The organism is Bellilinea caldifistulae (assembly GCF_001306055.1).
Classification (GTDB): Bacteria; Chloroflexota; Anaerolineae; order Anaerolineales; family Anaerolineaceae; genus Bellilinea; species Bellilinea caldifistulae.
In genome coordinates this window covers 115,344-173,014 of record NZ_LGHJ01000010.1, presented here as the reverse complement: position 1 = coordinate 173,014, position 57,671 = coordinate 115,344, and the positions used below count along the sequence as shown (strand labels likewise).

51 protein-coding genes and 2 tRNA genes (2 of these 53 cut by a window edge) are annotated in these 57,671 nt (G+C 52.7%); 19 read left to right on the top strand and 34 right to left on the bottom strand.

The features are described 5' to 3' along the window. The 6 genes in view from AC812_RS04465 to AC812_RS04440 are tightly spaced (at most 17 nt apart) and all read right to left on the bottom strand, a layout consistent with a single transcriptional unit that may run on beyond the window. Positions 1–1,656, bottom strand: partial view of a molybdopterin biosynthesis protein gene (locus AC812_RS04465; protein WP_061914829.1) — the 5' portion only. 300 nt of this gene lie to the left of the window's left edge; only the first 1,656 of its 1,956 coding nucleotides appear in the window; it begins with the start codon at positions 1,654–1,656; its stop codon lies off the left edge, out of view. A gap of 9 nt (positions 1,657–1,665) precedes the next feature. Beyond that, a complete protein-coding gene (locus tag AC812_RS04460) occupies positions 1,666–2,619 on the bottom strand; it encodes a polysaccharide deacetylase family protein (RefSeq protein WP_169787258.1) in 954 nt (317 codons plus the stop codon). A 5-nt stretch (positions 2,620–2,624) separates the two neighbouring features. After that, positions 2,625–3,866 carry a molybdopterin molybdotransferase MoeA gene (locus AC812_RS04455; protein ID WP_061914824.1) on the bottom strand — a complete coding sequence of 414 codons (1,242 nt, stop codon included), beginning with the start codon at positions 3,864–3,866 and terminating at the stop codon, positions 2,625–2,627. A gap of 3 nt (positions 3,867–3,869) precedes the next feature. Continuing rightward, entirely contained in the window at positions 3,870–4,781 is a 912-nt protein-coding gene (locus AC812_RS04450; protein ID WP_061914822.1) for a prenyltransferase, read from the bottom strand. A gap of 17 nt (positions 4,782–4,798) precedes the next feature. Then, complete coding sequence (locus tag AC812_RS04445; protein ID WP_061914820.1) at positions 4,799–5,527, bottom strand: SDR family NAD(P)-dependent oxidoreductase; 729 nt, start codon at positions 5,525–5,527, stop codon at positions 4,799–4,801. A 5-nt stretch (positions 5,528–5,532) separates the two neighbouring features. Then, the gene (locus tag AC812_RS04440) at positions 5,533–6,492 is read right to left on the bottom strand and encodes a proline dehydrogenase family protein (RefSeq protein WP_201797702.1); all 960 of its coding nucleotides are present in this window, start codon (positions 6,490–6,492) and stop codon (positions 5,533–5,535) included. Between the two features lie 95 nt (positions 6,493–6,587). Between AC812_RS04440 and AC812_RS04435 the strand changes: the two genes are divergently transcribed. The 4 genes from AC812_RS04435 (at position 6,588) to AC812_RS04420 (ending at position 11,437) form a co-directional block, all read left to right on the top strand. Further along, the gene (locus tag AC812_RS04435; RefSeq protein WP_061914816.1) at positions 6,588–7,952 is read left to right on the top strand and encodes a hypothetical protein; all 1,365 of its coding nucleotides are present in this window, start codon (positions 6,588–6,590) and stop codon (positions 7,950–7,952) included. Continuing rightward, complete coding sequence (locus AC812_RS04430) at positions 7,949–9,481, top strand: hypothetical protein (RefSeq protein WP_061914814.1); 1,533 nt, start codon at positions 7,949–7,951, stop codon at positions 9,479–9,481. The genes AC812_RS04435 and AC812_RS04430 overlap by 4 nt, the downstream gene beginning before the upstream one ends. 72 nt (positions 9,482–9,553) lie before the next feature. Beyond that, positions 9,554–10,504: a carbohydrate kinase family protein gene (locus tag AC812_RS04425; protein WP_061914812.1), complete on the top strand. Its 951-nt coding sequence runs from the start codon at positions 9,554–9,556 to the stop codon at positions 10,502–10,504. Then, positions 10,505–11,437: a pseudouridine-5'-phosphate glycosidase gene (locus AC812_RS04420; RefSeq protein WP_061914810.1), complete on the top strand. Its 933-nt coding sequence runs from the start codon at positions 10,505–10,507 to the stop codon at positions 11,435–11,437. Positions 11,438–11,444: 7 nt separating this feature from the next. Here the strand turns inward: AC812_RS04420 and AC812_RS17475 are convergent, their stop codons facing one another. After that, positions 11,445–12,437, bottom strand: coding sequence for a hypothetical protein (locus AC812_RS17475; RefSeq protein WP_061914808.1), 993 nt, complete (start codon positions 12,435–12,437; stop codon positions 11,445–11,447). Between the two features lie 139 nt (positions 12,438–12,576). On the opposite strand from AC812_RS17475, the gene AC812_RS04410 reads away from it, so the two are divergent. After that, a complete protein-coding gene (locus tag AC812_RS04410) occupies positions 12,577–14,703 on the top strand; it encodes a WD40 repeat domain-containing serine/threonine protein kinase (protein ID WP_061914806.1) in 2,127 nt (708 codons plus the stop codon). Positions 14,704–14,709: 6 nt separating this feature from the next. Here the strand turns inward: AC812_RS04410 and AC812_RS04405 are convergent, their stop codons facing one another. The 22 genes from AC812_RS04405 to radC all read right to left on the bottom strand — a co-directional run bounded on the left by AC812_RS04405 (position 14,710) and on the right by radC (position 41,342). Further along, on the bottom strand, positions 14,710–15,672 hold the full coding sequence (locus AC812_RS04405; RefSeq protein ID WP_061914803.1) for a D-cysteine desulfhydrase family protein: 963 nt from the start codon (positions 15,670–15,672) through the stop codon (positions 14,710–14,712). Continuing rightward, the gene (locus tag AC812_RS04400; protein WP_061914800.1) at positions 15,669–16,766 is read right to left on the bottom strand and encodes a lipid II:glycine glycyltransferase FemX; all 1,098 of its coding nucleotides are present in this window, start codon (positions 16,764–16,766) and stop codon (positions 15,669–15,671) included. Before AC812_RS04400 ends, AC812_RS04405 begins: the two co-directional genes overlap by 4 nt. Next, positions 16,757–17,275, bottom strand: a complete 519-nt coding sequence (locus tag AC812_RS04395; protein ID WP_061914797.1) for an NUDIX hydrolase — start codon at positions 17,273–17,275, stop codon at positions 16,757–16,759. Before AC812_RS04395 ends, AC812_RS04400 begins: the two co-directional genes overlap by 10 nt. 4 nt (positions 17,276–17,279) lie before the next feature. Continuing rightward, complete coding sequence (locus AC812_RS04390; protein ID WP_061914794.1) at positions 17,280–18,275, bottom strand: lipid II:glycine glycyltransferase FemX; 996 nt, start codon at positions 18,273–18,275, stop codon at positions 17,280–17,282. Next, positions 18,275–20,164 (bottom strand): polysaccharide biosynthesis protein, encoded by a 1,890-nt coding sequence (locus AC812_RS04385; protein ID WP_061914791.1) that lies wholly within the window; start codon positions 20,162–20,164, stop codon positions 18,275–18,277. Before AC812_RS04385 ends, AC812_RS04390 begins: the two co-directional genes overlap by 1 nt. Positions 20,165–20,168: 4 nt before the next feature. Continuing rightward, positions 20,169–21,593 carry a sugar transferase gene (locus tag AC812_RS04380; protein WP_061914788.1) on the bottom strand — a complete coding sequence of 475 codons (1,425 nt, stop codon included), beginning with the start codon at positions 21,591–21,593 and terminating at the stop codon, positions 20,169–20,171. A 13-nt stretch (positions 21,594–21,606) separates the two neighbouring features. Continuing rightward, on the bottom strand, positions 21,607–22,602 hold the full coding sequence (locus AC812_RS04375; protein WP_061914853.1) for a glycosyltransferase family 2 protein: 996 nt from the start codon (positions 22,600–22,602) through the stop codon (positions 21,607–21,609). A 38-nt stretch (positions 22,603–22,640) separates the two neighbouring features. Then, the gene (locus AC812_RS04370) at positions 22,641–23,057 is read right to left on the bottom strand and encodes a RidA family protein (protein WP_061914785.1); all 417 of its coding nucleotides are present in this window, start codon (positions 23,055–23,057) and stop codon (positions 22,641–22,643) included. A gap of 137 nt (positions 23,058–23,194) precedes the next feature. Next, complete coding sequence (cydB, locus tag AC812_RS04365; protein ID WP_061914782.1) at positions 23,195–24,211, bottom strand: cytochrome d ubiquinol oxidase subunit II; 1,017 nt, start codon at positions 24,209–24,211, stop codon at positions 23,195–23,197. A 9-nt stretch (positions 24,212–24,220) separates the two neighbouring features. Continuing rightward, positions 24,221–25,606, bottom strand: a complete 1,386-nt coding sequence (locus AC812_RS04360) for a cytochrome ubiquinol oxidase subunit I (RefSeq protein WP_061914779.1) — start codon at positions 25,604–25,606, stop codon at positions 24,221–24,223. Positions 25,607–25,798: 192 nt separating this feature from the next. After that, complete coding sequence (locus AC812_RS04355; RefSeq protein WP_169787257.1) at positions 25,799–27,553, bottom strand: ATP-binding protein; 1,755 nt, start codon at positions 27,551–27,553, stop codon at positions 25,799–25,801. An 8-nt stretch (positions 27,554–27,561) separates the two neighbouring features. Continuing rightward, complete coding sequence (locus AC812_RS04350; RefSeq protein WP_061914773.1) at positions 27,562–28,275, bottom strand: response regulator transcription factor; 714 nt, start codon at positions 28,273–28,275, stop codon at positions 27,562–27,564. Between the two features lie 2 nt (positions 28,276–28,277). Next, complete coding sequence (locus AC812_RS04345; protein ID WP_061914770.1) at positions 28,278–29,492, bottom strand: glycosyltransferase family 4 protein; 1,215 nt, start codon at positions 29,490–29,492, stop codon at positions 28,278–28,280. Between the two features lie 54 nt (positions 29,493–29,546). Next, positions 29,547–31,481 (bottom strand): heparinase II/III family protein, encoded by a 1,935-nt coding sequence (locus AC812_RS04340; protein ID WP_061914768.1) that lies wholly within the window; start codon positions 31,479–31,481, stop codon positions 29,547–29,549. Between the two features lie 13 nt (positions 31,482–31,494). After that, positions 31,495–33,657, bottom strand: coding sequence for a bi-domain-containing oxidoreductase (locus tag AC812_RS04335; protein WP_061914765.1), 2,163 nt, complete (start codon positions 33,655–33,657; stop codon positions 31,495–31,497). An 11-nt stretch (positions 33,658–33,668) separates the two neighbouring features. Further along, positions 33,669–35,207, bottom strand: coding sequence for a ribonuclease Y (gene rny / locus AC812_RS04330; protein WP_082148994.1), 1,539 nt, complete (start codon positions 35,205–35,207; stop codon positions 33,669–33,671). A gap of 22 nt (positions 35,208–35,229) precedes the next feature. Beyond that, on the bottom strand, positions 35,230–35,877 hold the full coding sequence (locus AC812_RS04325; protein WP_061914762.1) for a regulatory protein RecX: 648 nt from the start codon (positions 35,875–35,877) through the stop codon (positions 35,230–35,232). Between the two features lie 559 nt (positions 35,878–36,436). Continuing rightward, positions 36,437–37,120, bottom strand: a complete 684-nt coding sequence (locus AC812_RS04320; RefSeq protein ID WP_061914758.1) for a creatininase family protein — start codon at positions 37,118–37,120, stop codon at positions 36,437–36,439. A gap of 132 nt (positions 37,121–37,252) precedes the next feature. After that, positions 37,253–40,030 (bottom strand): leucine--tRNA ligase, encoded by a 2,778-nt coding sequence (locus tag AC812_RS18095; protein ID WP_082148993.1) that lies wholly within the window; start codon positions 40,028–40,030, stop codon positions 37,253–37,255. Positions 40,031–40,357: 327 nt separating this feature from the next. Beyond that, positions 40,358–40,430: transfer RNA gene (locus tag AC812_RS04305), tRNA-Ala, on the bottom strand. 61 nt (positions 40,431–40,491) lie between these two features. Next, positions 40,492–40,564, bottom strand: a tRNA-Ala gene (locus AC812_RS04300). Between the two features lie 79 nt (positions 40,565–40,643). Next, positions 40,644–41,342 (bottom strand): RadC family protein, encoded by a 699-nt coding sequence (radC, locus tag AC812_RS04295; RefSeq protein ID WP_061914847.1) that lies wholly within the window; start codon positions 41,340–41,342, stop codon positions 40,644–40,646. Positions 41,343–41,505: 163 nt separating this feature from the next. On the opposite strand from radC, the gene AC812_RS04290 reads away from it, so the two are divergent. The 14 genes from AC812_RS04290 to AC812_RS04225 all read left to right on the top strand — a co-directional run bounded on the left by AC812_RS04290 (position 41,506) and on the right by AC812_RS04225 (position 53,884). Then, the gene (locus AC812_RS04290; protein ID WP_061914755.1) at positions 41,506–42,090 is read left to right on the top strand and encodes a zinc ribbon domain-containing protein; all 585 of its coding nucleotides are present in this window, start codon (positions 41,506–41,508) and stop codon (positions 42,088–42,090) included. Positions 42,091–42,160: 70 nt separating this feature from the next. Further along, positions 42,161–43,009, top strand: a complete 849-nt coding sequence (locus AC812_RS04285) for a PfkB family carbohydrate kinase (RefSeq protein ID WP_061914752.1) — start codon at positions 42,161–42,163, stop codon at positions 43,007–43,009. Positions 43,010–43,018: 9 nt separating this feature from the next. Further along, complete coding sequence (locus tag AC812_RS04280) at positions 43,019–43,822, top strand: ParA family protein (RefSeq protein ID WP_061914750.1); 804 nt, start codon at positions 43,019–43,021, stop codon at positions 43,820–43,822. Next, on the top strand, positions 43,819–44,673 hold the full coding sequence (locus AC812_RS04275) for a ParB/RepB/Spo0J family partition protein (RefSeq protein WP_061914747.1): 855 nt from the start codon (positions 43,819–43,821) through the stop codon (positions 44,671–44,673). Before AC812_RS04280 ends, AC812_RS04275 begins: the two co-directional genes overlap by 4 nt. Further along, positions 44,670–46,259, top strand: coding sequence for an amidohydrolase (locus AC812_RS04270; RefSeq protein ID WP_061914744.1), 1,590 nt, complete (start codon positions 44,670–44,672; stop codon positions 46,257–46,259). The genes AC812_RS04275 and AC812_RS04270 overlap by 4 nt, the downstream gene beginning before the upstream one ends. A gap of 4 nt (positions 46,260–46,263) precedes the next feature. Beyond that, positions 46,264–47,313: a sensor histidine kinase gene (locus AC812_RS04265; RefSeq protein ID WP_061914741.1), complete on the top strand. Its 1,050-nt coding sequence runs from the start codon at positions 46,264–46,266 to the stop codon at positions 47,311–47,313. A gap of 5 nt (positions 47,314–47,318) precedes the next feature. Further along, on the top strand, positions 47,319–48,527 hold the full coding sequence (locus AC812_RS04260; RefSeq protein ID WP_061914738.1) for a GAF domain-containing sensor histidine kinase: 1,209 nt from the start codon (positions 47,319–47,321) through the stop codon (positions 48,525–48,527). Between the two features lie 49 nt (positions 48,528–48,576). Continuing rightward, on the top strand, positions 48,577–49,284 hold the full coding sequence (locus AC812_RS04255; protein WP_061914737.1) for a response regulator transcription factor: 708 nt from the start codon (positions 48,577–48,579) through the stop codon (positions 49,282–49,284). Positions 49,285–49,303: 19 nt separating this feature from the next. Further along, positions 49,304–49,609, top strand: coding sequence for a DUF6812 domain-containing protein (locus tag AC812_RS04250; protein ID WP_061914734.1), 306 nt, complete (start codon positions 49,304–49,306; stop codon positions 49,607–49,609). Continuing rightward, positions 49,606–50,913 (top strand): TadA family conjugal transfer-associated ATPase, encoded by a 1,308-nt coding sequence (locus AC812_RS04245; RefSeq protein WP_061914730.1) that lies wholly within the window; start codon positions 49,606–49,608, stop codon positions 50,911–50,913. The genes AC812_RS04250 and AC812_RS04245 overlap by 4 nt, the downstream gene beginning before the upstream one ends. Before the next feature lie 67 nt (positions 50,914–50,980). After that, positions 50,981–51,661: a helix-turn-helix domain-containing protein gene (locus AC812_RS04240; protein WP_061914728.1), complete on the top strand. Its 681-nt coding sequence runs from the start codon at positions 50,981–50,983 to the stop codon at positions 51,659–51,661. 23 nt (positions 51,662–51,684) lie between these two features. Beyond that, positions 51,685–52,227, top strand: coding sequence for a tetratricopeptide repeat protein (locus AC812_RS04235; RefSeq protein WP_061914726.1), 543 nt, complete (start codon positions 51,685–51,687; stop codon positions 52,225–52,227). 23 nt (positions 52,228–52,250) lie between these two features. Beyond that, complete coding sequence (locus tag AC812_RS04230) at positions 52,251–53,108, top strand: GNAT family N-acetyltransferase (RefSeq protein ID WP_061914724.1); 858 nt, start codon at positions 52,251–52,253, stop codon at positions 53,106–53,108. 74 nt (positions 53,109–53,182) lie between these two features. Continuing rightward, positions 53,183–53,884, top strand: a complete 702-nt coding sequence (locus tag AC812_RS04225) for a DsbA family protein (protein WP_061914722.1) — start codon at positions 53,183–53,185, stop codon at positions 53,882–53,884. 2 nt (positions 53,885–53,886) lie between these two features. Here AC812_RS04225 and AC812_RS04220 read toward each other — a convergent pair whose 3' ends face one another. The 5 genes from AC812_RS04220 to secG form a co-directional block, all read right to left on the bottom strand. Continuing rightward, entirely contained in the window at positions 53,887–54,597 is a 711-nt protein-coding gene (locus tag AC812_RS04220) for a DUF554 domain-containing protein (protein WP_061914719.1), read from the bottom strand. Continuing rightward, positions 54,594–55,157: a cob(I)yrinic acid a,c-diamide adenosyltransferase gene (locus AC812_RS04215; protein WP_061914716.1), complete on the bottom strand. Its 564-nt coding sequence runs from the start codon at positions 55,155–55,157 to the stop codon at positions 54,594–54,596. Before AC812_RS04215 ends, AC812_RS04220 begins: the two co-directional genes overlap by 4 nt. Next, positions 55,154–55,732 carry a hypothetical protein gene (locus AC812_RS04210; protein WP_061914713.1) on the bottom strand — a complete coding sequence of 193 codons (579 nt, stop codon included), beginning with the start codon at positions 55,730–55,732 and terminating at the stop codon, positions 55,154–55,156. The genes AC812_RS04215 and AC812_RS04210 overlap by 4 nt, the downstream gene beginning before the upstream one ends. A gap of 17 nt (positions 55,733–55,749) precedes the next feature. Beyond that, entirely contained in the window at positions 55,750–57,429 is a 1,680-nt protein-coding gene (locus AC812_RS04205) for an ABC transporter substrate-binding protein (protein ID WP_061914710.1), read from the bottom strand. 96 nt (positions 57,430–57,525) lie between these two features. Continuing rightward, positions 57,526–57,671, bottom strand: the 3' portion of a protein-coding gene (secG, locus tag AC812_RS04200; protein WP_061914708.1) for a preprotein translocase subunit SecG. 79 nt of this gene lie beyond the right edge of the window; 146 of the gene's 225 nt are visible here — the last part of the coding sequence; its start codon lies off the right edge, out of view; it ends in the stop codon at positions 57,526–57,528.

The window sequence follows — 57,671 nt, the reverse complement described above, 5'->3', positions numbered from 1 at the left end:
TCCCAGCAAACTAAGCTGGTAGTCTAGCAAGATGCGGGTTCCGGCACCCCGTTGACGATTGGTAAAGATCACATCTTCTCGCACCAAATCCTGTAATCCCTTAATGTTCTTAGGATTTCCTCGGGCAACCAGCAAACCCTGAACACGGTTGACCCATCCCAGTATACGTACCTTTTGGTCCGGAAGGTACTGTTGGACCGCTGCAAGGTTATACACACCAGTCTGTGCATCCAGCAAATGACAGCCAGCCAGGTGAGTTTCCCCTCGCCGCAAGGCTACCAGCCCTCCCTGACTACCTACATTGGCAGATACCAATCTTCGTCCGTAAGTTGACAGATACTGAGCCAGCAAATCCAGACTGATGTCGTGTGAACCAATTGCAAAAATGGTCTGATTGAGTTCTTCCGGCTGGCGGTAGAGGCGAACCTTCACCCGGCTGCCGGCTTCAATACCTTGAATTCCACGCGGTAAAACCACAATTCCATCGGAACGCACCAGCGAGGTAATCACCCCAGCACCACGTGAGAGCGGCGCTACCAACAACTGATCTCCAACCCTGCCTGCCACAACCCTTACATAATCATCGTCACCCGGCGGTGAGGTTAATTTGCGGGTAATTTTTGCTTCAATTTCAATCGGTTTATGCGGCGGCCGGCCGAGCCAACGCGCCAGCAGGGGTTCGATGAATATTTCTCCCGTGAGCGCAGCCGATACCGGATAGCCCGGCACCCCAATAATGGGACACCGGCTGCCGTCCTGCCGGTCAATCATGCCGAGGATGACCGGGTGACCGGGACGCACTGCAACCCCATGAACCAGCAGTTCGCCTAATTCCTGCACCACTGCGGCGGAAAAATCCTCCGAACCAGCCGATGAGCCTGCATTCAGCAGGATGAGATCGCTTTTCTCGGCCGCTTCCCGTACCCGTTGACGAATAAGCGCATACTCATCCGGGCTGATCGGATAACGAACCGCCTCGCCCCCCCATTGATTCACCTGTGCCGCCAAAACCAGCGAATTGAACTCGATAATCTTCCCCGCTTCCACCGGCTGGCCAATTTCGATCAATTCAGTACCGGTTGGCAAAATTGCTACTCGCGGTTTTCGGCTGACCACAACCCGATCATGCCCGGCGGCAGCAATCGCCCCCAAGTCCACCGGTCGAAGCACATGGCCGGATGGCAGCACCAGCTGGGTAGCCACAATATCTTCACCCATCGGACGAACATGCGACCATGGCGGTAAGGCGGCTCTCAGGCGGATTGAATGAGGCCGGCGGGCATCCTCCGTTATCTGACCGTCCTTATCGAGGGCTTCCACGTTCTCAATCGGAACAACGGCATTAGCCCACAAAGGTAGTGGATCGCCGGTATCCACGTAAGCTGCTTGTTGACCAACGGTCAGAATTACGGGGGCTGTGGGCATCGCGCCGGCAACATTCTCCGCCCGCAGGGCAAAACCATCCATCGCAGCGGCATGATAATGCGGGGAGGAAATCCGCGCCCAAACCGGTTTGGCCGTCACCCGTCCGACCAGATGTTCATGCAGCTCAACCGTTTCTTCCCCAAGAACCCCGCTTAAACTGGCTTTTTTCAGTGCATTGTCAAAACGAGCCAGAGCCTCATTCAGAGGAATATCCTGTAAATAAATGGACATGCTACCTCCTCACGGTTGGATTTTCTTGCCGGTCACGATTTCCTCAAAACAACCCAAATCACAATCGGATTTGATTTCCTGTCGGCTGAGAAAATAAAGCGTTTCAACGGAATGTATGTTACTGACCCCCAGGCCCATCCCGGCATAATAACCGTATCTCGCTGCCTTTCGAGTGATATTTTCATCGGCTTTACCATAGGGGTAAGCCAGAGTCAGTTCCTTTGTACCTAATAATTTCTCAAGGTAAAGTTTTGACACCACAATTTGATCATACACGTGAGAGGGGTTTTTCACCAAATCCTCGTGGCTGACCGTATGACTGCCGATTTCCCACCCATTTGCAAACAACTCGGTTATTTGCTCCGAGTTCATGTAGGTTGGAGCACCAACACAACCGGTGATAACATAGACGACCCCTTCAAACCCGTAGTGGTTAAGAACCGGAAAGGCGAGATCATAGATACTGCGATAGCCATCATCAAAGGTCAAAATCACCGGTTTGGCTGGCAGTTCTCCCCCCTTCAGGATCACCTTTGCCAGCTGGACAGGGGTAATGGTTTCATACCCATTCCGTCGGAGAAAATCCATCTGAAGGTGAAAATTTTCCAGTGACACCTCATACCGATTTACCGCTTCGCCGTCCACAATCCGATGGTACAGGAGAATGGGTACATTGATTTGTCCGGCAGGATAATATACTAACGCCGGTGTCGGCGTTAACGAAGGGGCAGGAGTACCGCTGGGTGTTTGCGTGAGTGTTGGAGATGGCGATAAACTTGGGACAATCGGTGTGGGTGTTTTGAAGAGGGTAGGCGTTCGTGAAGGCAATTGTGTTGATTGCGCCGAGACAACTGCCTCGCTTGCAGGCTGCTGGGCAGCTGCCTGAATACGACCGACACAACCTGCCACCAGCAAGCCTGCAAGCCCGGCAATAAGAGCCAACAGCCGAATTGCGAAATTCATGGGTTTCATCCTCTCCCCAAAAGGTAAACGTCGGCTTCTTCCCCTGCCGCCAACCCTGTGGCGTCTTCGGGTATGTGAATCAACCCATCTGCCCGGCTGAGCGAAAATATTAGATTACTTTTATAAAAAATCGGGTCGGCTTGCCATGCGTTATTCTTCTGAACCAATTTTGCCGGATAGTAGTCTTCCCGGCCGGCTTGCGAAGGCAGATTAACCGTCAATTTTGCTCGAATGGCAGGATGGATCAGACCAGGGACACCGCATAAACGATTCAACGCCGGCTGGACGAAAAGATAGGCGATCACCAACGCGCTCACCGGGTTACCGGGCAAACCGATGACCGGTTTACCATCACAAACCGCCAGAATGGTCGGCTTCCCCGGACGGATGTTCAAACCATGTACCAGCACACCGGGTTTACCCATCCGGTTGATCACCTCCGCTGTCAGGTCACGCGTACTGGCTGAAGAACCGGCGGTAATCAACACAGCATCACACTCGTCAAGCGCTTTCCTCAGCCCGGCTTCCAGCGCTGCCGCCTGATCGGGGAATATCCCGTATCGTTGGGCGATTCCGCCAGCCTGCTCCACCAACGCACTCAATGAATAACTGTTGATGTCGCGCACCTGACCGGGCTGAACGGCAGCCTCAGGCGGTACAACTTCATCTCCGGTGGAAAGAACCCCTACCCGCGGCCGGCGCAGAACATCCAATTCCAAAATTCCCAACCCCATTAAGCCACCAATTTCAGGCGGACGCAGCCGTACACCCGCAGCAACGACCTCCTCGCCCTGCTTAACGTCCTCGCCGGGTTTCAGAACGTTTTCCCCTTCCGCAACAGCCCGTAGCACTTCGATTTCATTTTCCCGGGAAGGCTGGGTGTATTCGAGCATAACCACTGCATCACTGCCTTTTGGCAGCATTCCACCCGTGTGAATCAATGCCGCTTCGCCGGGTTGCAAATCAAATGGGGGTGTCGTTCCCATGGGCAGCTCGCCCTTGACCATCAGGTAGGCCGGCAGTGATTCGCTTGCCCCAAAAGTATCCGCTGCCCGCACGGCGTAACCATCCACACTGCTGCGCGGAAAGGCTGGGAGTGGTTCGGGGCTGAATATCGGCCGGGCAGCCACGCGCCCCAGTGCATCCACCACTGCCAGCCGTTCCGTTTCCTTTAAGGATTGCGGAATGAAATTCAGCCAGTAGGACAAGGCTCTGGTTGGAGGAAGCAATTCTAAAAATTCAGGCATGTTCTACCCCGTCCACAGAGAAAAGACTTGCAGGTAAAGCAACAAACCAAAACTTGCGGCTGCCGTTAACCGCAACAGGCGCCAGTTTGGCTTAGCCCCATTGGCAATTTGCACCATCTGCCAGACTTGAAAGATGCCCACCGGTAAGACCAGCAAACGCGGCCAGGTCAGCGACCATGCCAGACCTGTCAGCGGACTGATTCCGACCAGTAAAAAAGCCAGGCCAATCAGGAAGTTGTGCAAAATCATTCCACGCTGCCACCCTAACCGAATCATCATATTCTGGCGACCGGCTTTGATCTCGCTGAAATAGGTTTCCAGCGAAGTGGCCAGGCTAAATGCCAGAAAAAGGGCTAACAGTGGAAAATTGAATAATCCCATCACCGGAATTAACTCACCCCGCTGTAACAAATAGGCAAAGCCCGGCACCAGAGTGGTTAAAAAAATTGCGCTGATCAGTTCACCATAGCCGGAATACACCAGCCTTAATGGGGGTACCCCATAAAAGAAGGCAAACAACCACGCAATCCCCAAAAAAATTAAACTGGCCGGTTGAAGCGCCCCGCGCGAATACAGCACAAAGGTAGTCATTGCGCCTACCGTCAGGGTAGTGGCAGCCGCCAGCAGATAGAGGTTACGAGAAACTGGTTTCCAATCATCCAGGCGCCCATTATTACTGCTGGAACTTCGTGGAATTTCCGGCACAAGGTCATAGTAGGATTTGAGATAAACGCTGCTTAATTGCAGTAAAGTGACCACTGCCTGACCCAACCAGTAAACCGACCAATCAACGGCTTCACCCAGATATACCAACACCCCTACCCCACAGGCATATAACAACGCCCCAGCCAGTAATGCGAGCGGCTGCGAAGTGCGGATGAACTCTCCCAAGACTTTTCCAAAGTTTTTTTGCATTCCAATTCCTGTGTGTTTTAGATTAATCCATAGCCGCCGTCAATGACAAGTACTTCCCCAGTGATGTACACACTTTCCAGCAGAAACGTGACCGCCCTGCAAATCTCATCCTCACTGCCGCTTTGCCCCAAAGGCGATCGCTGAACCAATCGCTCCCACTCCTCAACAGGGGTATTCTCGCCACGCAGAATCAAGCCCGGTGCAATGGCATTGACACGGATGTGCGGGGCAAGCCGACGTGCCAGCAAGCGGGTCAGAATTTCCAGACCGGCTTTGCTGATCACATAAACCGGGTAGCCCGTCCATACCTTACGCGCACCGGTATCACTGATATTGATAATCACACTACCCGGCTGCATGATTCGGGCTGACTCAACCGCACACAACCACGCCGCCCGGAGATTGACGTCCATCACCGCATCCCAATCTTCTGCCGTGATCGTGAGCAAATCCTGTCTGGGCATCACCGCTGCCGAATTGACGAGAACCCTGAGCGACAGCCCCGTTTCGGCAATCTGCTGGAACATCCGCCTGATAGCCAATTCGTCCCGTAAATCTGCACGAAAGGGAAAAACTGGTACACCCAATTTTTCCAGCTCTTCAGCCGTTTGATGGGCAGCCTCTTCGGAGTGGTGGTAATGCAAGCCAATGGCGTAGCCTTTGCCGGCCAGCGCAACAGCAATTGCCTTGCCCAAACGCACAGCCGCCCCGGTCACCACCGCAAGTTGAGGACGCTCATCATTCATGAAAATTACCGCTGAAAGAGGTTGGAAACGAAAAACCACAAGTTTGCCGGTCTTTCTGCCAGCCGGCGCATAAAATAAGGATACCAGTGGGTACCAAATGGCACGTAAATCCTCACCGGGTAGCCCTGTTTAGCCAATTCTACCTGTAAATCCCGGCGTATCCCGTACAACATCTGAAATTCCAGACGTTCAACCGGCAAGCCGTAGCGTTTGGCGGTTTGAATGGCATATTCGATGCGCTTCTCGTCATGAGTCGCAATGGCAGCCAGCGGTGGAAAGCGCCCGCTGGCCGTTGCGCGGGAGTACTCCAAACCCAAAGAGGCTTCAATCAACAGGTCACTCAGCCGGTCAAATGCCGCATCCACATCCCTTTTCCGCGGATAAGCCAGATGGGGTGGCTCCTGATAAGCCCCCTTGACCAGCCGAATTTTTACACCTTGCTCGATCAGGCGGCGGGTATCTTCGACGCTGCGATAGAGATAGGATTGAATCACCGTACCGACGTTGGTTAACCCCTCCTCATGCAGAGCGGAGACAATGTCCAGGGTTGAGTCGGTCAAACTGGAGTCTTCCATGTCCACCCGAATAAAGTTATTCGTCTGACGGGCTTTTTCCACAATGCGTCGGATGTGTTTCTCAGCCAGTGGCGGGTCAACCACCAATCCCAGTTGGCTCAATTTGACCGAAACGTTTGCCTGAACGCCGGTGCGCTCAATTTCATCAAGTAAATTTAAAATCCCCTGGGCAGCCACTTCGGCATCCTGAGCCGTTTGGGTATTTTCGCCCAGTTGATCCAGTGTTGCCAGCAACCCCTGCTGGTTAAGCACCTGAACAGCACGGATGGCTTGTTCCACCGTTTCGCCGGCGATAAAGCGGGAAGCCACTCGCCAGGCCAGCGCCCAACCGGTAATCCAGCGCTGCGCCCAATAAGCTTTGGAAAGGGTGATAAACAATGAACGCAGCATCTCCTCATTCCTGTTTCGAGCAATCCGATTTCCGTTTGATTCTATCATACCGAAAATTGGTTTGTGATATAAAATGAATTACAGGCAGGGTTTATATGCGAGCATTATTCCGTTCCCGCTACCGAGTGATCCTGATTTCCCTTACCCTGACCGGCATATTAGCCATCTGGTATATCAGCCGGGTACCGGGCGGTTTTGTGGCCGGGTTTGGGCAGCTTTTTTTATCCGGTGTGATCTGTCTGCTGGGTCTGTTTTTCTGGCTTTTTTTCTTCTCTCAATTCGTCCTGCCTGTCCGCAAACTGGAAGACCGCTGGCGCATTTACCAGCGACTGCTTTTGTACATTCAGGGAGGACACGGCCCGGCTATTTTCATCGAAAACGGCAAAATCCGGCAGCGTAAGGGAGAAATCAAAAAAGAAGGGCCGGGCGTGGTAATTTTAGACAGCGCAAGCGCGGCGGTTTTGAGAAAAGACGACCGTTTCAATCGTGCCATCGGCCCGGGTATTACTTTCACAGAGCGGAAAGAATATCTGGAAGGCGATAAAGCCGTTGTGGATTTACGCATTCAGAAAGGGAAAATCGGGCCGTTTCTCTCGGCAGGATCACCGACAGGGATAAGCGATGATCAACCGGCCCGCCTGGAAGTTCAACAGCGACAGCGCATGGAGACTCGCGCCTTGACGCGTGATAACATCGAGCTTGTTCCCAAAATAATCGTTCACTTCAAAATTGACGCCCAGCCAGGAGAAGGCGGGAGTCAGTACGGGTATCGGCCTTCTTCGGTGGAGAAGGCCATCTTGCGCCGCAATGTAGATGCCAACCTTCCGGAAGACACCCCTGACCGATTGAATGACTGGCGCTGGCTGCCTCCCCGCCTGGCAGCAGACATATGGAAAGAAACCCTCTCCCGTTTCCGGCTGGATGAATTATTCCATAGCCGCACTGATCAACCCACTGCCCTGCAAACCATCCACTCCATCATTCACCAGAGGTTAACTCAACCTCTGGCAGACGAATTGGATCTATTCGGAAAACCAACCGGTCAACAGGTTCCCTCGCTGGAGTATCAAATGTTACAGGAACGCGGCATCCGCGTTCTGAAAGTGGAAATCCGCGATCTGGAAATGCCGGAAGAAGTGGAAAAAGACCTGATCAAACGCTGGCAGACCTCCTGGCTCAATCAGGCAAGAAAAGAAAAAGAAATGATCGAAACCCAGCGGCAGTACATCACCCGCGAGAGTCAGGAACAGGCCGTACGCAACTTTTTTAGCGAAGCAGTTTCACCTCTGGCAGAAACCTGTTCCGGACAGGTACTTTCGGTCAAACGGACTTTCCATACCATTATGCACTCCATTCGAACCATCCTTGAACGAAACCCGCAGGCACAAACCAGAATGCAGCAGGAAATTGAGCAATTAACCCAACTGGTAGAAATGTCCACCCCAGAAGACAACCCATGACGTCATCTTCCCGCTCATCGTTTGACTTTTCCTTTGACCAAATTCAGCGTTGGTTTGAACGGCTGATCAGCCGTACACTGCAACTCGATCAAACCACCTCCACCCTGCGCGGGCTGTTCGTGGCGATCCTTTTTTTCGCCACCATTCTTTTCTACACGGCCGCCCGTCATCCAATTGGTCAACTGGGAACGGCGCTTCTAGGCTTGCTGGTGCCGGCAGTGGTACCCCGCGATTTGACGCCGATTCAATATTTGTTTTCGGCATTGGGGAACACCTTCTTTTCACTGGATGTTTTATTGATGACTGCGGCAATTGGTCTGCCATTCTTGCTGGCGTTGGAATTTGCCGCTCTATACCAGGCCGATATTTATGAAATTGCCAATACCTCTGTTTCACGCCGTTTCATCCTTCAATCTGCATTTGCCATTCCCAAATATCAGACTCTTGAGATAAAAGAGGAAAAATTATCGGCCGAGCAGCGCAAATCGCCTTTCATCCAAATCGGCGGGCCGGGGATCGTAAAACCCAATCCGGAATTTGCGGTGATCTTCGAGCGATTGGACGGTAATCCTCATTTCATCCGTGCCGGGATGAGTAAAAAAGATCGCACCTTGCAGGGCTTCGAACGGCTGCGCCGCATCATTGACGTGCGCGATCATACCTTTCATTATGAGAAAATCATCGGACGGACAAAGGATGGCATCAAAATCGAAATTCAGGATGTCAACCTGCTGTTCAGCATCTGGCGACAAAGTGGAAACACTCCCCTGAACAATCCTTACCCGGCACATCTGCGTGATCTCTACTGGCTCACCTATCAACAGGTGGGGGAACATTGGACCCACGCAATGACCGAACTGGTTGAAGATCATTTATTGCGCTTTATCCAGGATCACACGATGAGCGAGATTCTCTCGGCCGTTGGAGAACCCGAAATCCGCCGACAGGTTGCCCTGGAAAGCACCATCCACCGGTTGGCTTATGGCCAACCGTTGCGCCGCCCCCTGCGTTTCATTTACTCCCCCCAAATGCCTCAACCGCTGACGCCCCCCTCCTTTATTCCCCGCCCGCAATTGAGTAACTTTTTCAAAAGTTTTACTCAGGAATTCCCGCTGGCAGCCCGTCAACGCGGATTACGGCTGGAATGGATTAACGTGGGCACATGGAACACAACCCACCCGATTCTACTGGATCAACACATTGAGGCCTGGCGTTTGACCAGCGAAAACATGACCCGTTCCAGCCCGCGTGTCCTGGAAGAAATCCGTAATCAGGCCCGCTTACAAACCTATCAGCGAATTATCCAGCAGGATATTTTCCTCTCCATTGCTCAACTCACCCAACAGGGTTACCAGCCCGACCAGATTTACTACGAGATAGTCCGCTATTTTGAAATCCAGGTCAGCAAAATCATTGCCGAGATGACCGCCCAGGGTAAAGCCATTCCCTCCAGATTGCTCACAGCCAGACAATGCCTTCACACCGCTTTGGAAAATTATCTTTCCGGCAGCGGAGCAACTTTTCTGTGAGAAGGCGAAGATTGTCTGGTAGAATAAAAAATAATCCATCCCATCTCGCCAGCCGAAAAGGACAAATTCCGTATGTACCTGGACAGTTTGCATCCCGATAAACGGGTACTTATCATTGGAGCCGCCAGTCTGGATGTGTTAGGCCAGCCCATCGGTGTACCCGAACCCGGTACTTCCAACCCAGCCCACGTCCGCACATCCTTTGGGGGCGTCGCCCGCAACGTGGCGGAAAATCTTGCCCGTTTAGGCCAACCGGTTACGCTGATATCGGCAGTCGGCAAAGACGATCTTGGTTCACAACTTCTCCAGCATACCGCATCCGCTGGTGTTGAAGTCAGTCACTGTTTGCAAGTCAGCGATGCCAGCACCGCAGCGTACATCGCAATTCTGGACGAAAACGGAAATCTTTACTACGGATTGGACGACATGTCCATTCTCCGTCATATTTCGTCGGCTTACCTGCGTTCCTTAGCAGATTTATTCGCCAAATCTGCCCTCGTCTTTGTGGATGCCAATCTTGCCCCGGCCACCCTCAGGACAGTTTTTTCACTGGCAAAACGTCACAACATTCCGGTTTGTGCGGATGCCACCTCCACGCCGCTGGCAAAACGCTTCGAAAATCATCTTTCACGGCTCTTTCTGCTGAATGCCAATCGCAGCGAAGCCTCGGCTCTCTTGTATAACCGGATTGTGGTGAATGACGTGTCCAGCGCATTAGCCGCCGCCCGTGAGTTCGTTCGTTTAGGCGTCGAAATTGCCGTGATTCCCATTGGAGAAGGTGGCGTTTGTTATGCCACTTCGCAAACCTCCGGGCACATTCCAGCGGTATTAACCCGGATTGTTGATAGCATTGGCGCAGGGGATGCTCTGACCGCCACAACCCTCTTTGGTATTTTGAACGACATGGATATTGACGAAGCGGTCCGCCTGGGGGTTACCGCCGCTTCTCTGACGCTGACGCATACCGGTGCGGTCGTCCCCAACCTGTCACTGGAACTTCTGTACGACCGATTGATCATCTAAATGAACTCCGCCAACTTCCTTGAAATTGCGAACCCCGTTCGAAAAGCCCTCTTTTCCGGCAAACCAGTTGTTGCGCTGGAATCGGCGGTGATCACGCACGGATTACCCTACCCCCACAATCAGCAACTGGCACTCCACATGGAAGAGACCATCCGCCTCCAAAACGCCGAACCGGCCACGATTGCCGTGTTAGATGGAAAAATTCGGGTCGGTTTAACCGCCCCCGAAATCGAACGGCTTGCAAAAATGAAGCATGTCCGAAAAATCAGCCGCCGAGATTTTGGAATTGCCCTGGCGCGCGGCGAATCCGGTGGAACAACGGTTGCCGGGACACTTTTTGCCGCTCATCAGGCGGGTATTCGGGTATTTGCCACCGGAGGCATTGGGGGCGTGCACCGCAACGCCCCTTTCGATGTTTCGGCTGACCTTCACGAATTGAGCATCACGCCACTGATTGTGGTTTGCGCTGGAGCGAAAGCCATTCTTGACTTGCCCGCCACGCTGGAAGTGCTGGAAACCTTTGGTGTGCCAGTAATTGGTTACCAAAGTGATGAATTCCCGGCCTTCTACTCCCGAAAATCCGGCCTGAAGGTCAACCTTGTCTGCCAGAACGCCGCAGAAATTGCTCAGGTAGCGCTGGCTCATTGGGGAGCCGGCGTTCATTCTGCCATCCTGGTAGCAAATCCTCCGCCTGCTGAAAAAGCCCTTCCAGCAGATGCAATCGAAAACATCATCCACCAAGCCGTGCAGGAAGCGGAACAATTGGGCATTCGTGGGTCGGCTGTAACTCCCTATTTGCTGGAAAAAGTCAATCAACTCACGGGCGGGGCCAGTATGCAGGCTAATCTGGCACTGTTGTTGAACAATGGCCGTCTGGCAGCAGAGATTGCCCGGTCTCTTTCGGAAATGAGCAACCCCGCACCCCGGGTTTAGCCTGCAATTATCTGACCGGCGTGTAAGTTGGCCAGCGTGTGTCGGTGGGACGCGGTGTTCGCGTTACAGTTGGCGTCATGGTGATGGTCGGTGTCCGTGACGCAGTAGGGGTTAAAGTAACCGTACGGGTTTGGGTGGGGGTCAGAGTCAAGGTAATGGTACGGGTAAAGGTCGGGGTTGGTGTCCCGCTTGCCGTAGGTGTTGGGGAAGGGGTTCGCGAGGGTGTGGCGGTCGCAGTTGGTGTGGGCGGTTCACCCACCACGGTAAACCTGCCAAACGATTTCCACTGTAAACCGACAAAAATCTGGACTTCATAATCTCCCGGCAGCCATTCGCCAGCAGGCGGTTCACATTCTGAATATCCATAACCACCAGTACTGCCTGTCCATGGTTCGGTCAGAAAACACAAGATTTTATTATCGGTCATTCGCACCCACAGGACCGACCACTGCCCACCAGTTGTCATTTTGTCATAGCTGAACGTGGCATATAACTTTCCCACGGGATTTTGGAATTCGGTTTGCGGATTGACCGGTTGAAAATCCTTATCAATCTGTTTGGCAATGACCACCCGGCTGAAAACCGCCTCCGGATTTGGGGTAATGGTCGTTTCGATTTGGGCTGCAATTGCATCCGGCAGAATCGGGGTTGGTGATTCCAACGGGGTTTCGGTGAGGGTCGGCGTCAAAGTAATGGTTGGGGTAAGAGAGATCGTCGGTGTGAGGGTAATCGTAGGCGTCAAAGTAATTGTCGGCGAAGGCGGAAAGATCTGGTAAGCCACCGGTTCGGCGTAACGGTTGACTGCGAAGGCAAATCCACCGAGCAATACTGCCGTGAAGATAAACCGCCAGCCACGCGAAACCATTTCGCGACGCTTGCGGAAGTATAAGAGTCGTTTACCGGATTGAATGGTACGTACACCGGTAAAGATGCTGATCAGTACACCCAGCAGCAAAAGAAGAAAAGTGGTTTGAACAGCGGTGCGAATGTCCAGATTCATGGTGAATTCCTGTTCGGCAGAGCCACTACCGGTGATTATAGCATGACTGTAACCCGCCCAACAAACTCACCTTTCATTTATGAAAACCCATCCCTGAATTCGTTGTCGCCGATTTTTAATTTAGGTAGAATAAACATTAATGCCGCTTGCTCCAGGTACTCTGCTCAATAACCGCTACCGGATCGTCTCCATCCTCGGTCAGGGTGGGATGGGTTCCGTCTATCAGGCGATGGATGAAAATTTGGGCATTGCGGTTGCCGTCAAGGAGAATCTGTTTCTGACGGATGAATATGCCCGCCAGTTTCAACGTGAAGCCAACATCCTCGCCAGTTTAAGACACCCCAACCTGCCCCGCGTGGGAGATTATTTTACGATTCCAGGTCAGGGGCAGTACCTGATTATGGATTATATAGACGGGGAAGATTTACGCCAGCGTATTGAACGGTTAGGAACCCTGCCGGAAGATGAGGTTATCTTGATTGGGGTAGCCATTTGTGATGCGCTGCATTACCTCCACACCCGTACGCCCCCCATCATCCATCGCGATATTAAACCCGGAAACATCAAAATCACCCCGGAAGGACAAATTGCACTCGTGGATTTTGGCCTGGCAAAGGTGATGAGCGGCAACCAGCAAACGACCACCGGGGCCAGAGCCATGACACCCGGCTACTCCCCTCCAGAACAATACGGCACAGCCCCGACCGACGCCCGTACCGACATCTACTCGCTTGGTGCGACCCTGTATGCCTGTCTTACCGGCACAATTCCAGAAGATGGCTTGTCCCGCGCGACCGGTAAAGCAGAATTGACCCCTGTGCGGGAATTTGCCCCAAAAACTTCTCGCAAGCTGGCAGTTGTCATCGAAAAAGCCCTGGAAGTGGATCCGCAAGATCGCTATCAAAGCGCATTGGAATTTAAGCAAGCGCTGCTCAACGCCAGCGAAATTGACCGTCCGCCGATCAGCCAGATCACTGTGACCCCCCCGCCGCTTGAAAATCTACTTCCCTCCAGCGAGGTCATCCGATCTGTAGAGGGCGAATCACAGCCGATTGCGGTGATGGATCCAATGTTAAAAAGGCGCACCTCTAAACCGGTTGCCCGTCGAAGGCGGAATAATGGCTTGCTGCCGGTTTCCCTCCTGCTGGCCAGTGTGCTTACCATCTTCTTCATCATTGAACCGGGGGTTCCTATGGCACTGCGCAGCGCCTTGTTCCCCGCTTTGCCTTCCCCGACCCTGTTTATCAGTGTAGCAGCCACTACCCAGCCCATCGGTTTTGTTTTACCCCCTTCAACCACACCCACTGAGACCCCTTCCCCCTCTCCAACTTCAACCCCCACACCCGAACCTACCGAGACTCCCACTCCCACCATCACCTTCAGCCCTACACCCACCGCGTTTGGCGGAAGCGGGCAAATTGCATTTGCTTCCAATCGCACGGGAGTGATGCAAATCTGGCTGATGAATGCTGATGGAACTCAGCAGCGTCCACTCACTAATATGCCGGACGGTGCCTGTCAGCCCACCTGGTCACCCGATGGGCAGAAACTGGCATTCATCTCGCCATGTGCTGGCCGGCGTGATCAGTACGAGAATGCCAAAATCTACACGCTTGATCTGACTACGAACAGCGACCCAATCCCTCTGCCTTTGCCTGCCAGCCCGGCTTCGGACTACGATCCGGCGTGGTCACCGGATGGTAACCGACTTGCATTTACCTCTACCCGTGCCGGCAACCCCGATATTTATCTCTACAACTTTTTAGATAGCAGCCTGAAACAATTGACCAGTGAACGATATACCGAAAAGCAACCGGCCTGGTCGCCAAGTGGTACCCAAATTGCCTATGTTCGGGAATTGGTTTATGGACAAATCTGGGTCATGTCCGACAGCGGTCAATTCCAGAACCGCTTTTCGTTGAGCGGTGAAGTCAATGACCTTTGGCCGAAATGGGTTCCGGATGGAACGATTATTCTGTTCAGTCAGCTAAAATCGGACGGCATTCCCAATTTGTTTGCCTTACGCTACGAGGACCGCTTTACCACCCGGGCAGCCCGTATTCCACCTCGTGGTCAGACCGATCCGGGCCCAGTTGCTCAGGTAAGCATATCTCCTGATGGCAATTGGCTTGCTTTTGAGGGTTGGCCGGATGGCCGCAACCACGATATCTACCTGATGACCATTAACGGCGCCAACCTCGTCCGCCTGACAACCGACAAGGACTTTGATTTTGGAGCAGCCTGGCGCCCGCCAATCAAGCCCTGAGGCTGATTATCCACCCAATAAAGAACGGTACCGCTCAGCGAACAAAGCCGGTGTGCCGCCGGTATGCCAGAACAGGATACGATCCTGCGGTTTGAAAAAGCCCTTGCGGATCAGATCCAGTAATCCTGCCGCCGCCCGGCCTGTATACACGGGGTCCAGCAGCAATCCTTCATAACGCGCAAACAGACGGATGGCTTCGATTTCCTGCGGAGAAGGTATACCATAACCTTTTCCCAGATATTCATCATTGACCATGACCTCTTCAGGCCGACAGCGCACCTTCAAATCAATTCGTTCTGCCGTCTCATTAACCAGGCCAGCCACGCGCTGCTGCAAATCGGCTGCCGGCTGGTCAATACTGATGCCCAAAATCTTGCCCTTCCATCTTGTTTTCAAAGCTCCCAGCACCAGCCCGGCCTGAGTTCCCGCCGAAGAGGATGCCACCACAATCCAATCCACATCTACTTCCTGGGCTAAGAATTCCTCAAATGCGGTCAAATAACCTACCGTCCCAATGGGAGTGGAAGCACCAAGCGGTATCAAAAAAGGTCTTTTTCCAGCCGACCATGTTTCCTCAAATACCTTTTGAATAACTTGATCGCGTGCTTCGGCCCCACAAAAGATGATATCTGCGCCAAACAGGCGGTCCAAAAGTAAATTTCCGGAAGGCGAAACTTCCTTCTCGCCCGAAAGGATTAAAATGCACCCCAAGCCATAACGGGCTGCCAGCGCCGCGGTTTGCCGGCAATGATTGGACTGTACCGCCCCAACCGTGATGAGGGTGCGCGCACCATTGGCTTGAGCTTCAGCCAGCACATATTCCAGTTTACGGATTTTGTTGCCACCACCCGCCAAACCGGTCAGGTCATCCCGTTTAACCCACAGTTTAATCCCGCCCAGCACCGCACCGAGTCGAGGTAATGGCTCAATCGGCGTTGGTAGATGAGCAATCCGAATCCGCGGCATCATACCCCAACCTCCTTGCGAGTCTGCTGCTGCCCACGCTGGCGCATCCATTCCAGCAAACGAGGCAAAATTTGCATATAAAGCACATACAATAGCGGTCGGGCCGGGTAATCCCAGGCACCAATCGTGCGAATCACCTCCCCGCCCAAACCCTGCTTGAAACGAAACACACCCCACATGCGATCCTGTTCAATAAATTCATCCGGAGCACCCCATAAATCGTAAATCTGACAGCCGTGGGCTTTGGCTCGGCGCATTGCTTCCCATTGAAGAGGATAATTCGGCATCTTGTCCCGATGGAGGTTGCGTGACATTCCATACAGATACCACGCCCGGCCAGCGAAGAAGAACAATATCAGACCGGCAACTACCTCTCCTTCAACCTCCGCAAGCAGCACTTCGGCCATGCCGGCTTCCAAAAATTTTTGCCAAACCGTCAGGTAATAAGCTTCGCTGCGAATCGTAAAGCCATCCCGCAGGGAGGTTTCAGCATACATTCGATATAGCAGCGGCAAATCCTGAATACTTCCCAGTCTAACCGTCACACCTTTACGCTGAGCCAGCCTCAAATTGTAACGGGTCTTTTGCTTCATTCGCGCCAGCCAGTCTTCCTCCGAACCGGCTAAGTCCAGCCAGACCGTATTGCGAAATTGAATTTGCTCTGTGGAAAAACGCCACCGACGCTGCCTGAGCCAATTCATCACGCCTCGTCCGAGCGAGTCTTCCAGCGCATCTTCCGTCTGGGGAATGCCCTTACCAATGACGACCTCCGGATCTATTTTGAGAAAAATGGCGCCCCGCCGACGGGCTATTTTCTCCAGGTCGCTAATCACCCGGGTGCGCCAAAGTTCGTCCTTCCAATCCATCAAAGGGCCGCGCGGGACATACATCACCCGCAGCCCCGCGGTAAACCACCCCAATCGCAGGCTACGTTCCAGAATCAGCGCAGCCGCCTGGACCTTACCGGCCTCATCCCGCCAGACTTTTGGGTAAGGCGTCCAGCCATAATTGGCCTTCACCTCAGCCCATTGACGGGTTTGTAAAATGTGAGCTGCTGGCAGGTCAAGAAGCAAATCGTTCCACTGGTCTAATTCCATTTCTGTAACCCCCGATCAGTTTTCGTCATCGCTACCCATTCGGCAATCGCCCGGTCATGACCGGCGCCGGTTAAGGGAGAAGGTAGTCGATTCATCTCAAAAAAGCCAGCCTGGTCGGTCTCGTCATTGAGGTTCAAACTTCCACCGGTAAGGCGCATATGATAAACCAGCAATAAACCGTTGCCGCGCGGATCATCGTCAAAAAAATAGGCGCCATGTAAAGCGCCCGCACAAGCAAGCAAGCCGGTTTCTTCCAAAAGTTCCCTTTCGGCAGCGTGGGCCGGGTCTTCATCGGCTTCCACGTAACCGGCAGGTAAATACCAGCAGCCCTGCCACGGCGGCGTTGCCCGCTTGACCAGTAACAACCGATTTTCCTCCAGCACCATTGCCGCGGCGCTGACCTTCAACTGCGGATAGTGAACCCATCCACAACGCCGGCAAACCTCGCGCTGCCGGTTTTCCATCCATGACCGAATCAATTCTGAACCGCACTGAAAACAGAACCCCATCTTCCTACCCTTCTATTCGCCGCCGGGCAATAAACTGCTGATAAAGTGCATACAGAAGCGGTTGGTAGACCCGATCCCATGCGCCGACACTACGACGTACTCTTCCCCCAAAACCACGCTTGAAGCGATAAACACCCCACAAGCCATCTTCTCGTGTCGAGAACTGGCTTTCTAATACTTCTTCATCCTCATCCGGGATGCCCCACAGATCATAAACCGTACAACCGCGAGAAGCTGCCCAACGCATTGCTTCCCATTGCAATAAATAAGCTGGCATCCGATGACGTTCCTCGTTGCTGGAAGCTCCATAAAAATACCAGGCCCGCTGGCCAAAGGCGAATATCATCAACCCCGCCAGCGGCGTGTTTTGATACTTTGCCAATAACAACACACACATCCCCTTTGGCGCAAACGAATCAAAAACCCTTTGATAATAATCTGGCGAGTGAACCCCAAATCCATCTCGCTCGCCCGTCGTGACCATCATTCGATAAAACAGGTTCACGTCAGTTGAATTTTCAACAACCACCTCTTTGCGCTGCGCAAGGCGGATATTATAGCGGGTCTTTTGTTTCATCCGGTTCAACCAGTCCTCTTCGTTGCCCGCTAAACTGATCTCAACCGTGCGTCGGGGTTGAACTGGCCTTGACTCAAACCAGCCAGTAAAGTAATTCCGCAAATGGGTAAAGTCCGGCTCATCCTCCCAGCAGTCCGGCTCAACTTTCAGGAAGATAGCCCTTTGGCGGCGACAATGTTCGTCCACTTCCGCCAGCAAATTCGCCCAATCGGAGCCTAACGGACCTTTCGGGAGATAAGCAATGGTCAGACCAAGCGGTAAACGACGGAATAAAACTTGCGCGGCGGCAGAGCCACTGACCAGCCTTAGTGGCTGCCAGCCAAAGGCGGCCTTGAACTCACCCCATTCGGCGGTTTGCAGTAAATGTGCCGAGGGAAATTGTTTCAGCAATGTACTCCACTGAGCCGCATCCAATACAGCCATCAGATAATTGAAGTGATCTCCGGTGGGGGTGTGCTTTGAATAACCGCTCCGGGAATAAACTGATCGAGCAGGTGAATAATCTCTTCGCTTGATCCTTCACGGGCCAGATTGACCAGTTCATCCACAAATTCGGCCAGCCGCTCACTGCTGAGCGGTTCGGTGTTTTGGGAACGGAAGATATCGGGATGTTCGGTCGAGAGGAATTGAAAACCCTCGTCCCACAGATCTTCGCTCAACTTTTCCCCCGGCCGCACACCGGTAAATACAATTTCAATGTCCTTTCCAGGTTCCAGACCGGAGAGACGGATTAAATCTTCCGCCAGATCCAGAATACGCACCTGTTGTCCCATATTTAACACAAAGGTTTCAGCACCTTTACTCATTCCGGCAGCCTGCAGAACAAGATAAACGGCTTCAGGGATGGTCATGAAATAACGCTTCATATCCGGGTGGGTGATAGTGACTGGCCCTCCGCGAGCAATTTGCTGCTTAAAAATCGGCACAACGCTGCCACGGCTTCCCAACACATTTCCAAAACGCACAACCGAAAAGGCCATTCCCGTTCGTAAAGCCGCGTCAATCACCAGCATCTCTGCCACCCGCTTGGTAGCGCCCATCACATTCGCCGGACGGACTGCCTTATCCGAGGAAATCATCACCAGCCGTTCCACGCGGTGCTGGATGGCTAAATCCACCAGATTTTTGGTACCAAGGATGTTATTGGTAACGGCTTCTTCCACATTGACTTCCATCAACGAGACATGTTTGTGAGCCGCTGCATGGAAAACAATTTGCGGATGATACTGGCTGAAAACCTGATTAAGCCGCATTCGATCGCGCACATCGGCAATCACCGGGCGAATCGTCAGTGTTGGAAAGTGGTCTTTCAGTTCCAAAAGTCCTTCAAAAATACTGTTTTCTCCGTGGCCCAGCATAATCAGCTCAGCCGGGTTGTAGCGCGCAATCTGCCGGCACAATTCCCGCCCAATGGAACCGCCAGCCCCCGTCACCAGTACGATTTTATCTGCTAAAACTTCACCAATCCATTCTTCTTTGATACGGGTTGGCTGGCGACGTAACAGGTCGGTAATATCCACCTCTCTTAAACGGCTGACACTGACCTTACCACCCAACAATTCATAAATTCCCGGCATGGTGCGGAAAGGAATCCCCTTTAGGCGAGCAATATCGGCAACCATCCTGACTACTCGCCCCGGCGCACTGGGTATCGCAATGATGACCTCATCTACCCGCAGTTTTTCCAACCAGCGCGTCATATCATTGATGGTGCCCACAACTGGCACACCGTGAATCTGCTGTTTTTGTTTGGTTGGGTTATCATCCAGAAAGCCAACCGGGATCAGATTTAACTGGGGATTCTTCTGCAACTCCTTTACCACCAGAGCGCCTGCATCCCCAGCACCTACGATCAGGACTCGTTTTACCCTGCCAGCCTGCATCTCTCCAAAACGGCGACGTGTCTCCGCCAGAAAACGAAAAGCGAAGCGCAACCCTCCAACCATCGCCAGTGAAAGCAGCCAGTCAATCACAAAGACCGAGCGCAGGTAGCCTGGTAGAAAACCACGGGTGAAGAGAATCAGCATGACCACTGCTACCATGATGGAAGCAGTTGTTACGGCAATAACGATAAGTTTTAATTCCTCAACACTGGCATACATCCACATCCGCCGGTACAAACCAAACAAGTAATATACAATTGGTTTGATGACCAGCGCAACAGCAATCATCCAGTAACCAAACGGCAGGTAAGCAAAAAAGAGGCTTCCCAATTCAAAACGAAGAATCAGCGCACCGAATACCGAAAGGACAATCAGCGCTAAATCGCCCATTAAAACATAACGATTTCGAATATTAGGTTTATTTTTCATTCAATTACTGACCCTTAAAACCAACCACCGTACCGATGGTTCGGATGAGAATGAGAAAATCTAACAATAAGTTCCTGCGTTTGATGTAATATAAATCAAACTCCAATTTGATAGCATTCATCTCCACATTTTCGGCATACCCATAATTGACCTGCGCCCATCCGGTCAACCCCGGTTTGACAAATAAGCGCGCCCGGTAAAATGGGATGTATTGCTGTAAATGCTCTACAATTTCGGGCCTCTCTGCACGCGGGCCGACCAGGCTCATATCCCCACGTAAGACATTGATGAATTGGGGTAATTCATCCAGATGGGTCTTGCGTAAAAAACGGCCAACCCGCGTAGCGCGGTCATCGTTCTTGCTCGCCGGACGGGCAATCCCATCTTTTTCAGCATCCTGCCGCATCGTCCGAAATTTGATCATGTTATACGGTCTGCCGTTTTTACCCAGCCGTACTTGTTGGTAGAAAATCGGAAAGCCCGAATCAACGATAATGAGAAGAGCAATAATTGGAAATAAGACAATCATCACAAAAGACCCGACCAATCCGCCAAAAATGTCCATCAGTCGTTTTGCCAGTTCAAAAAAGCCGCTGGCGTGAACCTGATCTACAAAAGAACGCAACACCCAGTCAGTTTGTAAAAAATAAATGGGAATGCGCCCCAGCAGTTCTTCATACATTGTTGGCATGGTGGTTACTTCAATTCCCTGTTCTTCCGCTTCCAGTAAGCGGCTGAACATTTGAGGATTCATCTCACCTGAAATGGCAAATACCAGATCGGTGACCTGATGCTCCTGCACCAGATCGAATAATTGCTCGTTTCCGCCCAGGATGGGATAACCCATCACATTCCCCCCTATCTTCTCCGGGTCATCATCCACCAACCCGACCAGATAAAACGGTGGCGGCCAGATCTCCTTGATAATCCGTACAAGTTCAGATCCAGCCCGCCCGGCTCCGACAATCAACACCCGCCGCATGAACAGCGGTGTAGTAAACAATCGAATATACAAAAATCGCCAGGCAAGGGTCAGCAGATAAGCCGACAAGATGAAGACACCCACCCCGCGTCTGGGTAATGAATTGGGTTCCGAGACGAAAAAGACGAGCAGGTATAGCACCAGACTGATTCCCGCAGCCAGTGTAATTTCCTGCACAGTTTCAGTGCGGATGCTGGAACGCCGCGGACTATATGATTCGGACAGTAAAAGCAGCCAGATTACCGGTAAAAAGAAGAACCACAGCGGTACTCTTTCCTGTAAAAATGCCCAGGAAAAACGATACCATTCTGCCCCCTGCGCCCAAAGATAGAGTGATAAGAGCAAGGAGATAATGGCAACCAGAAAATCCCCAAGAAAAAGGGTTGAGCGTCTTTCAGTAGGGCGTAATCGAAGACCTTGACGAGGTGATAGTGGTTGTGTACCCATGAAATTAATTATCTCACGATTTCAGAGAGCGAAACATACTGGTTAAAAAGCCCAATCCCCAGCAAAAGTGCATGGTAGCAATAGCCAGCGGAACACCAATAACCAAATACCATTGACGCTTTTGCACGGCTGACGGGATGGCAGAAACCATCAGCGCCAACCCATACAAACCCAGAAGTCCAATCAGCAGGAAACGTGTAATTTCCATGAACATGGATAATATCAACATCAGAGCCACTGCAGTGACAAATAGAGGTGGAAGAAGCTGCCGCCAGCGCAGCGAGCGGGGATAGCGACGCAGCATGCGCCATTTCCAGTAACCGTAACGCCAGTACTGGCGTGCCAGCGAACCTAGATTCGGCCGGGCGTAGTAGATGCTGCGAATAGCCGGATCAAAAAATACCTTTCCACCGTTTTGGCGAATGCGCGTATTGAATTCGTAGTCCTCATTGGTCAGCAGGGTCTCGTCGTAACCGCCAATTTTTTCAATCAGCGAGCGATGAAAGGCCCCAAAGGGCACCGTGTCTACTTCTCCCATGTGACGGCTGTAACGATAGCGGGCATCCCCTACCCCCAACGGGTTGGCAGCTGCCGCAGCAATCGAATAACCGATCCAATCCTGACTGCCGGGTTCGATTATCCACAAACCGCCCACATTATCCCCAACCCCTTTGTCGAGATTTTGCACACTGCGTTCAATGTAATCCTCAGCCGGTACGCAGTGAGCATCCAGCCGTAAGATAATCTCCCCCTCAGAGGCCTCAATGGCGCGGTTGAGCGCTGCCGGAATGATCCGCTTCGGGTTATCAATCACCCGCACTTTAAGATCGGGATGGGTTTGTTGAAAAGCCGCAATCCGTTGACGGGTCTCATCCACCGAACCGCCGTCGGCAACGATCACTTCCATCAAATGACGCGGGTAGGTCTGACGGTAAATAGCATCCAGCAGCAAGGAAATGGTTTTTTCCTCGTTGTAGCATGGAATGATGATTGAAACCGATTGAACCATTGACTGGTTCACGTCCCGGGAATGTTTAAGTCCTTCGATCAACAGCAGGGATCATCCTCCGCCAATAAAGCGACCACCTCGATCTCCACTGCTGCGCCTTTGGGAAGCCCTGCAACCTGAACAGTGGAACGCGCCGGCGGTTCGCTGGGGAAGAACTCTCCGTAAATCGCGTTCACTTTGGCAAAATCGTTCATATCCCGCAGGAAAATCGTGGTCTTGACCACTCGCTCGAAGCTGGTGCCGGCTGCTTCCAGCAATGCGCGGATGTTTTTCATCACCTGACGGGTTTCTGCTTCCACTCCCCCGTGTACAATTTCACCCGTTTGCGGGTCAATTCCAATTTGCCCCGCCGTAAATAAAAAGTGCCCACCCTTTACTGCTGCCGAATAAGGACCAATCGGTTTGGGCGCTTGATCGGTGGTGACAACTTCTTTTCGACAACACTGCTTGCTCATAAACTGCCTCCCGTGAGGATTGTAGTGTTGTGATTTTAAGCCATGTTTGAGTTAAGGTAAAGTGCTATTCGCCGACCATTAAAAAATTTCGGACGGCGGGAAATCCACACCGTCCTGATGCGATGATCCGGTCAGAATTAGTAGTGCAAATCTCTGGGATTTGCCGACACCCGTTTACGGAAAACCCAATAACTCCAGCCCTGGTACAGTAAAACCAGCGGAACAAAAATTAACGCCACAATGGTCATTGTTTGGAGCGTGGTCGGACCGGAAGCACTGTTGTAAATCGTCAGGCTGAAATTGGGACTGAGACTGGAAACCAGCACACGCGGGTACAGGACTAAAAATATGGTGGCGGTTGAAAGAATGATTGCCAGTGTGTTGCTGGCAAAAGCCCAGCCGTCCCGTCCCTGTCGGATAAACCAACCCGCAGCCAGCAAAGCCAGAACCGCTCCAATCGGCACCGGGCCGGGGTTGACCCCCAGCCTTTCCAAAATATCCGTGAATAAATAAGTCCCGACTGTGGCCGCAACCAGCGCCAGGGTCGTTCCAACCCATATTCGGCTGGCCGTTCGGCGGGCCAGGCTGGCAATGGGTTCATCGGTTTTCAGTGAGAGGAAGATGGCCCCTTGCAGTAAAAATCCGAATAACGTCACAAGTCCACCTAAAATGGAGTAGACATTAATCAAATCCCAGAAGCCACCCACATAATACTTTTGAGCATCAATGGGTACACCACGGATGAAATTGGCAAAAGCCACTCCCCACAGAAGCGAGGGGATAAAGCTGCCCACACAGGCTGCCCAGTCCCACAACTTGCGCCATAGGGGATTCTCGTCTTTGGACCGGAACTCCAACGCAATTCCCCGCACAATCAGACCGATCAACATCAAAAACAACGCCAGATAAAAACCGCTGAAAAGGGTCGCATACCAGTTTGGAAAAGCCGCAAACATCGCCCCCCCGGCAGTAATCAACCAGACTTCGTTGCCGTCCCAATGGGGTCCAATTGTGTTGAGGATCATTCTGCGCTGGGTATCATTCTTACCCAGAAAAGGCAGCAGCATTCCTACCCCCAAATCAAATCCTTCCAACACAAAGTAGCCCACAAACAATACCGCAATCAAGATGAACCAAAGCGTATTCAGATCCATCTCGCCTCCTCATTCCCAATAGGTTTGCTCTTCCACAGTGCGCGGTTTTGGCAATTGTGCTTCTGCGCCGGCAATGGCGTATTTACGCAATAAATACACATCCGCAACCATCAATAATCCATAGACAATCGTAAATCCCAGTAAAGTAGTCATGACCATCCCAGGGGTGAGGTTGGGAGATACTGCCTCAGCCGTGAGTAATTTTCCGTAAACCACCCAGGGTTGCCTGCCCATTTCAGTCAAAAGCCAGCCAAAAATATTGGCTAGATAGGGCAGTGCCATCGCCGGCAGGAAAAGTTTCAACCAGCGCGTTTCAGCATTGAGTTGATTGCGCAGCACCCGATACAACGCATAAGCCGCAAAAGCCAGCATCAAAAAACCGCTGCCCACCATAAACCGAAATGACCAGTAACTGATGCCAATGGAGGGAACATAATTACCCGGCCCGTACTTTTGTTCGTATTCTTTTTGCAGGTCCAGGATGCCCTTCACTTCGCCATCCAGGCGGTTATATGCCAGCAAACTGAGAACGCGCGGAATCCGCAATGAAATTTGCTCACTCATCGTCTCCTGATCCACCACCGAAAGAAGCGAGAACGAAGCCGGGTTTTCGGTATTCAGCAAGGCTTCTGCGGCAGCTATTTTCATCGGCTGCAATTTGACCATCTGTTGCGCCTGATTATGGCCGATCAATATGACCATCAGAATGGACAAACTCCCAAATACGGTTGCCAGTTGAAACGAGGGTTTGAAGACTTCCTCCTGTTTTCGGCGCAGCAGATGATAAGTGCTGATACCCATCACAAAAAATGCCGCCGTGGTAAACCCCGAAAAAACGGTATGAGGGAACTGACCCCACACGTACGGGTTGGTCAACAAGGCTGAAAACTGCTGCATCACCAGCCGCCCGCCCTCTTCTGCATAACCTACCGGCGATTGCATGAACGAATTGGCAACCAGAATCCAGAATGCCGACAGGTTCGAGGCAATGGCTACCAGCCAGATGGCTACCGCGTGCAGGGATTTAGACAGACGATCCCACCCGAAAATCCACACCCCCAAGAAGGTCGACTCGATGAAAAATGCCAGCAGCGCTTCAATAGCCAGCGGCGCTCCGAAGATATCGCCAACAAAACGGGAATACTCCGACCAGTTCATCCCAAATTGAAACTCCTGGACGATACCGGTCACCACCCCCATGGCAAAGTTGATGACAAACAACTTGCCCCAAAATTTAGTCATGCGTTTGTAGCGCTCGTCACCGGTGCGAACATAAATGGTTTCCATGAGGGCTACCAGAACCGAAAGCCCCAGCGTGAGCGGCACGAAGAAGAAATGGTACACAGAGGTAATGGCAAATTGCCATTGAGAAAGAACCGTAACGGAAGAATTCATCGCACCAAACCTCTCGATGTGAATCTCAGGTAAATTTCACAAAAGAAGTGCAGATTGTCCACTTAAATAAATAGTGTATGACTCCCACCCCGTCCCTGCTACGGTCAAATTTCCCGAATTGACCGGTTCAAATGTCACCCAGCCGATCACCCCTTCTGCATCCTTCATCAACCTGCCCCACATGACAATCGTTCAGGCTGTGGGGATGGAGAAGTAAAATGTACTGCCCCGATTCACTTCACTTTCCGCCCAAATTCGCCCGGAATGAGCTTCAACCGTATGCCGGGCAATCGAAAGCCCCAGTCCAGTACCGCCGCCGGAGCGGGATTGGTCTGCTTTGTAAAACCGTTCAAAAATACGCGTAAGAGCCGCCGGCTCAATCCCCACGCCGGTGTCCTGAACGGAGAAGATGACCTGCCCGGCTTCTTTCCACGTCCGCGCCACGATTTCTCCTCCTGCCGGAGTAAACTTGATCGCATTGTGCAGCAGGTTGACCAGCACCTGTTCGATGCGTTCCGCATCGGCAAGCACATTGGGCAGGTCTTCCGCACACTCCCGACGCAGGGTCAAACCCGCCCGTTCTGCCTGTAATTGCATCCTCTCCACCGCTCGTGCCACCAATTCATTGGGCGGGACGGGTTTGAGGTTTAGCGGAACTTTGCCAGATTCAATTCGCGAAAGTTCCAGTAACTCCCGCACCAGTTGGGTCATATTGTCAATTTCATTTTCCATCTTCTGCAAAAACCGCCGCGCCGCCGGTGGATCCTCCAGAGCGCCTTCTTGTAATGTCTCGGTCAGTGCTTTCAGAGATGCCAGAGGGGTGCGTAATTCATGCGAAACATTACTGATGAAATCTCTACGGACGACCTCAAGCCGCCGCACGCGAGTCAGATCCTGAAAGACCAGCAGAGTATTTTCAGGCAGCAACGGCTCAAGTGGTGTCGCAATTCCTTGAATGAATAAACGCTCGGGCGCCGTTTCAATGGTAGCAATTTGCTGGCGTTTGGTCTTCACACAGCTGCGCCACAATTCGACAAATGCATGCTGACGCACAACCTCCACCAGTGAATGCCCCAGGGCGCGACTTGAGTCCACGTTGAAAATCCGCTCTGCCGCCGGATTGATCAAGGTCACCAAGCCCTGACCATCCACAATCAAGATGGCATCATTCATATTCCTTAAAACAGCATCCAGTTTGCTGCGTTCTTCACGGTAACCTTCAATTTGCTCACTTAGTCTCTTGGCTATACGCACAAACGCCTGACTTAATATGCCAATTTCATCCTGGCGGTAAGTTGGTAATTCAATGTTAAAATTCCCGATTCCCAACCTTGAAACCTCACGAGTCAACTGGCGTAGAGGCGTAATCGTCTGATTGGCAGCCAGAAAAGCCAGCAAAATCGTCAAGCCAATTGTCAGCAAGGCACTCCCAAGAATGGTATTTCTCAATTCCAGTAAATCGGACTCGATCTTTTCAATCGAGCTGGCAAGCCGCACAACCCCCAGTGGTACACCATTGCCGTCAACCCGCAGAGCAAGATAATATAACCGCTGATGAACGGTATTGCTCAATCGGATTGCCGTACCCTCTCCTTCCGCAAGAGCTTGCTGCACTTCCGGGCGATTCAGGTGATTCTCCACTTGCGTTGGATCTCGACCCGATTCGCCGATGACCCGCCCGTCCGGCAGGATAATGGTGACCCGAACGCCGGTAATACTGGCATAATCATTGACTAAATTGTCTAACTGCGGATTGATTTCACCTTCCCGCAAATGTTCAAGAACATCCCTGGCGATTAAATCCGCTTCGGTACGCAGCGTAGTCCGAAGATTTTCATAGTACGTCCGCTCCATGAAGCGGTACGCATACAAACTGACGCCCCCCACCGATAAAATGATCAACAAGATGAAGGGGATTGCCAACCGCCACAATAGAGAGCGTTTCATGCGCCGCATCAGCCCTCAAAGCGGTATCCCGCTCCACGCACCGTTACAATTCTGACAGGCTGAGCGGGATGATCCTCAATCTTTTCTCTCAGCCATCGCACGTGAACATCAACCGTGCGGCTGTCGCCGATGTAATCCCATCCCCACACCCTTTCGAGAATAAACTCCCGCGAAAGAACCTGCCCGCGATGTTGAGCCAGAAAGAGCAGTAATTCGTACTCCTTGGGTTTGAGCGGAATCACCTGATCGTTCAAGCGCACCTCACGGCGGGTAATATCAACCACCAGATTGCCAAACGTCAACAACTGCGAAGGGGTACTCACCTCACCCGTCGTTTGGCTGAATTCTTCGCGCATCAGCCGCACCCGCCGTAGCATGGCTTTCACTCTTGCCAGCAATTCGCGCATACTGAACGGTTTGGTCAGGTAATCATCCGCGCCGACCTCCAACCCCACTACCCGGTCAATTTCATCATCCCGGGCAGTCAGCATCAAAACCGGCGTGGTCATCTCCTGCCTCAGTATCCGGCAAACCTCAAAACCGTCAATCCCCGGTAACATAATATCCAGAATAATCAGATCAGGATGGATTTTGCGGGCCAGATCCAGCGCCTTTATGCCATCCCCCGCCGTCTCAACCTCGTAACCTTGCCGGGTCAGGTTGTATGCAAGGGTTTCCTGCAAAGTTTGTTCATCTTCCACAATCAAGATTTTTTCCGGCATGGTTAAAACCTCATTTCCTCAATTATTTCAGCCAGGCGAAGCGAGAATTGCTGCCGATTATAGCAGTTTTGTACCGCTTTTTTGCCGGCCAATCCCATCGCTTTAACCGTTTGCGGATCGGCAGCCAGTCTTTGCACAGCTTCCGCTAAAGCCTGCGGATTCCCCGGTGGAACAGCAATTCCAGCCCGATGAGACTCAACCACCTCGCGAATCACCCCATCAATCGCCAGCAAAACCGGCTTACCAGCCGCCATATAATCGAACACCTTGTTCGGGTAAGTCGTTTTATACCAGTCCAGGGGTTTGAGAATGGCTAAACAGGCATCCGCAGCCGACAAAATTTTCCCCATCTCTTTCTTCGCAACCGGCGGCATGAACAGGATATTGGTCAACCCCATCTCTTGCGCCTGACGGATGAGATTGGGTTTCTCTTTGCCATCCCCCACCAGCACAAATCGGATTCGCGGATCATCCATCAAAATCCGGGCAGAGTCAAGAACAACTTCCAGATCATTCGAAAGTCCATGAGCACCGGCGTATAAAACCACAAATTCATCACCCAGGCCCCACTGCTGACGGATGTGAACTCCGTTCTGGTGCATGTCGAACATGTCCGGATCAGCCCCGTTGGGAACAAGTTCCACCCAGCGCGCCCCGCGACGGCTGACATGTTCAATGAAACCCGGCGAATTGACCATCACCCGATCGGCGTGCCGGTAAAGGAATTTTTCCAATTCCTCCGAAAGTCGAATCAGGAACGGGCTGCGCAGTACACCAGCCGCGACCGCAAACGCCGGCCACAAATCGCGCACTTCGAATAAAAAACGCACTCCCTTTAAACGTGCTACCATCCAGGCGGTTACCCCCTGAAAAATGGGCGGAGAAGTACCCCAAACCAAATCAACTCGTTTTACGGATAAACCGGCCAGAAATGAAGAAAACATGAAACTAAAAAAACTGATTAACCGGTGGAAAAAACTTCTGTGCAGCGCCGGGTAAGTAAACGCCCTCAAAATGGTAATACCCGGCTCGGGTTGTTCGCCAGTCAGCCATTGGACTTTTTGCTGTCGAGCTTTACCCGTCAGGTAAGAAACCGGGCTGGCAACAATCGTAACTTGATGACCACGTGAAACCAGAAAACGAGCCATTTCGTAATGCCGTGTTCCACCGGCTTCGTCCAGGGAAGCAAACGCCTGATGAATTAACAAAATATGCATCGCTCTGATTTTATCTTAAAATTTTCAGTATGTACGGGCTTCTTTAAGGAAGGCTTACTTCGGGTAAATCTCAAAATCCGTCTGTAATAGAATTGGGAGATTGGCATGTATTTCGATACAGAATGAAATTGCCGGAAGACGGACAAGGTAAGTTGGAGAAAACCAGCCCAGGAGGGATTCAAGGCCCTTCTCCCCATCACCATTCACAATCTGACCCGCCCGCACGATCCTCATCTTCATCGAACCTTGTGGTAGACTGACCACCCGAACCACGAGACGAAATTCCGCATACTCCACCATCAACGCCCCATCATCCAGATTCCATTCCCCATCCCGCAACAACCAGTTCAGGTTGATTTTTCCGATAATCTGACCAGAGCGAAGGGGCGAAAGACGGTCAACCACCTGCCAGCGGCCGGTATCTACCCGGGTTAACCGGCGTTCTTGATGAACACCCCATCGGTAGTATCCATATCGCACAGCTGCCACCTGCTGCCGCTGCTCATCCGATTCTTCCAAAAATCGTGCCTGATCCCATTGCAGCCATAAAAATTTTCCCGCCCGCAGCATGGGTTGTTGATCATTCAACAGCGGTGCATTGTGCACCCCAGCCTGCGCCAGACCATTTTGCCACGGGGGCGGAAGGTTGTAGGCAAAAGTGCCGGCATCGCACACCACCCGGCAGCCGTTCCAAAACAGTTCTACCTGTAATTGATCGGCATGTGCCGGGCGATTGGTGAAATGCTTCGCCCGCAGACTGGCCCATTCACGAGTATTGCCCAATCGTTTAATCCCATTTAGATTTGGGCAACCTTTCATGGGGGTTAACTCAGTCGGATTCAACCCCAGCCAGGCGGCTAATTCGTCCCAACCCCCTTCCGGCAAAGCACGCTGACCGCCGAAAGCGGCCAGGGCGGCCTGAACGGTGGGGCGATAATCCTCAATGCTTCCTCCAAACGGAATCAGATACGCTCCGTCATGGTGACCCAGTTGAAGGGCTTGACCGCTGGTTTCATCCATCACCCCCCTCAACCACTCCGCCGCGAGTTGCAATTTTTGGCAGATTCTATCTGGTAAAGCAAACTTCTCAACCTGAGCCATTCGAAAGACGATCAGTCCCAAGGTCAACATCAGCCGGTGATAATTGACACTGTGCTGAACGTATTCCCCATCCGCTTCAATCTGGTGGTCAATCGCCCACTGAAACCATTTCCAACCGGTCTTCCGCCAGCGGCGTGATTCATACCAGTCCGGTAAAAGGTGAGCCGCCATCAACAAGCCCACTGCCTCAGAAAGCAGGTGATTGTTGTTCTGGGCCCGCGCATACGAAAGCGTAACCTCGATCCGCCGGGCATGCTGGACGATGGCTTCGGCTGCACTTTGCCTTCGACTTCGATCAGAGTGTGCGGAGGGTTGAAAAGCCTGAACGGCAAACCCCAACCCAATCAATCGCAGAGCGACCTCCTGGGCCGAAAGCCAGTTTTCTCCGCAGTTGAGCGGGTTGTGCAGAACGAACTGCTCCCAAGAATTCCAAAAAAAATGAGCGTAGCGTTCATCACCGGTCAGCCGGTAAGCCCTGCCCAGTGGGAAAACCCATCCAAGCCGAGCCGCTTCCCAGATTTGCTTGATATCGCCTGCTACACCCTGCTCATCAAGCGTGCTCCAATGCCGATCAGGGTGCGGGGGTTTAAAATTCAGGGGCTGCGGCTCGGCGCCGAACAACCTGACCCGGCCGGAGAGGATTTCTTCGGCTTCGGCAGTTCCATCTACACCACGCAGACGATCCCACTCTAGTAGCCGAACCGGATCGGGCAGGACAAACACATCAGCACGAAGGTCAGGGAGATTTCTTAATTTTCTGCCGCCAATCGGCGTTCGCCAGCGGTAATAACCGCTTTGAATGCCCATCCGGTAGATTGCCAGAGAAATGAGCGGGCCAGGACCCACTTCCTTAACCAGACAGTATGCTTTCGTCCACACGCTGGACATGTCTCTCCGGGATTTAAGCCAGCCGGATTTCTACATCAGCCTGCTGACGGAGGGATTCCACAGCGGCAAAACTGGCTCGGGTTACACCCAGCAGATGATCATATGGAATTGGAGGGGAACCGCCTTGCCGGACAGCCTCCACAAAAGCCTGCCACAAAGCCTGATGTCCTTTGTCCTGCCGCAAGCGAGCGGTGAATTTCTGGCGGTGGCCGTTGTGGATCAGCTCGAGCGAACGAAAATCATCCAAAACCGCCACTCGTCCGCCGCAGAACACCTCCACCCTTTCTTTCGGAAAACTCTTATCACCGTTCGCCAGATAGGTAAGGCTACCAATCGAACCGTCTTCAAAGGTCAAGATCATGCTCACATTATCCTGCCGATAACGTTCCCCATCCGGCAAACCGGCTGCCCGCACCCGGATGGGCGGTTTGCCAACCAGAAAAGTCAGGTAATCAATGAAATGGCACCCCTCCCCGATGATTCGTCCACCGCCCTGCTGCGGGTCATGCAGCCAGTGAGTCAAGGGCAGGTAACCCGCATTCACCCGATATTGAATGAACATCGGTTCGTGCCGGTCGGATAAAAACCCGGACAATTTTTGGGAAAACGGCGCAAATCGGCGATTGAAACCCACCGTCAGCAAGGCGGGTGGTTGCTGCATCAGCAATTCTTGAATGGCATCCAGTTCTTCCGGCGTGATGGCCAGCGGTTTTTCGCAAAACACGTGCTGACCGGCTTGTAAAGCCCGAATTACCTGCCGGGCATGGTGCTGATGACGGGTCAGGATTGCGACAATTTCAACCCGTGGGTTTCCCAAAACATCACTTTCCTGCGAACTGGCAAACTCAAAGCCGTAGCGGTCGGCGGCATGGCGGGCACTCACTCCGCCTGCGGTGGCAATCCCCACTTTTTTTACCCCACCGCTTTTTTGCACCACCGGTAAAAATACTGCCGTTGCGTAATTGCCGGCGCCCAGCACACCCAGCCCCGGCAGCCCTTCCAGTGGCTGATTTTGCGGACTCAACTCCACCCGGCGCAGCGGTGCAGTCCATTCCTCACCCTGAGGATAGGTCAAGAGCACCCCTAAAAACGGCTGACCGCTTTTGCCGCTGATCAGATCATAAGCCACCTCGCCCTGTTCGATGGGGAAACGGTGTGTAATCAGCGGTTTTACATCCAACATTCCGCTGGCAAGCAGAGCGACAACCGCCTGCAAGTTCCTCCCCTCCGTCCAGCGCACATATCCATAGGGGTAATCCACCCCACCTTCCTCGTACTGCGGATCATAGCGCCCCGGCCCGTACGAACGCGAAACGACGAATTGCAATTCTTTTTCATAATAAATCTTGCGGGGCAAAGAGAGACCAACCGCTCCAACTGCAATCACTTTCGCGCGTTCACGTGCCAGTAAGCCAGCCAATTCAACCGGGTCGCTGCTGGGAGTGTCGGCACAGATTAGAACCGCATCAAAACCACGCCCCTCACTCAGCGAGCGGCCGCTTTCCTCCGCTGCAGATCGTGGTACAGCAATCGCACCCATTTGCTCCGCCAGGGCAATCCGCCGTGGGTCTAAATCCACGCCAAAAACCGAACAGCCTGCTGCACGGGCAATCCCGACACTGAGCAGGCCCAACAGCCCCAACCCGATCACCGCAATCCGCTCGCCAATCTGGGTTTCAGCCAATCGAAAGCCGTGCAAGGCAATCGCACCCAGTGTAGTGAAGGCGGCGCTCTCGAAATCCACCTCCTCCGGCAAGGCTGCCAGCAGGTGTTTTGGGACAACCACATACTCGGCATGGACTGCATACCCCCCGCCAGCGCAGGCTACCCGGTCACCGGGTTTAAGTCCCTCTACATCAGCGCCGACCGCCACAACCGTACCAGCGGAGGAATAACCCAACGCCATCGGCTGATCCAGCCGATTGAAAACGGCATCGAGGGTGGTCAATACCCCTTCGCGGCGGGCTTTATCCAACACCTGACGAACAAGATCCGGGCGAGAGCGGGCTTTGCCAAACAAACTTTTACCGGCAAAGTCCACCACCATCCGCTCGGTACCGGCGGAGATCAAGGAAACCGCGTTGCGTACCAGTACCGAGCCGGGTTTCGGCGTCGGTACCGGTACTTCTACAACTGCGGCTTTACCATCCCGCAAGTTTTGGAGTAACTGCTTCATGAGCGGCGGGTTTAGCGGGCGTAATCAACCGCCCGTGTTTCTCGGATAACCGTTACCTTGATTTGACCGGGATATTGCATGGTTTCTTCAATCTTTTTCGCAATATCCCTGGCCAGACGGGTTGCCGCCAGATCGTCAATGTCCTCCGGACGGACGATGATGCGAACTTCCCGTCCGGCCTGGATGGCATAACTCTGGCTGACGCCCTTGAAGGAATTGGCAATTTCTTCCAGAGCCCGCAGGCGTTTGATGTACTGTTCCAGGTCTTCGCGGCGAGCTCCCGGCCGAGCGCCGGAAATAGCATCGGCCGCCTCGACAATGATCGCCTCAACACTTTCCTGCTCAACTTCATGATGGTGAGAAGCAATGATGTTGACCACTTTTGCCGGCACGCCGTAGCGTTTGGCAAACTCCGCACCGATCATGGCATGAGTGCCGTCGGTATTGTGATCCATGGCTTTGCCCAAATCGTGCAGCAAACCACCCATCCGGCACATATCCACGTCCGCACCCAGTTCGGCTGCCAGCACAGCCGAAAGTTTGGCAACCTCAACCGCATGGGCCAGCTGATTCTGCCCATAAGAGGTGCGATATTTCAAACGGCCTAAGACTTTGATCACTTCGGGGTGCAGGCCGGTTACACCGGCATCATAGGCGGCTTGTTCGCCCGCTTCGATAATGCTCTTATCCACTTCCTTCTGCTCTTCCCCAAGTACTTTCTCGATGTGCGCCGGGTGGATGCGTCCATCCACAATCAACCGCTCCAGCGCCCGCCGGGCAACCTCCCGCCTGACCGGATCAAAACAGGAGATGGTGACCGCTTCGGGGGTATCGTCCACAATCACATCCACGCCGGCAGCCTGCTCGAATGCGCGGATATTACGTCCGTTCCGCCCGACGATGCGCCCTTTCATTTCCTCGTTCGGCAGGGAAATCACAGAAGTGGTGACACTTACGACATGATCGGAAGCCACCCGCTGGATGGACTCGGCGATCAACTCGCGTGCGCGCTTTTCGCCTTCTGCACGAGCTTCGGCTTCAATCTGACGGATGATCCGCGCCATATCTGCCCGGGCTTCTTTTTCAGCCTCTTGGAGCAACACCGCCCGGGCTTCTTCGACCGACATTTGCGCAATGCGCTGCAATTCCGCCATTTGTTGCTCGTACATTTTTTCAATCTCGTTCAGGCGCTTATCCACAGACGATTGACGCTTATTGACGGCCTGTTCACGCTGTTCCAACCGCTCAAACCGCTGATCGAGCTCCGCCCGTCGTTTTTGCAAACGGTCTTCTTCGCGGTTGATTTCCATGCGGCGGCGGTTGATTTCCGCCTCGGCTTCCTGCAAGGTTTTCAGGGCTCGATCTTTGGCTTCCAGCTCGATCTCGCGCGCTTTTTCGTTGGCTTGCAGGAGAACCGCATCTGCTTTGTTTTGCTGATCGTTTTTGAACTTTTCGGCAAAATAGCGGGTAAGAAAATATGCCACACCCGCTAAAATCACCACATCCACCAGCAAAATCAACATCAATGTTTCAAATCCAAATTGTCCCATGTTCCAATTCCTCTTTCCAGAGTCAGGTTTTCGGCTGCTCCATCTCTTGCTCAGAACAGATACGGCGCACAACCGGAGCAATCGTTCCGTAAGAAAAACCGCGGCGTGCCAAAAACGCCGTCAGCCGCTTGCGAAACACATCCGGCTGCAGACTGGTCAATCTTCGCGCATAACGAATGCCAGCCTCATACGCCAGTTCACTCTCTTCCGCTAAAGGATGGAGCGCCTCTTCAATATGATCTTCCGAAACTCCCTTCTGCCTCAGTTCAAAGCGCAGCAAACGGCGGCTGCGAGGTCGAAAGGTTGTGCGGTTTTCCGTCCACAATCGCGCAAACTCAGAGTCACCCAACCAGCGTTCTGCCCTTAACCGTTCAATGATTTCCTCGACCAGCAGCTGGTCAAATCCTTTTTCAAGCAGTTTACGGCGAACTTCGGCCTCAGAACGCGGACGAAAACTCAAGTAGTGGAGTGCTCGCTGGTAGGCGGCTTCACGGGTTTCTTCTTGTTGCAGAGAACAAATCTTCTCTTCACTTAATACCTGCCCGACCTGCAACCAGGCTGCCACAATTCGAGAAAGACCGAAAGCATATTCCCCGTCGAGATAAACATTGACTCGATTGGGATTACGCTTTTGTACCTTTAATGCCGTTACCTTACGCTCCGCGTTCAATCAAACACCAGCCTGCCCGGAGCAGCCTGAGAAGAACCAGTTTGTGCGGAGATTGAATGCAGATTTTACCGGGAGCGCCGATTAAGAAGCTCAATCAAAAATGTATTCGTCCCTGATGAGGCTTTGGCGAAACCTAAACCCAATAACTTTTGTGGAACTTTCACCCGATCAAGCCTCCGGTTTAATTGCACTGGTCAAGCGTCAACGCCCCGCTTTGAGCAGTTTCCGCCTTGAATTCAGAGCCGATTTCACTCTCCGGCTAATCTACGAATTCCTCATCTCTCCCCAATGGAGAGAGCAAATCCAAACACAAACCGTATCTCCCCGCCACTGCCATGTTTATCCATTGCTTCAATCATACCGGGCTGAGGGAGTTTCAAATTTCTTAACACATTATACATGATTTTTTAATATTGAAAACATTTTTGAGGTTACAAAATCCCCCAGTCCTGCGGTAAGTTGCTCTCAACCCTCGTCGAATGCCCTGCGCAACGACCCCCTAACAGGATTGAAGTTAACCATCCCATAAGTGAATCTGGGGTAAAGGGCAAACTTCTCCTCAATCAAATTGCAGGAGTAGAAGGATATCCGCGAGGGCTGCTTCGAACAATTCCTGCATGATTTCCGGCCGGGTGGAATAAGCCCCGCCAAAACTACCATCTCCATACAACCGGCGCATTTGTTCGGCGTTGGGCAAGCCCTGGTAAGCCGGCGGGACTTTGGAGCCTTGGGGGAGATCGGCCACCTGAACAAACGAAAAAGCCTCCAGCCAGTTGGCATGGGCCGGCTTCAATTCATGCTTTTCTGCCACAGCCTCAACACTGTGCGACTTCCACCAGGCGTACCACGCCACCCTTAATTCCGGCAGTTGATTGGCCAGTTCCACCAGCACATTACGCGCCCCATCGTTTCCGCCGTGCCCATTCAACACCAGCAGGCGGCGGAAGCCTTGCCTGTAAACCGACCTGACCATGTCCTCAACCACCTGAATTAGAGTACTGGAACGCAGACTGATCGTGCCGGGATAATCCAAAAAATAGGGCGAAACCCCGAAATTGAGAGGCGGCGCCACCAGCACCCCCGTTCTTTCGCTGGCAGCATCGGCCAGTGCCAGCGGGATACGCACATCTGTCAGCAGGCTGAGATAACCATGTTGTTCGCAGGCACCAAGAATCAGAATCAGGCGATCATCTTGCTGCAGGTAATTTTCTACATCCATCCAGTTCAAATCTTCCAGCCGCATATTACCTCCTTGAGCCGGCAATGACTCTCTGAGTATACTGTTTTTTTAACTAAATCGCATTAAACGCGGCAGCGAAGCCGGACGCCTCGCTGCCGCCAGATAAAAAGGCTTCTCCTCCTTCGGCCGATAAAATCAAATGACGATGTTGACCAGCCGGCCGCGAACATAAATGATCTGGCGTGGGCTACGCCCTTCCAGATGGCGTTGAACGCCCTCGGTGGCCAGTGCTTTGGCTTTGGCTTCTTCTTCGGAAATGTTCACCGGTACCTGAATCCGGTCACGCACTTTCCCATTTACCTGCACCACCAGCGTGATTTCCTCCTCGCGAGCCGCTTCTTCATCCACGACTGGCCAGGGTTGAGTATGAACCGAGTAGGGTTTTCCCAATTTCTCCCACAATTCCTCGCTGATGTGGGGAGCGACCGGCGCCAGCATCCGCAGGTAAATATCCACGGCTTCTTCCCATGCCGGCGTGCCAAACGCCCCGGCCTGCTTGGCTTTGCTCATTTCATTGAGCAGTTCCATCAATGCCGAGACAATGGTGTTGAATTCAAATTCGCGGAAATCACGCGTGACCGCCCGCAGAGTTTGATGCACCTTGCGGCGCAGGTTACGGATTACGCTTTCATCAACCGACCTGGAGGCAACCGGTTCCAGCACCACGGACCAGAGCCTTCGCAGCCAGCGGCTGGTGCCTTCAATTCCGCCGCTGCTCCACGGACCGCCTTGATCCCAGCGGGCAAAGAACATCAGGTAGGCGCGCACGGTATCAGCTCCGTATGCCGCCACCAGATTGTCCGGCGAAACCACATTTCCGCGGCTTTTTGACATCTTTTCGGAATCTTCGCCCAGCACCATCCCCTGATTACGCAACTGCAGCATGGGCTCATCGCCTTTGGTTATGCCCATATCACGGCAGGCTTTGTGGAAAAAGCGCGTATAAATCAGGTGCATGGTAGCATGTTCAATGCCGCCAGTGTAGGTATCCACCGGCATCCAGTAGTCGTACTCTTTGGGGTCAAACGGACCTTCGTGGTACCACGGGCTGAGATAACGCAGGTGGTACCACGAGGAACACATGAAAGTGTCCATGGTATCCGTTTCGCGTTCGGCTTCGCCGCCGCATTGCGGGCAGGTGGTTTTTCGCCAGCTTGGATGCAGTTTCAAAGGACTTTCACCGGTCGGTTTCCACTCCACATCTTCTGGCAGCAGCACCGGCAGTTGATCTTCCGGCACCGGCACAGTGCCGCAAGTCGGACAGTAGATGATGGGAATTGGCGCGCCCCAGTAACGCTGGCGGGAGATCAGCCAATCCCGCAGTCGGTAATTCACCGCATATTTTCCCTTGCCGGTTTGCTCCAGCCACCGGGTCACTTCCGCTTTGGCGCGCTCGCCGGGAGTGCCGCTGAACTCAGCCGAATTGATCATCATCCCGTATTCAGCATGGAACAGCACATCCCGGTAGAATTCAATATTCCACAGCATCTCCATCAAGGTACGCGCCGGGCGAACGGCCGGCTGCAATTCCTTGCAGCGCGCCAGTATGCGCGTCTCGGCCTCCGGCGATTCCCACTCCCACAGTCCATTTTCAAAGATGAACACCCAGCGCGAGCCGACAATTTCGTTCCAATAACCGCTGTTCAGATGTTCTTTGGCAATGTTCAGGTAGGACTCGATCTGCGCAGAGTTCAAGGTCACAAAGACCCCGCTCTCATTCTGCTCAAAGGCAATCCCCGCATGGCTCAGTGCCTCGGTAAATCCGGCCCTCATCGAACCAGCCGGCGCAAAAGATTTTGCCAGACCATCCGGCCGGGCAATCACTGGCAAAATGGGTAAACCGTATTTCAAAGCAAATGCAAAATCGCGTTCATCGTGCGCCGGAACGGCCATAATTGCCCCGGTACCGTAAGTCATCAACACATAATCGGCAATCCAGACCGGAATCCGCCGCCCATTGACCGGGTTGATGGCAAAGCCACCGGTGAATACACCGGTTTTCTCCTTATCGGCCGCCTCGCGTTGGATATCCGACTGACGCAAGGTTTGTTGAACATACGCCTCAACCGCAGCTCGCTGTTCATCCGAGGTCAGTTTTTCCACCAGGGGATGTTCCGGAGCCAGCACCATGAAGGTTGCTCCCCACAGCGTATCCGGCCGGGTTGTAAACACTTCCAGCAAGTCGCCATCCTGAGTGGTGAAGTAAACCGCTGCTCCCTCGGAGCGCCCAATCCAGTTAGTTTGCAGGGTGCGCACCCGCTCCGGCCAATCAATCCCATCGTAACGCAGCAATTCCTCGGCATATTCGGTGGTCTTGAAGAACCACTGTTCCAGATTTTTCTTGATAACCGGAGTGCCACAGCGTTCGCAGTGGCGGTCTTCTCCCCACACTTGCTCCCGCGCCAGGGTGGTGTTGCAGTGTGGACACCAATCCACCGGTGACATTTTTCGATAAGCCAGCCCGTGTTGATACAATTTCAAGAAGAACCACTGGGTCCAGCGGTAATACTCCGGGTCTGAACTGATCGCTTCACGCCGCCAGTCGAACATTGCCCCCATGCTCCGCAGTTGACGGCGCATGTTCTCAATATTGCGATACGTCCACACTTTGGGGTGAATGTTGCGCTGGATAGCCGCATTTTCAGCCGGCAACCCGAAAGCATCGAACCCGATTGGAAAGAGCACGTTATACCCCTGCATGCGCATAAAGCGCGCCCGCGCATCGGACGGGGTCATCGCGTACCAGTGACCGATGTGCAAATCGCCGGAAGGATAAGGAAGCATGGTCAGGGCGTAGTGTTTTGGTTTGGAAGGGTCAATATCGGAATGATACAGTCCATCCTGCTCCCAACGTTGCTGCCATTTACTTTCAATTTCTCCCGGATTGTACGCCGGTATCGGTGATGAGTTCATACCTCTCTCCTCTAAATGATTAAGCAAAAATCCCTTCATCCAAACAGGGACGAAGGGTTGCTCCGCGGTACCACCCTGATTGCCCGGAAAGAAAATTTCCCGGCCACTCAGAACGCGCTAACGGGCGAACCCGGCAACGACTACTCCAATTTCACCGTTGCGGCCTGCTCATATCGAGCCGACAGGCGAGTTCAGCCTCACGCGCTCCGCAGGCGCTTTGCCGGGCTCACACCTCTTTCTCCCGACTCGCTGGCGGATGACTTACTACTCCTGCCATGGCCTTTCAAAAAACGAGCCGTGCCCCATTGCAACAACTCGTTTCTTGAGTGGACCCAGGGGGATTCGAACCCCCGGCCTTCTCAATGCCATTGAGACGCGCTCCCAACTGCGCTATGGGCCCGTGAAAAAATGTTTTGGTTGTTAAGGAAAACCGACCTGTTTGCTTGGGGAACCCGCCCCAGTGGACCTGAGGGGATTCGAACCCCTGACCTCTTCAGTGCGATTGAAGCGCGCTCCCAACTGCGCTACAGGCCCCTTTTATCGAGGGTGTTCGAATTCTACCCGCAAGCCTTCAGTCTGTCAAGTTGGATTTTTGAAAACCTCTAGCCACACCTCACAGCCCGTCAAAACCCAGCCCCCGCTCTTTGAGGGATACAAATCGGCCTCTGCCAATCACCAGATGATCCAGAACCTGAATGTCCAGCAATCTTCCGGCCTGAACCACTGCCCGCGTCAAAGCAATGTCCTCCGGGCTGGGAGTTGGGTCTCCGCTGGGATGGTTATGCACAACCAGAATACTCGCCGCAGTACGAATGATCGCCGCACGAAATAACTCGGCTACCCGCACTGTGGAGGCATTCAAGGAACCCTGATACAGTTTTTCAATACTCATCACCCGATTGCGCGTATCGGTCAGAATAACCCATAAATTTTCCTGAACCAGTCCGGCCATTTCGTACATCACCAGATCCGCCGCATCCGCGGGAGAGTGAATGGCGCGACGATCATCTTCGCCATCATCATCCCGTAGCCTTTTTCCCAATTCAATCGCCGCTTTGATTTGAGCAGCTTTTGCCTCCCCCACCCCATGTTGAGCACACACCTCACTGAAGCTGGCACGGTGAAGCCCCCTCAACCCACCAAAGGTGTTCAAAAGGCGCTGCCCCAACTGAACCGCATTTTCCCCCGGAAGACCGGTGCGCAGCAGGATGGCCAGCAGTTCCGCCGTACTCAAGGCCTGAGCGCCAATCTCAGCCAGCCGTTCACGCGGCCGTTCACTGGCTTCCCAATCGGTAATCCGATAATAAACCATCTGCTCGCGGGTATTTTTACTGCGCTGGCCGGTCATCTTCCCTCCGCAAAATTTAATCCTGAGTTTTGCAAAATACTATAGCCGAGACGGAGAAATCCGGCAAGCCGAACCGCCGGGGATTAAACCGCTCCCGTGCTATAATTTTTTCATTGGAGTTCACCCTATGGATACTGCTACGCTTGGGAATCTTGCTCTTGTTGCCGCCGCATTTAGCGCTGCTTTTTTAGCCGCTCTCTGGCTCAGTCTGATTCTCTGGACTTACCGGGATATTCGCAGCCGCAGCCGTGACCCCCTCCTCCGTATTCTGGCATTGCTGGTAGTTGCGGCATTGTTCCTGCCCGGAATCCTCATTTATTTAATCCTGCGTCCTCCCCGCACCCTCGAAGAAGAGTATCAACGAACCCTGGAAGAGGAAGCCTTACTCCAAAATATTGAAGACACCCCTCTCTGCCCCGGTTGTACCCGCCGCATTCAGCCCGACTGGCAAATCTGCCCGAATTGCCACACCCGCCTGAAAAAAATCTGTCACCACTGCGGCAGACTCATGGAACTGCCATGGAATTTATGCCCCTATTGCGGCACACCTGCACCGGGGATGCGCCGCGAAGCAATCAGCATCGAGGATGCACTCCAAAATCTGCCTTTGGAAGAAGAGGAAAACCGCGCGGCGACACCCGCCCCTACAAGAAGCACCACCTTTCCAAATACTGTTCCGGAGGATGTGGATTTTCCTAAAGATAATGAATAATCCCGCTGGTGTATGGGGTTGATACCCCCGCTACGGAAATGTTTTATTGGGGTCAAGGTATAATTTGATTATGCAAATTTATCCACTGCAACCTGTTGATTATCTGGTAATCGGGCACGTTACCCGCGATTTGACCCCCGATGGCCCGCGTTTAGGTGGAACCGCCGCCTATTCCGGCCTGACCGCCCGTGCGTTGGGGTTAAGAGTAGGCGTTGTAACCGCTTGCGATCCCGATTTGCCCCTTTTTGAGCTCAACGATCTGGCACTGGCAATCCGTTACGGCGATACAACCACTACCTTTGAAAATATCCAAACCCCAGCCGGAAGAATTCAGCGTGTGTTTCACCCCGCCACCACCCTCGATTTGAGCATGGTGCCGGAGGTTTGGCGGAACACCCCCATCGTACATCTCGGACCGGTGCTGCAGGAAGTTGACCCCAAACTGGCACGAGCATTCCCCAATTCGTTTGTGGGGGTTACTCCCCAGGGATGGTTACGGGCAGCAACTCCCGACAACCGGGTTACATTCACCGAATGGCCAGAAGCCCGCTATGTTCTGGAAACCGCCAACGCGGCAGTTTTGAGCATCGAAGATGTGCAGAGCAGTGAAGACCTGATCGAAGAGATGGTTTCTTCCATCCGCGTCCTCGCCATAACCGAAGGAGCCAGCGGCGCCCGGATTTACTGGAACGGTGATGTGCGTTATTTTCGCGCTCCGATTACTGCAGAAATTGACCCAACCGGCGCCGGTGATATTTTTGCCGCAGCTTTCTTTGTCCGACTTTACCAAACCCGTGATCCATGGGAAGCCGCCCGCTTTGCCACTCAACTGGCTGCGGCTTCTGTAACTCGCTCCGGTCTGAAGTCAATTCCCACCCCGGAGGAAGTAAAACTTAATTCCGTTGAAATCCTACCCTGAGAAATGACAATGGCTAAGATTTATACTTTTGTCAATCAAAAAGGTGGTGTCGGCAAGACGACTTCGGCAATTTCGCTGGCAGCCTTTTTGGGTTATTTCGGACAGAAAGTTTTACTGATTGACCTTGATCCCCAGGCAAATGCCACGTCTTCCCTGGGAATTGACAAACGCAGCGTTCGCAACGGCACTTATGAAGTGCTGATGGGCAATCAGCCGATTGGGCCGCACATTCTGCACAATCCGCGTTTTCGGCTTTCCATCCTGCCATCTTCACCAGCTCTGGCTGGCGCAGAAGTGGAGCTGATTCAACTTCCGAACCGCGAACGCCGCCTCCTGGAAGTACTTACCCCCGCAATGGATCGTTATGACTATATTTTGATTGACTGCCCCCCCTCGCTGAGCCTGCTAACCATCAATGGGCTGATGGCTGCCCGCCAGGGAGTAATCATACCGGTTCAATGCGAATACCTCGCTCTGGAGGGCCTCGGACAATTAACCCAAACCATCCAGCGGGTGCAAACTTCGCTCTTCCCTGAATTGACCATTCGAGGGGTGATTCTGACCATGTATGATGGGCGCACGCGTCTGGCAATTGATGTGGTGAATGAGGTTCGTAAATATTTTCCGGATAAGGTCTTTCAAACGGTCATTCCACGCAGCATTCGGCTGGCTGAAGCCCCCTCCTACGGTTTACCCATTTCCATCTTCGCCCCTGACTCAACTGCCGCCCGTTCTTACGCCCAACTCACCCGTGAATTGTTAGCCGGTGATGGCGTGTTCATTCCAGAATTTGTCAAACAGGATCAGGTATGACGCGCAAAAGTGGTTTGGGAAAAGGTTTGGATGCGTTAATCCCCGGCAATCAGCCCCCTGCCGGTGAGGGAAATATCCAGCAAATTCCCATCGAGGCAATCAGCGCTAACCCATACCAACCCCGCCACGAAGTCGAAAACCAGCATCTCGAAGAACTGGCTGATTCCATCCGTCAGCACGGCATTTTACAGCCGCTCATCGTAACCCGCGATCCGTTCAGCGGCCAGTACTCCCTGATCGCCGGAGAACGCCGTCTGCGGGCCGCTCGCCTTGCAGGACTGGAAAGCGTTCCGGCAATTGTCCGGCTGGCCAGTGAACAGCAGCGACTGGAACTGGCGTTAATCGAGAACCTGCAACGCACGGATTTGGGGCCGCTGGAAACCGCACAGGCTTATCAGCGTCTGGCAGACGAGTTTGGGCTTTCTCACGAAGAGATTGCCGAGCGGGTTGGAAAAAGCCGGGTTGCGGTAACCAACACCCTGCGGCTGCTCAAACTGCCCGAATCGGTGCAAAAGGCGCTGGCCAACGGCTCGATCAGCGAAGGTCATGCACGAGCTCTTCTGCAATTACCCACCTCGCAGGCTCAAATTGCTGTCCTGCAAATGATCATCGAGCGCGGTTTGAGTGTTCGTCAAACGGAAGAACTGACTCGCAAATACGGCGGAGAAAGACCCACTCGACCTGCTCCAGCGGAAACCTTGCCCGAAATCCGCTCCCTGGAAGAGAAACTCCGCCAGCAGTTGGGAACACGAGTTACCCTGCAGCATGGTAAAAAGGGCGGGAAATTGATCATTCACTACTACTCCAACGAAGAACTGAATACACTCCTTGATCAACTGTTGAGGGATTGAAGTTGTATTTGCTGTATAACGCCACCTTCTACACCTTTCAACCGGGGCAGCCAACTGTTCAGGCACTGGCCATTGGCAACGGAAAGATTTTGGCAGCCGGCAGCGTGGAGGAAACCGAAGCCGCGTTACCGCTTCGTGCAAAGCGGTTCAATCTGAACGGCTTGACCGTCTTACCCGGTTTGACCGATTCCCACCTTCACCTTCAGCATTACGCCCTCGGATTGCAGTACGTGGATTGCGAAACCCCCACCCGCGCGGAGTGTTTGCAAAGGGTAACGCAGAAAGCCCGCAACACACCAGCCCATACCTGGATTCGTGGCCACGGGTGGAATCAAAACGTCTGGGAAGAAGGGTTTGGTAATGCCGTTTTACTGGATGAAGCCGCGCCGAACCACCCGGTTTACTTAACCGCCAAATCGCTTCACGCGGCCTGGGCAAACAGCCTTGCCCTGCAGGCTGCCGGTATTGACCAGAACACCCCTGATCCTCCCGATGGCCGCATCCAGCGGGATGAAAGCGGTAAACCAACCGGCATTCTTTTCGAGTCCGCCATGACGCTGGTTGAAAAAGTCATCCCGGAAGCCACCCTGCCGCAAGTCCGGCAGGCAATTGAAGCCGCTCAACCTCACCTTTGGAGCATGGGGTTGACCGGTGTCCATGATTTCGACCGCCGCCAGTGCTTCATGGCCTTGCAGGAGCTGGAGCAAGCCGGCCTACTGAAATTGAGAGTGGTCAAAAGCATTCCTCTGGAGAATCTCGAAGAAGCCGTCGAAATTGGTCTGCGCAGTGGCTTTGGTAGCCCATGGCTGCGGATTGGCCCGGTAAAATGTTTTGCGGATGGCGCACTTGGGCCGCAAACTGCCGCCATGTTACAGCCTTACGAGGGAAGTTCCACCGATACAGGTATACTTTTTCTGGATTCAGAAGAAATCCTCGAAATTGGTCAGCGCGCCTCCACCAGCGGGTTGAGCCTTGCCATTCACGCCATCGGCGATCACGCCAACCACGAAGTAATCAAAGCCTACGCGCAATTGCGCCAGTATGAGCATCAAGAAAACCGCCCTCATTTGCGTCACCGAATTGAACATGTGCAGGTGCTTCATCCCAATCATGTCTCCCTACTGGCACAACACGACATCATCGCTTCCATGCAACCCATCCATGCCACTTCTGACATGGACATTGCCGACCGGTATTGGGGTGAGCGCGCCCGCTTTGCCTACGCTTTCCAAACCCTTGCGGCTCTTGGCACCCGCCTGACCTTTGGATCGGATGCACCTGTGGAATCGCCCAATCCGTTTTGGGGTATCCACGCGGCAGTTACCCGACAACGACACTCCGGTTATCCATCGCCCGAAGGATGGTATCCGCAAGAACGCCTCTCCCTTCAGCAAGCATTGGAAGCCTACACGGTTAACCCTGCTTACACCGCCGGACGCGAAAACGAAGCCGGCAAACTGCAACCCGGATTCGATGCCGACTTGATCGTATTAGAAGAAGATCCCTTCCGCACTCCACCTCAACGTCTATATGAAATACGCCCCCTGAAAACCATGATTGCCGGAGAATGGGTTTGGGAAAGGTAATCCCATGAACCAGACCGCCCCCCCAAAAAAACCAGCCCTCACCCCCGAAATTTTAGTTCCCCGCCTGGGGGACTATCTGGTTGAGCGGGGTCTGATTTCTACCGAGCAGTTACAATCCGCTCTGCAGCAGCAAGCCGTCTTAAGAAAAACTCAAGAAGATGTGCCTCTGCTGGGAGAATTGCTGGTTGAAATGGGAATGATCACCCGTGCCGATTTGGAAACAGCCATAACCGAACATGTTTTGCAGTTACGGAATGCCCTTCAGGAAACCAATCGCCAGCTGGAACAACGTGTCCGGGAGCGAACCGCTGAATTGGAAAAGGCGCTGGAAAAACTGGCGGAACTTTCCCAGCTCAAAGCCAATTTTATTGCCAACATCTCCCATGAATTACGTACCCCCCTTACTCATGTACGCGGCTATCAGGATTTATTACTTTCAGGGGATTTGGGAGAATTAAACGCCGAACAGATCAATGCCCTGCGAACCATGCAACGCTCAACCGACCGACTGGAGAGGTTGATCGAGGACTTGATTCTGTTTGCGACTGCCGAACGAACTCAACTGCCCATCCAATGGCTACCGCTGGATTTACGCACGCTTTCCAGTGAGATCATCACTCAGATTCATGCCAAAGCCAGAGATCATCAGCATGAAGTCCAGTTGATCTCACCCGCCGAGGTGCCTGTCGTTTACGGCGACCAGGAGAAAATCGGCTGGGTGATTTACCAGTTGCTGGATAATGCCATCAAATTCACACCCCCGGGTGGAAAAATCACCGTTGAATTGATCCCGGATGACCTGCACGTCACCGTGCGAGTGAGCGATACCGGTATCGGTATTCCGCCAAATCGAATGGGCGAACTGTTCGAACCCTTTCATCAACTGGATAACAGCCCCACCCGAAAATACGGTGGTACCGGCCTTGGGCTTTCGCTGGCACAAAAAATCATCGAGGCTCACGACTCATCCATTCAAGTCCTTTCAGAATTAGGAAGAGGCAGCCGCTTTTCTTTCGCTCTCAAACGGAAACTGGCGCCTTTCAAGGAGGCTTAATTCGGATGAACCATAAAGAAAACCCCATGAAAGACCTCGATGCCAATATTTTCTACCAAATTGTGCAAACTTTTTGGGAGATGAAATCATGGCGGGAGTCCGCAAACCAGCTTGTCAAGATGATTCGCCCCTATTTCATTTTTGACAATCTGGTGGTTTATCTGCTGGATCCGATGAATCTCACCCTGGAGGCTGCCTTTGCCAAAGCCACCGGCAGAGGAAAATCCGCTGAAGCCGATGTTGCCTGGGGGGAAATCATCGCCGCCCGGGTGATCGAATCCCGCCAAATTGTGCTGCAAGAACCGGAAGAAGCCGACCCCCTCAATCGTTTGAAACAGCCCTACACACTGGCCCTGCCATTGGCTACTCCATCCCAGGTCTTCGGCGCTCTGGTGTTTATCCGGTTTGGCAGCCCACCTTATTCGGCGGAGCAAATCAAATTTGCCCATATGATTGCTCGCCTGCTCTCGCGCCAGATTCAATATGAATACCTGAAACGCGATCACGACCATCTGGAATTTCAATACCGCGTATTTCAAGTTCAAGAAGATTTTATCTCCACCGTCTCACATGAATTACGCACACCGCTGGGATTCATCAAGGGATACACCACTACCCTGCTTCGTACCGATGCTAACTGGGATGAAAAAACTCAGCGGGAGTTTTTATCCATTATTGACAACGAAACCGACCGACTGCAGGATCTGATTGCCAACCTTCTCGATTCGGCAAAATTGCAGGCCGGTCAAATTGTGATGAACTTTCAACAGGTGCGCCTCGAATCGCTGGTCAACGACCTGTTAACCCGCCTTGCCTTGCATCATCCCGGACTGGTCATTCATACTGATATTGAACAACCACTCAAACCGATCCAGGCCGATCCCCGTCGTCTGGTTCAGGTGTTTGAAAATCTGCTCACCAATGCTGAAAAATACGCACCCGCTTCACCGGTCTACATTACAATCCGATCCATAAAGAACGGTGTGAAAGTAGATATCCGGGACGAAGGCCCGGGCATTCCCGAAAAGTATCAGGAACGAATTTTCGACCGCTTTTTCCGAGTTCCCGATCAGCAAACCAATGTACACGGCTCCGGACTGGGTCTTTTCATTTGCCGTCAAATCATTCAGGCTCACCATGGCGAAATCACGCTGACATCCAAAGTTGGGGAAGGCACTACCTTCCACATTATCTTACCCGAAACCATAGAATGAAAATCCCACCTGTTTATGGCAGGCGGAAGTGACCGAAGGAGGATAAAAAATGGGCACCCGAATTTTGGTGGTTGATGATGAACAACTGTACCGGCATCTGCTGCGGGTCAACCTCGAAACCGAGGGGTACGAAGTTATTGCAGCACGAGATGGCGAGGAAGCCATTGAGCTGGTGACCTCCCGTCAGCCCGACCTGATTATTCTGGATGTGGCAATGCCGCGCCTGGATGGATTCAGCACTTGTGAACGCATCCGCCAGTTTTCGGACGTGCCTATAATTATGTTGACCGCTCGGGGAGAAGAACAGGATCGGGTTAAAGGTTTGAACGTCGGCGCGGATGATTATGTTACCAAACCATTCTCGGCTACCGAACTGGTTGCGCGGGTGCGGGCTGTGCTCCGCCGGGCAAAAACCCCCCAACACGGCATTCAAAATCGCTACTTCACCCACAAAAATCTGCGCATTGATTTTGCCCGGGCTGAAGTCTGGAAAGATGACCGCCAGATTTATCTCTCGGCTACGGAATACCGCCTGTTGATACAATTTGCCCAGCATGCCGGGCGCATCCTGACCGCCGAAGAGCTGCTCACCGCTGTGTGGGGCGAATCCTACCGTGAGGATAAGGAAATTTTATGGGTCAGCATTGCCCGCTTGCGCCAGAAACTGGAAGATGACCCTCACAACCCTCAACACATTGTCACCCGTTCCGGTTTGGGGTACTTAATGCCGGCACCCGACCAGGCAACCCATTCCTGAAAGAAAGGCCAAAGTCATTATGTTCGCCAACTTTGAAGAAAAAGGAAAGATTTTTACGCAGGTTGTCACCAAAGAACCGGTTGATGTCGTCATCCAGACTCCTACCAGTTGCATTTACGGACGCGTTCATGTCCGCCCTGAGGACCGCCTGAAGGACGAATTGGACCGCACCACCGCATTTTTGGCGGTTACACAGGCAAAAATTTTCGATCGTGAGGGGAAAAACCTCATATACGAATGTGCTTTTGTGGCGGTCAATGTCGCCAACATCGAATGGGTGCTGCCCCAAAGCGAATTGAAACAAAATCAGGCAGGTGAGCAATGAACCCGGCCATTCCCTCCCAACACGCTGCTGAAATTGCCAAATTAAAAAACCACCTGATCACCTTAATTTCGCGGGAACTGGAAAACAATCCTCGTCTGACCGAAGACCGCCGCAAGGTGGTCTCTCAACTGCTCACTCAGGCCTATAACGGTCTGAAAATCAGTCTGCCGACCACCCTGCGCGATCAACTCTTCCGCGAAATCATGGATGAACTGCTCGGGTTCGGCATCCTTCAACCGCTTTTGGATGACCCGGAAATCAGCGAGGTGATGGTCAACGGCGCAAAAAAGGTCTACATCGAGAAAAAAGGCAAAATCCTCAAAACCAACATTGCTTTTGAAGACGATGCCGCCGTCATGCGCATCATCGAGAAAATCATCTTGCCTTTGGGGCGGCGGATTGATCCGGACAGCCCCACGGTGGATGCCCGCTTGCCGGACGGCTCACGGGTCAATGCCGTCATTCCGCCGGTTGCCATTGACGGCCCGACCATTACCATTCGCAAGTTTCAAAAGGAGAAACTCTCCATTGAAGAATTGATCCGCTTTGGCTCCCTCACGCCAACCATGGCAGAATTTATCCGCGCCTGCGTGATGGCACGCCTGAACATAATCATTTCCGGTGGCACCGGCTCCGGCAAAACCACCTTATTGAATGTCCTTTCCGGTTTCATTCCCGAAGAAGAGCGGATTGTGACCATCGAAGACGCCGCCGAATTGAAACTTCAACAGGAGCATGTCGTCCGGCTGGAAACCAAGCCGCCGAATAGTGAGGGCAAAGGCGTGGTCACCATTCGCGATTTGGTACGCAATGCGCTTCGGATGCGCCCCGACCGAATCATTGTCGGTGAGGTGCGCGGCGGAGAAGCACTGGATATGCTGCAAGCCATGAACACCGGCCACGACGGCTCTCTGACCACGTTGCACGCCAATTCGCCGCGGGATGCCATTTCACGCCTTGAAACGATGTGCCTGATGGCAGGCATGGATTTGCCGGTACGTGTCATCCGCGAACAAATTGCCTCAGCCATTGATATGATCATCCAGCAAACACGCCTCAAAGATGGTACGCGAAAAGTAACCTCAATCACCGAAATCGCCGGCATGGAAGGTGAAACCGTAGTGATGACCGACATCTTCAAATTCCAGCAAACCGGTATCGCTCCTGATGGTAAAGTGATCGGCGAACTCAAACCAACCGGTATTCGCCCGCTCTTTATGCCGCGCCTGGAAGCGGCCGGATTTAAACTGGGGCCGGAAGTGTTCGGAGCCGATTTGAGCAGTATGCTGGGACGCCGAAGGTAAAAAATTTTTTCGGGCAATGCTATAATGAGGTGAACGATTCGTTCATCCCGTTTCGGTGAGGTGTTTCATGAAAACCATCCAGCAGGCAACCCAACTGAGAACCCGAAAACTGGGTTTATTGATTTACGACGCCAGGATTTCCCGCAATCGCAGTGTCGAACAATGCGCCAGAGTGATGGGAATATCTCCTGAACAATACGAACAGGTTGAAGCCGGGTTGCTTGCCCCTTCCCTTCCTCAATTGGAGGCCTTTGCCTACTACCTCGATATTCCCCTGGAGCATTTTTGGAGCGCCCAATCCCTGCTTGGGCAAGGCATGCAAGAGCCATTTGAACAAGCCCCGGCGTACGTTTCTTTGCGTCACAAAATCATTGGCGCTCGCTTGCGCATGGCACGCCAGACTCTAAATCTTACCTTGCAGCAGATGGAGGAAAAGACCGCTTTACCCAAAGAACGGATCGAAGCCTATGAATTGGGAGAAAAATCCATTCCCCTGCCCGAATTGGAAATCCTCACCGACCACCTCCAAATTCGCATGGAAGAATTGTTTGACCAGCGTGGGCCGATTGGGCAGTGGCGGAGGGAAAGACTCGCCATGCAGCGCTTCATGGAATTGCCAGAAGACGTCCGCGAATTCATCTGCAAACCGGTGAACCTGCCCTACCTGAAACTGGCCATGCGCCTGAGTGAACTTTCTGTGGAAAAATTGCGAGCAGTTGCCGAAGGATTGCTGGAAATCACCTATTAGAAGTTAGGCACGAGGGGAAAATCATGTCCGAGGTTGACGTTCAGAACATCACTCAAAAAGCATGGGAGTCCTATCAGAACGAGGATTACGAAACGGCTGCGATTGCCTTTTCTGCAGCAGTGGAAGCCCTGACGGACGAAAGCCAGATCCTTCAACAGGCGGAAATGAAGAACAACCTCTCCGTAGCCTTACTCAAAGCCGGAAAACCACAGCAAGCCTATCAGGCAGCCCTTGGTACCGATCAAATTTTCGCAAAAGCCGGGGATCTCAAACGGCAGGCAATGGCTCTCGCCAATCTGGCCAGCGCATTGGAAGATCTGAAACGGTTGGATGAAGCCCTGGAATTATTCACCCAATCGGCGGCGCTGTTCAAGCAAATTCAAGAAAAAGAGATGCGCGCCTACGTCTTGCAGCGCATTTCAGCCATTCAATTACGCCAAGGGAAACGCATTGAATCGCTCGTCAGCATGGATGCTGCCCTGGAACAAAAGACGAAATTATCTTTCAAAGACCGCTTATTGCGGAATTTGATGGGTATCATCCGCCGCTTAAGCGGAGTGGAATAGTCATTGCCTTTTGACGAATTTTTATGTCCGAGCACTTTCAAATCCGCCGCGCCACACCACAGGATCGTCTACAACTTTCGGCTGAACTCAATTACGCCAATCATGTCTTTTACCATCTGGACTGGTCGTCACCATTAGACTGGCTCGACAAACAACCCTTTTGGGTGGCAGAGGATAAAGAGGGTATTCGCGCAGCGCTTGCCCTGATTGAAGACCCTCCCGGAATTGCATGGCTGCGGATTTACGCCTGCCGGCGGGGAATTTCGCCAGATGAACACTGGAAAACCCTCTTTACTAAAAGTTTAGGAGATTTTGCTCCCGATTCCCTTCCAACCATTGCCGCCTTGGGATTGAAAGAATGGCTGATACCGCTTTTGAAAGATGGCGGATTTCACTACCATCAAGCCATTATAACCCTCTACCGGGAGCTGGAAGGGGACGACAAGGACTTAACCATTCCCCCGTTTGTATTTATCCGCCCGATGGAGGAAGATGACCTGCCACAGGTTGCCACCATTGACCAGCAAGCCTTTGAACCGATTTGGCAAAACTCGCTCTCTCAGATTGAGATTTCCTTTCAACGCGCCCGGTATGCCACCGTTGCCGAAATGGACGAAAAAATCGTCGGTTTTCAAATCAGCACCTCGAACCTTTTTTCCATCCATCTGGCAAGGCTGGCAGTCCATCCCTCTTTTATGCGCCGGAATATTGGTTATGCACTGGTAGCCGATTTAATCCAGCGCTGCAAACGCGATCAATGTTGGGAATTATCCGTCAACACCCAGGATGATAATCACGCCTCTTTATCCCTTTACCAGAAAATCGGCTTTCAACGGAGTGGACAAAGCTTTTCTGTTTGGGTGTATCAACCGGCTGTATAACAACTGGACAAATAAAACCATTTATGGCAAAATTTGTTCAACATTAAACAATTTTGCCGATGTACGGAGGAAAAATGCCCGCGAAAGCGAAAGAAGCCAGCCGGAAGGTCGCATTACGTGAACAACGCCGCAAACAGGAACAGCGTAACCGGATCATCCTGATCAGCGTCATTTCGGTTGTGGCAATTGCCATTGCAGCTTTATTGATTGTATCCAATCAACCTGCCAGCGCGGACCGGATTGCCAAACCGGAGATCATCAACCGCCCACAAATGGACGGTCAAGCCGTTGGAGACCCAAACGCCCCCATCAAAATCGAAGAGTACTCGGACTTTAAGTGCATTCACTGCCGGGATTTCTGGGAGAGGTCTGAAAAACGGTTGGTCGAAGAGTACGTTGCTACCGGTAAAGTTTATTTCAAATATGTGCCGCTCAGCTTTATCAGCCCGGAGTCGTACCGGGCTGCCGAGGCGGCTTATTGCGCGCTCGATCAGGGCAAATTCTGGGAATATCATGACTATGTCTTTGCCAATTTTGGCGCAGAATTGAACGATGCAATGCTCAAAGGTATTGCCCGCCAGTTGAGTCTGGATACGGCTGCCTTTGACCGCTGCTATAACAGCCGCCAGTATCAGCAGCGGGTACTCGATGATGCCCGTTACGCCAGCGGCTTGGGTGTGACCGGTACGCCCACTTTCAATGTCAACGGTCAATTAGTCGGTCAGGCAGAACTCTTTGACACTATTGAACAAGAACTGGCCAAACTGAATCCCTGATTTCAATAAACCCCCAACGCTTGCATTAGAACGACCATCAATGGAGCAATGACCAGCGCCGGCAGAAAGTTGCCGGCGCGAATCGGCTTTATCTCCAGCAGACTGCCAATCGCAATCGCCAGCAAAATGACCCCGCCGGTAGCGTTCAATTCTTGCATCATGGCAGGAGTAATCAGCGCTTGCAGCTGGGCTGCCATCAGACTGATGCCGCCCTGGTAACCGAGCAGCACAACCGCTGAAAACAGCACCCCTACTCCCAAGGTTGAGGCAAATGCCAGCGCCCCAAAGCCATCCAGAATTGCCTTGACCGCCAGGGTTTGAAAATTACCGGTCAACCCATCCTGAATGGAGCCGAGAATGGCCATCGGGCCAACACAAAAAACCAGCGAAGCGGTCAGAAACCCGCGCACAAAGCGGTTATCCTGTGCCGGGTCGCTGCTCCTGGTAAAGCGCGTTTCCAACCAGCGCCCGACGCTTCTCAACCCATCCTCGATCCGCAGCCACTCGCCAATCACCGCCCCCAGCAGTAAACTGATCAAAACCGCCAGTGCATTTTGGGTATCCAGAAACATTTTTAGCCCAAATGCAAAAGTGAAAAGTCCCAGCCCGGCCATCACCGTCTGGCGCAGCCGTTCCGGCAGCCGGCTGCCAAGGACTAAACCCAGCAGACCGCCAATCAAAATGGTCACGACGTTAATCAAAGTTCCGGTCATGGTTGATGGTGTTTTACCAGTGTAGGGCGGGCATTTCCATGAATTTGAGTTTCGTATAATTCCAGCACAAAACACAACGAAGACAGGCGGTTAAGATAGGGAATAATATGAGGATTGCCCAGGCTGTCCTGTTCGTTCAATTCTACCACCCGTCTCTCTGCCCGTCGGCAAATGGTACGCGCTAAACTGAACGCTCCCGCGGCTGGAGTATCCCCCGGCACAATGAATTCGCGCGGCAGTTCGATGGCTTCGCTCAATTCATCGGCCTGCTGTTCCAGCCACCGCACATGATCGGCACAAATGACCCGAAACTGCCCGGCGTTTTCGGGAGTGGCTGCAACTTCCGCCATCAATTGATACAACTCGCGCTGAATTTGAAGGACTACCTGGGCAATCTTTTGATCCCCCGTCAGACTTCGTGCAAATCCCAATGCAGCCGTTGTTTCATCGAGGGAACCGAGCACTTCAATCCGCAGGTGATTTTTCGAAACGCGCCCTTCCCCCAGCAGACCGGTTGTGCCATTATCGCCATTCCCGGTAAAAAATCTTTTTCTACTCATCCGTTTTTTTCCTTTCCCGTTTTCAGATAAAGATACCAGAAAGTCGAAACAGGAAAGTGCCCCTGTAGATTCTTTTGCCAGACAAACTCGCCGGCTTGACTTATCGAACGGAGGAGATCATCGGCATTTTGCAGCATCGTTTTCTTCTCGGCGGGCAGAACGCTCATTTCCAAACCTAACAGATGCAGGATCACTCGCTGCCGCACATGAAAAGCGAAATCCGCAGGCAGAATTGGTGAGGATTCTCTTTTCAGCTCATCCAGATAGTGCATCCAGAGCCTCATCCGCTGATCCCATTCTTTCTCGCATTTATTCAGCCAGGCCGATTTCCATTCCCGGCGTATTTTCTCAATCTGGCTCAAAGCACCTGCCAGTGAAGGATCAGCAGAGGCAGCATCACCCAATCGAGCCCGACTGAGCAGTAAATTACCGGGGGTCAGTTGATCGGAATCACCCCCCAGCATTGTTCCTTTTTCTCGCTGTAACGGCCAGAACAACACATCTGAAAGCAGGTAATCTTCCAGAACCTCCGCAGCGGAGCGAAGAAAAGCCGCATCATGCGAAAGAATATCCATCAAGATCCGTCCTGCATCTACGGAGTCGGGGTCACGGCTGCCGGACGGCTGGAGAGGTACCATTCCAGCACGGTAGCAAAGCGATCACTGCTTTCCAGCAGAGGCCCCATCCGTACTCCCTGCACCTGACGGTCCACCCCGTAGTTATAAACGGGATAAAACAGTGGAAGAGCCGGTAGCTCCTCGGCAAAGATCACTTGAAAATTACGGTAAAGCCGCGCGCGTTCATTCAGATCAATGGTAATGCGGGCCTCTTCAAGATACTCACTGGCAATTTTGTGATCCCATTGAGCATAGTTTTGCCCGCCGGTCGCCTGAACAGAGTCCCAGAAGGGGTAAGGGTCTGGATCAGGGGAGCGGGTAAAATTCAGATCTACCAGAGCAGCCTGATAATCCCGCGGGGTTAAATGCTGCTCAATTAAGTCGGGGTAAGGCAGATACTCCACTGTAACCTGGACATTCAATGCTGCCCAGTCCTGCTGGATCGCTTCGGCAAGAGCGCGGGAACGGGCTGTATCCGGCACCAGCATGGTGAATTGAAGCGCATCTCCCTCCTTGCCGATGCGCACATCTCCACCCTCGGCTGGTAGAGTGTAACCGGCGTCAATCAAAATCTGACGGGCTCGCTCCGGATCGTAGTTCACTCGCGGTAAACCGTCGTAATACGCCCACGTCCCCGGGAAGATTGGGCCGTCTGCCAGAATGGCCTGCCCACCCAGTATCCGGTCCACCAGATACTGACGATTAATTCCCAGATAAAGCGCTCTCCGCACTTCAGGTTTTTGCAAAAAGCCAACTTCAGGATTTTTTAGGTTGAAAAGAATCAGACCGAGTTCCGGTTTTCGACCGGTGTAAATGGCTAAATCCCGTTCGGCCAGCGCTGTGGAAAGCACATCCTCACTGATCGAGCTGATTCCCATTACCCGGTCACCTTGATAGGCCTGCAAAGCCGATGCCGCATCTGGAAAATAGCGGAAGATGACCTGCGGAATGAACGGCTTTTTGCCGTAATAATCCTCGAAGGCCAGCAGAGAAACCCCCGCTATTTGACCGTCCTCAACAATCAACTGATCAAAACGGTAAGGTCCGGAACCAACCGGCTCAATGTTAAATTGTAAATCTCTGATCTGGTCAATCGTTCGGTTTCCTAACAAATGCTGAGGAACAACCCCAAACGTCAGATAGTCCAGAAAGGGAGCAAACGGTTCCGGGAGTTTGAACTGGATCAGCGTATCGCTCAATTGGACAACTTCCACATCACGCCAGAAGCGCTGTAGGTCTTCCGGCACAATTTCCCCTCCGTTGCGTAACATTTCAATGGTAAACACAATGTCCGCTGCAGTCAGTGGCTGGCCATCATGCCACTTGACATCGGGACGTATTTCAAAGTTGTAGATAGTACCGTCCTGAGAAATTCCCCAGGAAGCGGCCAAATCCGGCACCGGAATACCCCGTTCATCAAAGGAAAGCAGTCGGCTGTAGAGGAGGCGGTCAATGTCACGGTCAGCCGGATTGTAAAAATCAAGTAACGGGTTTAAGCGTTGCAGAGACCCAATCAACGCTTCGGTATAAAATCCACCCGTGACCGGTTCTGGCACAATCTGGGTTACCCCTTCGGGCTGCTCACTGAGCAGCAAAATGCCAACCACCAGGCCGGTCAGAAGAATGATGAGAATTTGCCAGCGAAATTTTTTCATTTTCAGGTAAACCTAAAAGGGCGATCTCCCCAGAAAGGTGCCAATCGCCCTTAACTGTATGGACTATATCCTGATCGTGAATCCCTGCTGTTTAATTCAGGAACCAATGGCTACCGAAAGGAGGGTGAGGATGACAAACAGAATCGCCAGCCCGATGGTGATCAGGAAAACGGTTTTTTCCAAACCGCGCCGAGCCGTGAACACCTGACTGCTGTCTGCACCGGTCAAGCCACCGAGACCAA

Bases quoted from the DNA above. Each gene is read 5' to 3' on its own strand.
- AC812_RS04450 (WP_061914822.1), bottom strand. From the start codon at position 4,781: ATGCAAAAAAACTTTGGAAAAGTCTTGGGAGAGTTCATCCGCACTTCG.
- AC812_RS04375 (WP_061914853.1), bottom strand. From the start codon at position 22,602: ATGGTTCAATCGGTTTCAATCATCATTCCATGCTACAACGAGGAAAAA.
- AC812_RS18095 (WP_082148993.1), bottom strand. From the start codon at position 40,030: ATGAACTCATCACCGATACCGGCGTACAATCCGGGAGAAATTGAAAGT.
- AC812_RS04220 (WP_061914719.1), bottom strand. From the start codon at position 54,597: ATGACCGGAACTTTGATTAACGTCGTGACCATTTTGATTGGCGGTCTG.
- AC812_RS04435 (WP_061914816.1), top strand. From the start codon at position 6,588: ATGCGAGCATTATTCCGTTCCCGCTACCGAGTGATCCTGATTTCCCTT.
- AC812_RS04340 (WP_061914768.1), bottom strand. From the start codon at position 31,481: ATGTCCAGCGTGTGGACGAAAGCATACTGTCTGGTTAAGGAAGTGGGT.
- AC812_RS04230 (WP_061914724.1), top strand. From the start codon at position 52,251: ATGTCCGAGCACTTTCAAATCCGCCGCGCCACACCACAGGATCGTCTA.
- AC812_RS17475 (WP_061914808.1), bottom strand. From the start codon at position 12,437: ATGAATCTGGACATTCGCACCGCTGTTCAAACCACTTTTCTTCTTTTG.
- AC812_RS04210 (WP_061914713.1), bottom strand. From the start codon at position 55,732: ATGGATATTCTTTCGCATGATGCGGCTTTTCTTCGCTCCGCTGCGGAG.
- AC812_RS04280 (WP_061914750.1), top strand. From the start codon at position 43,019: ATGGCTAAGATTTATACTTTTGTCAATCAAAAAGGTGGTGTCGGCAAG.
- AC812_RS04460 (WP_169787258.1), bottom strand. From the start codon at position 2,619: ATGAATTTCGCAATTCGGCTGTTGGCTCTTATTGCCGGGCTTGCAGGC.
- AC812_RS04335 (WP_061914765.1), bottom strand. From the start codon at position 33,657: ATGAAGCAGTTACTCCAAAACTTGCGGGATGGTAAAGCCGCAGTTGTA.
- AC812_RS04350 (WP_061914773.1), bottom strand. From the start codon at position 28,275: ATGCCGGAAAAAATCTTGATTGTGGAAGATGAACAAACTTTGCAGGAA.
- AC812_RS04225 (WP_061914722.1), top strand. From the start codon at position 53,183: ATGCCCGCGAAAGCGAAAGAAGCCAGCCGGAAGGTCGCATTACGTGAA.
- AC812_RS04215 (WP_061914716.1), bottom strand. From the start codon at position 55,157: ATGAGTAGAAAAAGATTTTTTACCGGGAATGGCGATAATGGCACAACC.
- AC812_RS04355 (WP_169787257.1), bottom strand. From the start codon at position 27,553: ATGAAACGCTCTCTATTGTGGCGGTTGGCAATCCCCTTCATCTTGTTG.
- AC812_RS04235 (WP_061914726.1), top strand. From the start codon at position 51,685: ATGTCCGAGGTTGACGTTCAGAACATCACTCAAAAAGCATGGGAGTCC.
- AC812_RS04390 (WP_061914794.1), bottom strand. From the start codon at position 18,275: ATGGCTGTATTGGATGCGGCTCAGTGGAGTACATTGCTGAAACAATTT.
- AC812_RS04430 (WP_061914814.1), top strand. From the start codon at position 7,949: ATGACGTCATCTTCCCGCTCATCGTTTGACTTTTCCTTTGACCAAATT.
- rny (WP_082148994.1), bottom strand. From the start codon at position 35,207: ATGGGACAATTTGGATTTGAAACATTGATGTTGATTTTGCTGGTGGAT.
- radC (WP_061914847.1), bottom strand. From the start codon at position 41,342: ATGGTTTATTATCGGATTACCGATTGGGAAGCCAGTGAACGGCCGCGT.
- AC812_RS04380 (WP_061914788.1), bottom strand. From the start codon at position 21,593: ATGGGTACACAACCACTATCACCTCGTCAAGGTCTTCGATTACGCCCT.
- AC812_RS04240 (WP_061914728.1), top strand. From the start codon at position 50,981: ATGAAAACCATCCAGCAGGCAACCCAACTGAGAACCCGAAAACTGGGT.
- cydB (WP_061914782.1), bottom strand. From the start codon at position 24,211: ATGGATCTGAATACGCTTTGGTTCATCTTGATTGCGGTATTGTTTGTG.
- AC812_RS04260 (WP_061914738.1), top strand. From the start codon at position 47,319: ATGAACCATAAAGAAAACCCCATGAAAGACCTCGATGCCAATATTTTC.
- AC812_RS04440 (WP_201797702.1), bottom strand. From the start codon at position 6,492: ATGCTGCGTTCATTGTTTATCACCCTTTCCAAAGCTTATTGGGCGCAG.
- AC812_RS04345 (WP_061914770.1), bottom strand. From the start codon at position 29,492: ATGCATATTTTGTTAATTCATCAGGCGTTTGCTTCCCTGGACGAAGCC.
- AC812_RS04250 (WP_061914734.1), top strand. From the start codon at position 49,304: ATGTTCGCCAACTTTGAAGAAAAAGGAAAGATTTTTACGCAGGTTGTC.
- AC812_RS04425 (WP_061914812.1), top strand. From the start codon at position 9,554: ATGTACCTGGACAGTTTGCATCCCGATAAACGGGTACTTATCATTGGA.
- AC812_RS04410 (WP_061914806.1), top strand. From the start codon at position 12,577: ATGCCGCTTGCTCCAGGTACTCTGCTCAATAACCGCTACCGGATCGTC.
- AC812_RS04255 (WP_061914737.1), top strand. From the start codon at position 48,577: ATGGGCACCCGAATTTTGGTGGTTGATGATGAACAACTGTACCGGCAT.
- AC812_RS04420 (WP_061914810.1), top strand. From the start codon at position 10,505: ATGAACTCCGCCAACTTCCTTGAAATTGCGAACCCCGTTCGAAAAGCC.
- AC812_RS04265 (WP_061914741.1), top strand. From the start codon at position 46,264: ATGAACCAGACCGCCCCCCCAAAAAAACCAGCCCTCACCCCCGAAATT.
- AC812_RS04275 (WP_061914747.1), top strand. From the start codon at position 43,819: ATGACGCGCAAAAGTGGTTTGGGAAAAGGTTTGGATGCGTTAATCCCC.
- AC812_RS04455 (WP_061914824.1), bottom strand. From the start codon at position 3,866: ATGCCTGAATTTTTAGAATTGCTTCCTCCAACCAGAGCCTTGTCCTAC.
- AC812_RS04320 (WP_061914758.1), bottom strand. From the start codon at position 37,120: ATGCGGCTGGAAGATTTGAACTGGATGGATGTAGAAAATTACCTGCAG.
- AC812_RS04385 (WP_061914791.1), bottom strand. From the start codon at position 20,164: ATGAAAAATAAACCTAATATTCGAAATCGTTATGTTTTAATGGGCGAT.
- AC812_RS04290 (WP_061914755.1), top strand. From the start codon at position 41,506: ATGGATACTGCTACGCTTGGGAATCTTGCTCTTGTTGCCGCCGCATTT.
- AC812_RS04285 (WP_061914752.1), top strand. From the start codon at position 42,161: ATGCAAATTTATCCACTGCAACCTGTTGATTATCTGGTAATCGGGCAC.
- AC812_RS04400 (WP_061914800.1), bottom strand. From the start codon at position 16,766: ATGGAATTAGACCAGTGGAACGATTTGCTTCTTGACCTGCCAGCAGCT.
- AC812_RS04205 (WP_061914710.1), bottom strand. From the start codon at position 57,429: ATGAAAAAATTTCGCTGGCAAATTCTCATCATTCTTCTGACCGGCCTG.
- AC812_RS04395 (WP_061914797.1), bottom strand. From the start codon at position 17,275: ATGGGGTTCTGTTTTCAGTGCGGTTCAGAATTGATTCGGTCATGGATG.
- AC812_RS04405 (WP_061914803.1), bottom strand. From the start codon at position 15,672: ATGATGCCGCGGATTCGGATTGCTCATCTACCAACGCCGATTGAGCCA.
- AC812_RS04245 (WP_061914730.1), top strand. From the start codon at position 49,606: ATGAACCCGGCCATTCCCTCCCAACACGCTGCTGAAATTGCCAAATTA.
- AC812_RS04370 (WP_061914785.1), bottom strand. From the start codon at position 23,057: ATGAGCAAGCAGTGTTGTCGAAAAGAAGTTGTCACCACCGATCAAGCG.
- AC812_RS04360 (WP_061914779.1), bottom strand. From the start codon at position 25,606: ATGAATTCTTCCGTTACGGTTCTTTCTCAATGGCAATTTGCCATTACC.
- AC812_RS04445 (WP_061914820.1), bottom strand. From the start codon at position 5,527: ATGAATGATGAGCGTCCTCAACTTGCGGTGGTGACCGGGGCGGCTGTG.